At 69.0% G+C, this 57,377-nt stretch carries 49 protein-coding genes and 1 tRNA gene (1 of these 50 running past the window's edge); 33 read left to right on the top strand and 17 right to left on the bottom strand.

The window, feature by feature from the left end:
• The 8 genes from tolA to ABIA71_RS19960 all read left to right on the top strand — a co-directional run.
• Positions 1–501, top strand: the final stretch of a protein-coding gene (gene tolA, locus ABIA71_RS19995; protein WP_354287622.1) for a cell envelope integrity protein TolA. It extends 558 nt beyond the left edge of the window; 501 of the gene's 1,059 nt are visible here — the last part of the coding sequence; the start codon falls outside the window, past its left edge; its stop codon occupies positions 499–501.
• 46 nt (positions 502–547) lie between these two features.
• Positions 548–913, top strand: coding sequence for a TonB C-terminal domain-containing protein (locus tag ABIA71_RS19990; RefSeq protein ID WP_354287620.1), 366 nt, complete (start codon positions 548–550; stop codon positions 911–913).
• 156 nt (positions 914–1,069) lie between these two features.
• Positions 1,070–2,389 (top strand): Tol-Pal system beta propeller repeat protein TolB, encoded by a 1,320-nt coding sequence (gene tolB, locus ABIA71_RS19985; RefSeq protein ID WP_354287618.1) that lies wholly within the window; start codon positions 1,070–1,072, stop codon positions 2,387–2,389.
• A 65-nt stretch (positions 2,390–2,454) separates the two neighbouring features.
• Positions 2,455–2,973, top strand: coding sequence for a peptidoglycan-associated lipoprotein Pal (pal, locus tag ABIA71_RS19980; protein WP_038686727.1), 519 nt, complete (start codon positions 2,455–2,457; stop codon positions 2,971–2,973).
• Between the two features lie 3 nt (positions 2,974–2,976).
• Positions 2,977–3,786, top strand: coding sequence for a tol-pal system protein YbgF (ybgF, locus tag ABIA71_RS19975; protein ID WP_181394053.1), 810 nt, complete (start codon positions 2,977–2,979; stop codon positions 3,784–3,786).
• A gap of 162 nt (positions 3,787–3,948) precedes the next feature.
• Positions 3,949–4,647 (top strand): 7-carboxy-7-deazaguanine synthase QueE, encoded by a 699-nt coding sequence (queE, locus tag ABIA71_RS19970; RefSeq protein WP_354287615.1) that lies wholly within the window; start codon positions 3,949–3,951, stop codon positions 4,645–4,647.
• A gap of 108 nt (positions 4,648–4,755) precedes the next feature.
• Entirely contained in the window at positions 4,756–5,421 is a 666-nt protein-coding gene (queC, locus tag ABIA71_RS19965; protein WP_354287613.1) for a 7-cyano-7-deazaguanine synthase QueC, read from the top strand.
• A 74-nt stretch (positions 5,422–5,495) separates the two neighbouring features.
• A tRNA-Lys gene (locus ABIA71_RS19960) sits at positions 5,496–5,571 on the top strand.
• A 131-nt stretch (positions 5,572–5,702) separates the two neighbouring features.
• On the opposite strand, the gene ABIA71_RS19955 is transcribed toward ABIA71_RS19960, so the two are convergent.
• A complete protein-coding gene (locus ABIA71_RS19955) occupies positions 5,703–6,026 on the bottom strand; it encodes a hypothetical protein (RefSeq protein ID WP_354287612.1) in 324 nt (107 codons plus the stop codon).
• A gap of 60 nt (positions 6,027–6,086) precedes the next feature.
• Positions 6,087–6,746, bottom strand: a complete 660-nt coding sequence (locus ABIA71_RS19950; RefSeq protein ID WP_354287610.1) for a DUF6058 family natural product biosynthesis protein — start codon at positions 6,744–6,746, stop codon at positions 6,087–6,089.
• 211 nt (positions 6,747–6,957) lie between these two features.
• Here ABIA71_RS19950 and ABIA71_RS19945 point away from each other — a divergent pair, with 211 nt between their 5' ends.
• Positions 6,958–7,482, top strand: coding sequence for a hypothetical protein (locus tag ABIA71_RS19945; RefSeq protein ID WP_354287608.1), 525 nt, complete (start codon positions 6,958–6,960; stop codon positions 7,480–7,482).
• A 123-nt stretch (positions 7,483–7,605) separates the two neighbouring features.
• Positions 7,606–8,496 (top strand): NAD-dependent epimerase/dehydratase family protein, encoded by an 891-nt coding sequence (locus ABIA71_RS19940; protein WP_354287606.1) that lies wholly within the window; start codon positions 7,606–7,608, stop codon positions 8,494–8,496.
• A 10-nt stretch (positions 8,497–8,506) separates the two neighbouring features.
• On the opposite strand, the gene ABIA71_RS19935 is transcribed toward ABIA71_RS19940, so the two are convergent.
• Positions 8,507–9,988, bottom strand: a complete 1,482-nt coding sequence (locus ABIA71_RS19935; protein WP_354287604.1) for a S41 family peptidase — start codon at positions 9,986–9,988, stop codon at positions 8,507–8,509.
• 179 nt (positions 9,989–10,167) lie between these two features.
• On the opposite strand from ABIA71_RS19935, the gene ABIA71_RS19930 reads away from it, so the two are divergent.
• Positions 10,168–10,644, top strand: a complete 477-nt coding sequence (locus ABIA71_RS19930) for a ferritin family protein (RefSeq protein WP_354287602.1) — start codon at positions 10,168–10,170, stop codon at positions 10,642–10,644.
• Between the two features lie 86 nt (positions 10,645–10,730).
• Here the strand turns inward: ABIA71_RS19930 and ABIA71_RS19925 are convergent, their stop codons facing one another.
• Complete coding sequence (locus ABIA71_RS19925; RefSeq protein WP_181393968.1) at positions 10,731–10,886, bottom strand: hypothetical protein; 156 nt, start codon at positions 10,884–10,886, stop codon at positions 10,731–10,733.
• Between the two features lie 260 nt (positions 10,887–11,146).
• On the opposite strand from ABIA71_RS19925, the gene ABIA71_RS19920 reads away from it, so the two are divergent.
• A complete protein-coding gene (locus tag ABIA71_RS19920) occupies positions 11,147–11,968 on the top strand; it encodes an alpha/beta hydrolase (RefSeq protein ID WP_502961288.1) in 822 nt (273 codons plus the stop codon).
• Positions 11,969–12,047: 79 nt separating this feature from the next.
• Complete coding sequence (locus ABIA71_RS19915; RefSeq protein ID WP_354287600.1) at positions 12,048–12,716, top strand: MliC family protein; 669 nt, start codon at positions 12,048–12,050, stop codon at positions 12,714–12,716.
• 10 nt (positions 12,717–12,726) lie between these two features.
• On the opposite strand, the gene ABIA71_RS19910 is transcribed toward ABIA71_RS19915, so the two are convergent.
• Positions 12,727–13,389, bottom strand: coding sequence for a DUF3011 domain-containing protein (locus tag ABIA71_RS19910; protein WP_354287598.1), 663 nt, complete (start codon positions 13,387–13,389; stop codon positions 12,727–12,729).
• Between the two features lie 114 nt (positions 13,390–13,503).
• Positions 13,504–13,905, bottom strand: a complete 402-nt coding sequence (locus tag ABIA71_RS19905) for a response regulator (RefSeq protein WP_128097278.1) — start codon at positions 13,903–13,905, stop codon at positions 13,504–13,506.
• A 260-nt stretch (positions 13,906–14,165) separates the two neighbouring features.
• Between ABIA71_RS19905 and ABIA71_RS19900 the strand changes: the two genes are divergently transcribed.
• On the top strand, positions 14,166–14,459 hold the full coding sequence (locus tag ABIA71_RS19900; RefSeq protein WP_038686751.1) for a TFIIB-type zinc ribbon-containing protein: 294 nt from the start codon (positions 14,166–14,168) through the stop codon (positions 14,457–14,459).
• Positions 14,460–14,481: 22 nt separating this feature from the next.
• Here the strand turns inward: ABIA71_RS19900 and ABIA71_RS19895 are convergent, their stop codons facing one another.
• The 6 genes from ABIA71_RS19895 to ABIA71_RS19870 all read right to left on the bottom strand — a co-directional run bounded on the left by ABIA71_RS19895 (position 14,482) and on the right by ABIA71_RS19870 (position 21,977).
• Complete coding sequence (locus tag ABIA71_RS19895; RefSeq protein WP_354287596.1) at positions 14,482–14,994, bottom strand: GNAT family N-acetyltransferase; 513 nt, start codon at positions 14,992–14,994, stop codon at positions 14,482–14,484.
• A gap of 271 nt (positions 14,995–15,265) precedes the next feature.
• Positions 15,266–16,297, bottom strand: coding sequence for a copper resistance protein B (locus ABIA71_RS19890; RefSeq protein ID WP_354287594.1), 1,032 nt, complete (start codon positions 16,295–16,297; stop codon positions 15,266–15,268).
• Positions 16,294–18,093: a copper resistance system multicopper oxidase gene (locus ABIA71_RS19885; RefSeq protein WP_354287592.1), complete on the bottom strand. Its 1,800-nt coding sequence runs from the start codon at positions 18,091–18,093 to the stop codon at positions 16,294–16,296. Before ABIA71_RS19885 ends, ABIA71_RS19890 begins: the two co-directional genes overlap by 4 nt.
• Positions 18,094–18,197: 104 nt before the next feature.
• Entirely contained in the window at positions 18,198–18,590 is a 393-nt protein-coding gene (locus ABIA71_RS19880; RefSeq protein WP_354287591.1) for a CopL family metal-binding regulatory protein, read from the bottom strand.
• A gap of 94 nt (positions 18,591–18,684) precedes the next feature.
• Positions 18,685–20,487, bottom strand: a complete 1,803-nt coding sequence (gene recQ / locus ABIA71_RS19875) for a DNA helicase RecQ (RefSeq protein ID WP_128096813.1) — start codon at positions 20,485–20,487, stop codon at positions 18,685–18,687.
• Between the two features lie 938 nt (positions 20,488–21,425).
• The gene (locus tag ABIA71_RS19870) at positions 21,426–21,977 is read right to left on the bottom strand and encodes a Dps family protein (protein WP_038686762.1); all 552 of its coding nucleotides are present in this window, start codon (positions 21,975–21,977) and stop codon (positions 21,426–21,428) included.
• An 89-nt stretch (positions 21,978–22,066) separates the two neighbouring features.
• On the opposite strand from ABIA71_RS19870, the gene hrpA reads away from it, so the two are divergent.
• Positions 22,067–26,167, top strand: coding sequence for an ATP-dependent RNA helicase HrpA (gene hrpA, locus ABIA71_RS19865; RefSeq protein WP_354287588.1), 4,101 nt, complete (start codon positions 22,067–22,069; stop codon positions 26,165–26,167).
• Positions 26,168–26,197: 30 nt separating this feature from the next.
• Here hrpA and ABIA71_RS19860 read toward each other — a convergent pair whose 3' ends face one another.
• Positions 26,198–26,734: a hypothetical protein gene (locus ABIA71_RS19860; RefSeq protein WP_354287586.1), complete on the bottom strand. Its 537-nt coding sequence runs from the start codon at positions 26,732–26,734 to the stop codon at positions 26,198–26,200.
• 154 nt (positions 26,735–26,888) lie between these two features.
• On the opposite strand from ABIA71_RS19860, the gene ABIA71_RS19855 reads away from it, so the two are divergent.
• The 7 genes from ABIA71_RS19855 (at position 26,889) to tsaB (ending at position 37,779) form a co-directional block, all read left to right on the top strand.
• Entirely contained in the window at positions 26,889–29,042 is a 2,154-nt protein-coding gene (locus ABIA71_RS19855) for a RelA/SpoT family protein (protein WP_354287584.1), read from the top strand.
• A 29-nt stretch (positions 29,043–29,071) separates the two neighbouring features.
• Positions 29,072–30,625, top strand: coding sequence for a hypothetical protein (locus ABIA71_RS19850; RefSeq protein WP_354287582.1), 1,554 nt, complete (start codon positions 29,072–29,074; stop codon positions 30,623–30,625).
• A 71-nt stretch (positions 30,626–30,696) separates the two neighbouring features.
• Positions 30,697–31,662, top strand: a complete 966-nt coding sequence (locus tag ABIA71_RS19845) for a glycosyltransferase family 2 protein (protein WP_354287580.1) — start codon at positions 30,697–30,699, stop codon at positions 31,660–31,662.
• Between the two features lie 96 nt (positions 31,663–31,758).
• The gene (mrcB, locus tag ABIA71_RS19840) at positions 31,759–34,200 is read left to right on the top strand and encodes a penicillin-binding protein 1B (protein WP_354287578.1); all 2,442 of its coding nucleotides are present in this window, start codon (positions 31,759–31,761) and stop codon (positions 34,198–34,200) included.
• A gap of 22 nt (positions 34,201–34,222) precedes the next feature.
• Positions 34,223–34,753 (top strand): tetratricopeptide repeat protein, encoded by a 531-nt coding sequence (locus ABIA71_RS19835; protein ID WP_354287577.1) that lies wholly within the window; start codon positions 34,223–34,225, stop codon positions 34,751–34,753.
• Positions 34,754–35,002: 249 nt separating this feature from the next.
• Positions 35,003–37,066, top strand: coding sequence for a DNA repair helicase YoaA (gene yoaA, locus ABIA71_RS19830; RefSeq protein ID WP_354287575.1), 2,064 nt, complete (start codon positions 35,003–35,005; stop codon positions 37,064–37,066).
• Positions 37,067–37,071: 5 nt separating this feature from the next.
• Positions 37,072–37,779, top strand: a complete 708-nt coding sequence (gene tsaB / locus ABIA71_RS19825) for a tRNA (adenosine(37)-N6)-threonylcarbamoyltransferase complex dimerization subunit type 1 TsaB (protein WP_354287573.1) — start codon at positions 37,072–37,074, stop codon at positions 37,777–37,779.
• 99 nt (positions 37,780–37,878) lie between these two features.
• On the opposite strand, the gene ABIA71_RS19820 is transcribed toward tsaB, so the two are convergent.
• Positions 37,879–38,766 carry an energy transducer TonB family protein gene (locus ABIA71_RS19820; protein ID WP_354287571.1) on the bottom strand — a complete coding sequence of 296 codons (888 nt, stop codon included), beginning with the start codon at positions 38,764–38,766 and terminating at the stop codon, positions 37,879–37,881.
• Positions 38,763–39,713 (bottom strand): glutathione synthase, encoded by a 951-nt coding sequence (gshB, locus tag ABIA71_RS19815; protein ID WP_128097898.1) that lies wholly within the window; start codon positions 39,711–39,713, stop codon positions 38,763–38,765. The genes ABIA71_RS19820 and gshB overlap by 4 nt, the downstream gene beginning before the upstream one ends.
• A 247-nt stretch (positions 39,714–39,960) precedes the next feature.
• On the opposite strand from gshB, the gene pilG reads away from it, so the two are divergent.
• The 7 genes from pilG (at position 39,961) to ABIA71_RS19780 (ending at position 52,169) form a co-directional block, all read left to right on the top strand.
• Positions 39,961–40,362: a twitching motility response regulator PilG gene (gene pilG / locus ABIA71_RS19810; protein ID WP_017356958.1), complete on the top strand. Its 402-nt coding sequence runs from the start codon at positions 39,961–39,963 to the stop codon at positions 40,360–40,362.
• Positions 40,363–40,379: 17 nt separating this feature from the next.
• On the top strand, positions 40,380–40,742 hold the full coding sequence (locus ABIA71_RS19805) for a response regulator transcription factor (RefSeq protein WP_038686783.1): 363 nt from the start codon (positions 40,380–40,382) through the stop codon (positions 40,740–40,742).
• A complete protein-coding gene (locus ABIA71_RS19800; protein ID WP_038686785.1) occupies positions 40,742–41,272 on the top strand; it encodes a chemotaxis protein CheW in 531 nt (176 codons plus the stop codon). The genes ABIA71_RS19805 and ABIA71_RS19800 overlap by 1 nt, the downstream gene beginning before the upstream one ends.
• 44 nt (positions 41,273–41,316) lie before the next feature.
• Entirely contained in the window at positions 41,317–43,353 is a 2,037-nt protein-coding gene (locus tag ABIA71_RS19795) for a methyl-accepting chemotaxis protein (protein ID WP_038686787.1), read from the top strand.
• 94 nt (positions 43,354–43,447) lie between these two features.
• Positions 43,448–50,338, top strand: a complete 6,891-nt coding sequence (locus tag ABIA71_RS19790; protein ID WP_354287568.1) for an Hpt domain-containing protein — start codon at positions 43,448–43,450, stop codon at positions 50,336–50,338.
• Positions 50,325–51,662, top strand: coding sequence for a chemotaxis protein CheB (locus ABIA71_RS19785; RefSeq protein WP_354287566.1), 1,338 nt, complete (start codon positions 50,325–50,327; stop codon positions 51,660–51,662). Before ABIA71_RS19790 ends, ABIA71_RS19785 begins: the two co-directional genes overlap by 14 nt.
• Before the next feature lie 33 nt (positions 51,663–51,695).
• Positions 51,696–52,169: a chemotaxis protein CheW gene (locus ABIA71_RS19780; RefSeq protein ID WP_038686792.1), complete on the top strand. Its 474-nt coding sequence runs from the start codon at positions 51,696–51,698 to the stop codon at positions 52,167–52,169.
• Positions 52,170–52,386: 217 nt separating this feature from the next.
• Here the strand turns inward: ABIA71_RS19780 and ABIA71_RS19775 are convergent, their stop codons facing one another.
• On the bottom strand, positions 52,387–53,121 hold the full coding sequence (locus ABIA71_RS19775) for a 16S rRNA (uracil(1498)-N(3))-methyltransferase (RefSeq protein ID WP_354287564.1): 735 nt from the start codon (positions 53,119–53,121) through the stop codon (positions 52,387–52,389).
• On the bottom strand, positions 53,112–54,503 hold the full coding sequence (gene bioA, locus ABIA71_RS19770; protein ID WP_354287562.1) for an adenosylmethionine--8-amino-7-oxononanoate transaminase: 1,392 nt from the start codon (positions 54,501–54,503) through the stop codon (positions 53,112–53,114). The genes ABIA71_RS19775 and bioA overlap by 10 nt, the downstream gene beginning before the upstream one ends.
• Positions 54,504–54,553: 50 nt before the next feature.
• Here bioA and nudE point away from each other — a divergent pair, with 50 nt between their 5' ends.
• From nudE to ABIA71_RS19750, 4 genes are read left to right on the top strand one after another with little or no spacing between them, the layout of a single operon-like run.
• The gene (gene nudE, locus ABIA71_RS19765) at positions 54,554–55,102 is read left to right on the top strand and encodes an ADP compounds hydrolase NudE (RefSeq protein WP_128097892.1); all 549 of its coding nucleotides are present in this window, start codon (positions 54,554–54,556) and stop codon (positions 55,100–55,102) included.
• Positions 55,099–55,902, top strand: coding sequence for a 3'(2'),5'-bisphosphate nucleotidase CysQ (cysQ, locus tag ABIA71_RS19760; protein WP_354287560.1), 804 nt, complete (start codon positions 55,099–55,101; stop codon positions 55,900–55,902). Before nudE ends, cysQ begins: the two co-directional genes overlap by 4 nt.
• A gap of 22 nt (positions 55,903–55,924) precedes the next feature.
• Positions 55,925–56,737, top strand: a complete 813-nt coding sequence (mazG, locus tag ABIA71_RS19755; RefSeq protein WP_354287558.1) for a nucleoside triphosphate pyrophosphohydrolase — start codon at positions 55,925–55,927, stop codon at positions 56,735–56,737.
• On the top strand, positions 56,734–57,057 hold the full coding sequence (locus ABIA71_RS19750) for a YnfA family protein (RefSeq protein WP_354287556.1): 324 nt from the start codon (positions 56,734–56,736) through the stop codon (positions 57,055–57,057). The genes mazG and ABIA71_RS19750 overlap by 4 nt, the downstream gene beginning before the upstream one ends.
• Positions 57,058–57,377: the final 320 nt, after the last annotated feature.

Here is a 57,377-nt window from a genome sequence, read left to right as displayed (position 1 = left end):
GCCGAGCAGCAGCAGAAGGCCAACGACACCAAGGCCGAAGCCGAACGCCAGCAGAAGATCGCCGAGATCCGGCGCAAGCGCGAGCAGGCCGAGAAGGAAGCCAAGCTGGCCGAGCAGAAGCTGCGCCAGGTGGCAGCCGCGCGCGCGGCCAGCGGCACGGCGGCCACCACCGGCGCCACCGGCGCTGCCAAGCCGGCGGCCGGTGCCGGCGGTACCAGCGACGACCTGCAGGCCAAGTACGCCGCCGCGATCCAGCAGAAGGTGCTGGCCTCGTGGACCCGGCCGGACAACGTGCCGTTCGGCCAGCGCTGCAAGATCGTCATCCAGCAGCTGCCCGGTGGCACCGTGAACAGCGCCAAGGTCAGCCCGGACTGCCCGTTCGACGAGGCCGGCCGCCGCTCCATCGAAGCGGCCGTGCTCAATGCCCAGCCGCTGCCATACCGGGGCTTTGAGACGGTCTTCCAGCGCACCATCAACTTCACCTTCACCGCGCAGGACTGAGCCCGGGCCGTTGGCCTTGGGTCCTGCCTGCGCAGAGCCCCGCACGATGAAGCTGTTTCCCCCGATTGCCATGGCCCTGTTGCTGTCCCTGCTGCTGCCTGCACTGGCACACGCTGCGCCGGTGGCGGCTCAGGTCAGCCTGCGCACCGCTTATGCGGTGGCGATCCGGGACCGGATCATTGCGTCGTGGTTGCCCCCGGCGTCGATGGCGTCAGGCCAGCACTGCCGGGTGGCCATCACCCAGCTGCCGGGCGGAACGATCGTGAGCGTCAAGCTTGATGCGGCGTGCCAGTTCGATGCGGCCGGCAAGGCGGCGCTGGAGCGCGCGGTATTGCGCGCCCAACCGCTGCCTTACAAGGGCTTCGAGGCCGTGTTCGACCGCAACCTCAACATCGGTTTTACCTCGCCCTGAGCGTGCAGGGGCGCTGGCAGGGATGCCAATCGTTAACACACTGTGAGTTTCGTGCTGCGGTGACTCTGCTTTCACGTCCCTTTGGTTCATGATTGCGAAACGGTTCACCGCCGTCCTGCTATCCCTCGTTCCGGTTTTCCTTCCCTTGAGTGGTCCATGAAGAAAATGCCTCGTTGGCTTGCCGTTGTTGCGGCCCTGTTGTTGCCCTTTGCTGCCCTGGCGCAGCAGAAGGGGCTGGATATCGACATCATCGGCGGCAATGCGTCCGCAACCCCGATCACCGTGGTCCCGATGCCCTACCAGGGCTCGGCGGGTGCACCGCAGACCGACGTCGCCGCCGTGGTACGCGCCGACCTGGAGCGCTCCGGCCAGTTCCGCACCCTGCCGGAAGCGCAGATCGTCGAAAAGCCGACCCGGGGCAGCGAGATCCAGTTCGCCACCTGGCGTGCGCTGAAGCAGAACTACATCGTGGTCGGCCGCGTCATGGACGCCGGTGCCGGCGCCTACCGCGTCGAATACGAACTGTATGACGTGCCCAAGGGCGAGCGCCTGCTGGGCCTGGCGATGACCGCCCGCGGCAATGCCATGCGCGACGTCGCCCACCAGATGGCCGACGCCATCTACGAGAAGATCACCGGCGTCCGCGGCGCGTTCTGGACCCGCATCGCCTATGTCACCGCCAGCGGCAAGGGCGACGCCATGCGCTATGCGCTGATGGTGGCCGATTCGGACGGCTTCAACCCACAGACCATCGTCCGTTCGGCCGAGCCGCTGCTGTCGCCGTCGTGGAGCCCGGATGGCAACCGCCTGGCCTACGTCAGCTTCGAGCGGGGCAATTCCGCCATCTACATCCAGAACATCTCCACCGGCGCCCGCGAACTGGTCACCAGCTTCCGCGGCATCAACAGCGCCCCGTCGTTCTCCCCGGACGGCCGCCGCCTGGCCCTGTCGCTGTCGCGCAGCGGCAACCCGGAGATCTACGTGATGGACCTGGGCAGCAAGCAGCTGACCCAGCTGACCAACCACTTCGCCATCGACACCGAGCCGACCTGGAGCGCCGACGGGTCCAGCGTCTACTTCACCTCCGACCGTGGCGGCCGCCCGCAGATCTACCAGGTGCCCTCCAGTGGCGGCAGCGCCTCGCGCGTGACCTTCCAGGGCAACTACAACGCCACCCCGAGCCTGTCCTTCGACGGCAAGAAGCTGGTGGTGGCCCAGGGCAGCGGCAATACCTACAAGATCGCGATGATGGACAGCAGCCTGGGTTCGGCGCGCTGGAGCACGCTGTCGCCGGGTTCGCTGGACGAATCGCCGAGCTTTGCGCCCAACGCGAGCATGGTGTTGTACGCCGCCCGTGAGGGTGGTCGCGGCGTCTTGTACGCCGTCTCAGCCGATGCGCGCGTGCGCCAGCGGCTGGTTTTGGCCGACGGTGACGTACGTGAGCCTTCTTGGTCGCCTTACCGTACAAAGCGCTAACAGAGTGTTAAGATTTCCACCGTATTCATCCCACATCCGGCTTTAGGAGCCTCAAAGGTATCGCCATGAACAAGACCACCCGCGTTCTGCTTGTCTCCCTGTTGTCCGTGGCCGCCCTGGCCGGTTGCTCGAAGAAGGTGAAGGAACAGCCGGCAGCCCCGGTTGACACCGGCTCCTCGACCACCACCCCGAGCGGTCCGTCGACCTCCGGCCTGTACGGCCCGGGCGACCTGGACACCGATTCCTGCCTGCGCCAGCGCGTGGTGTACTTCGACCTGGACAAGGAAGAAGTGAAGCCGGAATTCCAGGCCATCATGGCCTGCCACGCCAAGTACCTGCGTGACCGTCCGTCCTCGCGCATCACCCTGCAGGGCCACACCGACGAGCGCGGTTCGCGCGCGTACAACCAGGCCCTGGGCGAGCGTCGTGGCAATGGCGTCAACTCCGCCCTGCAGGCCAACGGTGGCTCGGCTTCGCAGCTGACCGTCGTGTCCTACGGCGAAGAGCGTCCGGTCTGCACCGAGTCGGGCGAGTCCTGCTGGTCGCAGAACCGTCGCGTCGAGATCGTGTACACGGCTCAGTAATAGATGCGCTTTCGATTTCTATCGATGATCGTTGCGGCAGCCCTCGTGGCTGCCGCACCGGCCAATGCGCAGCGCCAGAGCCTGGCCGACCGCGTTGGCGCGCTTGAGCAGCAGGCCCAGAACAACCAGTCCAACATGGACATGCTCAACCAGCTCACCCAGCTTCGCACCCAGGTGCAGGCCCTGCAGTCGCAGGTGGAGCAGTTGCAGCATGACAACGAGCAGCTCAAGCAGACCGCCAAGGACCAGTACCTGGACCTGGACAGCCGCTTGAACCGACTGGAAGGTGGCGCCCCGCTGCTGCCTGCCGCACCCGCTGCGAGCGCACCTGCGCCCGCCGCTGCAGCACCGAAACCGGCAACGGCCGCTTCCGAGCGGCCGCCCTCCGTGCATGGCGATGCCGGCAGCCTGGCTGCCAGTGGTGAGGAGCGTACGGCTTACAACGTCGCCTTCAATTCGCTCAAGGCCGGCAAGTACGACGACTCCGCGCAGCTGTTCCTGAGCTTCCTCGAGTTGTACCCCAACGGCGTCTACGCCCCCAATGCGCTGTACTGGCTGGGCGAGAGTTACTACGCCACCCGAAATTTCCCGCTGGCTGAGGCGCAGTTCCGCGACCTCATCTCGCGCTACCCGACCCACGACAAGGCGTCGGGCGGCCTGCTCAAGATCGGCCTGTCGCAGTATGGCGAAGGCAAGGTCGACCAGGCCCAGGCTACCTTGGAACAGGTGGTCTCCACCTATCCCGGCAGCGACGCCGCGCGCACCGCGCAGGACCGCCTGCAGTCGATCCGGCTGGGCCAGCAGATCCGCTGAACCGCCGCCCGGGCACCGCCAAGCCCGCCCCGGTATAATCACCGTTCGTAGAGCCGGGCTCTGCCCGGCTGCATCGTGTGCCGGGATCTGCCCCGCTGCATCAACCGCCGGGCACGCCCGGCTGTTGTCGTTTCCGATGCCGCATTCCCAAGAATCACCGTCATGACCGTTTCCCTGTCCGCCGCCGCCGCGCTCCCCAGCGAGATCGTGCAGTCGCCCCTCCCGCGCCTGAAGATCACCGAGATCTTCACCTCGCTGCAGGGCGAAGCCGATACCGCCGGCTGGCCGACCGTGTTCGTGCGCCTGACCGGCTGCCCGCTGCGCTGCACCTATTGCGACACTGCCTACGCCTTCCACGGCGGCACCTGGTGGGATATCGATGCGATCGTGGCCGAGGTGCTGGCCCAGGGCGTCCACCACGTCTGCGTGACCGGCGGCGAACCGCTGGCGCAGAAGCGCTGCCTGGTGCTGCTGGAGAAGCTGTGCGACGCAGGGCTGGACGTGTCGCTGGAAACCTCCGGCGCGCTGGACGTCAGCGCGGTCGATCCCCGCGTTTCGCGGGTGGTGGACCTGAAGACCCCCGGGTCCGGCGAAATGGCCCGCAACCGGCTGGAGAACCTGCCATTGCTGACCCGCCGCGACCAGATCAAGTTCGTGCTGTGCAGCCGCGAGGACTACGAGTGGGCACGCGGCATGGTCGCCGAGCACCGCCTCAACGAGCGCAGCATGGTGCTGTTTTCGCCCAGCAAGGACCAGGTGAGCCCGCGCCAGCTGGCCGACTGGATCGTCGAAGACCGCCTGCCGGTGCGCTTCCAGATGCAGCTGCACAAGCTGCTCTGGAACGACGAACCCGGCCGCTGAGGTCGGCTGGCGAGCGCGCGACGACCGCTCGCCACGCCTCATTTTCCAGTTTTCATCCCGGCGCGGGACAGCGTGCTGGCTCCCGCAACCCACCGGAAACACCCCCTCATGAAAAAAGCAGTCGTCCTCCTGTCCGGCGGCATGGACTCCGCCGCCGTCATCGCCATCGCCCAGGAACAGGGCTTCGCCGTACATGCGCTCAGCGTGCGCTATGGCCAGCGCCACACCTCGGAGCTGGATGCGGCCGCCGCCGTCGCCCAGGCGCAGGGCGTGGTGGCGCACAAGACCGTCAACGTGGACCTGCGCAGCATCGGCGGCTCGGCCCTGACCGATGACATCGAGGTACCCGAAGCGGGCGGGGAGGGCATTCCGGTCACCTACGTGCCGGCGCGCAACACCATCATGCTGTCGGTCGCGCTGGGCTGGGCCGAAGTGCTGGGCGCCAGCGACATCTTCTGCGGCGTCAACGCCGTGGACTACTCCGGCTACCCCGATTGCCGCCCCGAGTTCATCGCCGCCTTCCAGGCCCTGGCCAACCTGGCTACCAAGGCCGGCGTCGAAGGCGCGGGCATCCAGGTGCACGCGCCGCTGCAGTTCCTGAGCAAGGCGGACATCGTGCGTGAAGGCGTGCGCCTGGGCGTGGACTTCGGCCTGACCGTGTCCTGCTACAACGCCGACGCCACCGGCGCGGCCTGCGGCCACTGCGATGCTTGCCGCCTGCGCGCGCAGGGCTTCACCGATGCCGGCGTGGCCGACCCGACCCGTTACGCCTGAGCGATAGATGGTTTCGCCTGAGCGCCTTGTGGGTTAGAATGCGCACCCCCGGTAGCGATGCCGGGGCATGCAATGGGCCGTTAGCTCAGTTGGTAGAGCAGAAGACTTTTAATCTTTTGGTCGATGGTTCGAATCCATCACGGCCCACCATTGCAGCGACGAATCAGGCGCCCACCGGGCGCCTTTTTTGTGGTCAGGCCCCATCACTGCGGGTACGGCAACACCGCCGCGCGACGGCACGGCCAGAGCTGAAAGGTGTGCCACTGCAGCGCAACGCCTCTCTACCAGCCGGACGGCGCGCCATCCTCATCGTCCACCGACATCCCGGTACAGCTGCGGACCCAGCCAAACAGCTGTGCAAGGTCCGCTTCGATGCTGGCGGGGTGAGCACTGATCTCCAGAAACACACGGTCGTCTTCCAGGAACAGGCGTACGTCGTAGCACCACGCGTCCGGGCCCCTCGGCTCGGTGCCCACCAGGCGGAACTCATGCGCGCCAACACCGCTGGAAAACGTCTCAAGCCGGGTTATCTGCCGCTTCAGCGCGTCCGGATGGGTCGCATACCAGCCCCTGTCGTCAAACGACAGCACGAACTCCGCTGACATCCCCATCATCTTCCTGCTGTGATGCACCCCGCTGGGAGTACGTCGCGGCCCGCCGCAGCGCTACGCCGCCCCTTCCTGCGTCGCCTGATGGGCGCCGAGCACGCGTGGACGCAGGTCCTCCACCAGCCGCTTCCTGCTGCTGCGCGCGTATTCGGCGGGCGAGAAAGGCATGGCGGCGTCGGCGTAATCATCGATCAACGCCAGCAGCTCGCCAGCCGCGATGGCGGGCGGGGCAGGGTTGCTGCCGTTGCAGGTCAACGCGATCAGGGTTTCCTGCAGCACCTCTTTTCGCGCAATGCCCTTGCCACTGGACGGGTCGGCCACGCACAGGCCGAATGTGCCGTTGAAGAAGTGGGGAAGCAGCGCGTCCACCTTTGCGTCCACCAAGCGCGCGTCGTCGCCGCAGGTGTGCAGATACGCCGCCAGTTCGCCCGCCAACGTCGAAAGCACGGCCGCGCGCTCCTCACCCGCGGCGGCGTCTGCGGCGATGCGAACCCAGCGGGTGCATTCGGGGCGGAAGAACTCGCCGGATAGCAGCGAATCGGTGTCGATCGCTCCGAACGCGGCCGAGTGGATCGCCCCCGCGTTGCAGCGGTACGTAGGCGCCGGAATGGCCTCGGCCGCGATCAGCGCATCCAGACGTTGCACGGTGATGCCTGCCAGCGCTGCGCAGGTGGGTTTGTCGACAAAGTGATCGCGGAGATACGCATCCAGCAGCATGGGACGTCCATCAGGAAAAGTCTGCACCGGCACGCAGGGTAGCCGAACGCCCGCAGGCGCACGCGTTGCTGGTGGCTTTCCGCGGGTCGACGGTCACGCATGAACACTGCGGGCTACCGTAAGGTGCCCGATACTGCTTCCAGCTTGAACGCACCCTGCAGCGCTTCCTCGCCGCGCGCAGGGACACGAACACCCTGCCCAGGACGACGCAATGACCCCTCTGCATGTTTCCCTGCTGTTGATCGGTGTGCTGGTGCCGGGCCTGGCCAGTTGCGCCTCGCCCGCCGGCCGCTATCAGCAGGCGCTGGTCAAGGAACGGGAGGGCGTTCCCTGTTTCGGCGTGCCCGCCGCCCGCGACGGCGACGCACCCGCGACGATAACCGGGGTGTCGGTGATGGAGGTCGGTTCGGGCGGTGCGGCGATCTGGGAACGTCATTTCCTGCGCGATGGCCAGGCCGAACCCACACTGGCCCCGGATCAATGCCTGCGCTACGGCGACGGTGGCACGTCACCACCGCCGCGCCTGCAGCCCGGCAAGCGCTACCAGGTGGAGCTGTGGAGCAGTGCGCCGGCCACGCGCGGGGCACCGCAATCGCGCTGGTTCAACGGGTACTTCTGCGTGGTGGATTCAGACGGTGCGCCGACGGTCAACGCCGTCCTGCAGGGCGAGGACGGCACGCTGCGCTGGGACGCCTGCGGTCCCGCTGAACAGCCGGCGGACACGGCCGGGCGCTGAGCGCGCGCAGAAGGCACACCGATTCCGACGTCCGGCAGGCTGCAACGCTGGACGCCCCGGCGCCGACTCTGGCTACAATCAAGTCATCCCGGTAGCTCCCGGGCGCTGACCAAGTGCCACACAGTGAAGATTCTCCTGACAGGAAGTTCAGGCCGGGTGGGGCGCGCGATCTTCGGCGCGCTGTCCGCACGGCACGAGGTGGTCGGGGTTGACCGCAGCCCCTTCAACACCACCCGGCACGTGGCCGATATCACCGATATGCGGACGCTGCGCACGGCGCTGATGGGTGTGGATGCCGTGATCCATTGCGCGGCGCTGCACGCCCCGCATGTGGGGCTGATGCCCGACACCGAATTCCATCGCATCAATGTGGAAGGCACCCGTACCCTGGCGATGCTGGCCCGCGATGCCGGGGTATCGCGCTTCGTATTCACCAGCACTACCGCGCTGTACGGCCATGCGATCGTGCCGGGGCGCTGCACGTGGATCGATGAGCGCACCGTGCCGCAACCGCGCACGGTCTACCACCGCTCCAAGCTGGCGGCCGAGCACTGGCTGGAGGAGGCGGCCAGCCCCGGGTTCCAGGTGCGGGTGATCCGGATGTCGCGGTGCTTCCCTGAAACCGCCCAGCGCATGCTGCTGTATCGCCTGCATCGCGGCATCGACGTGCGCGACGTGGCCGATGCGCATGCGGCGGCCCTGCGCAACACCGGACCCATGTTCCAGCGCTACATCGCCAGCGGCGCCACGCCGTTCGGCCCGGAAGACTGCGAACGGCTGGTCAGTGAACCGCGCGCGGTCCTGGCGCGGCGCTGCCCGCAGTGGCTGGCCGAGTACGACCGGCGCGGCTGGGCGCTACCGGTGATCGACCGCATCCACGACGCTGGCGCGGCCAGCATCGGTCTGGGCTGGCGCAGCCAGCGTGGCCCGGAAGCGGTGCTGGCGCAGCTGGACGAGCACTCCATCGAAGTGCTGCCGCATCCGATGCGCGACGCGGATTGCACAGTGGATTGACCGCCGCGGGTCAGTGCCGGTCCAGGTCCGCGCCTACCGCCTCCAGCACCTGCTGCGCGCGGGCGCGGGCCGGTGCGTTGGCGGTCATGTCGATGGGCAGGTCCGGTGAGATGCCGGCCACTTCGTCGCTGCCATCGGCGCGCAGGCGCACGCAGTTCGGGATGCGCATGCGCAGCTGCGAGTGCGGCAAAACGCGCGGTGGCGGCGGACTCATGAAGCCGCAGCCGTAGCCGCCGGTCGTGGTTCCGACCACGCGTGCGATCCGGTTGTCCTGCAGCCGTGCGGCGAACATTTCCGCCGAGGAGGCGGTCTTCGCATCGCTGAGCACATACACCGGCCCCTGCCAGGCCGCCCAGTGCCGGCGCAGGTCCTGCGCCCAGTCGAGCCGATGGGCAATCAGGAAATCGTCGATCGCGTCCACCGCCGGGGTGGGCAGCGGGCCGCCCGAACTGCCGGCGGCGACCAGCTGCCGACAGGGCAGCGTCGGCCAGTCGCGCGGTGCCTGCCACACCCAGGTCATGTCGCAGGCCGGCGCCTGGGTGGCGCGCAGCGACGCGGCAAAGCGGTCGCGTTGCTGGACCAGCAGCGGGCGCGCGGTAGCGTCGGGATGGTGGTGGCGCAGGGCATCGTCGATGCGCTCGTACTGCTCCTGCAGGTAGTCGCGACCGGCCGCCGACTGGCTGACCCACAGCGATGCCGACTGCACCGGCGCGGCACTGAACAGGCGGGCGAGCGTGTCGCCGCTGTCGTCGCCGCCGGGGTTGGTGCCCACGTCCACCAGCACCGCATCCACGCCCTGCTGCTGGAAGCGCCGCAACGTCGCAGCGATCTCGGCCACCCAGGCGTCGTTCAACGTGGCCCGCATGTCGTTCACCGCGTCGGCGTGCCGCAGTTGGCCCCACAGGCGGTGGCACAGGCCGGGGTAACGCAGCGCATCGAATTCATGCAGGCGCAGCAGGCCCAGGCGGTGGCCATCGGCCAGCGCGATCACCCCGCTGCGCAGTGCCGGGTCGGCCCCACCGGCGGTGGCGTGGTAGCCGGGCAGGGCCTGCAGCGGCACGCTGTAGTCGTGCCGACCCTCATCCAGAACGCCCAGTGCCGCGCAGCCCGTGGACGCATCCAGCGTGCGCGGATCCACCGCGGCGGGGGCGGGGACGGGCGCGGCGGCTGTCTGCCGATCGAGCAGCTTCAGGTGGCCATCGTGAAACCCGGCCAGGAACGTGCGCAGGGCCTGTTCCGCCTGGTCATCGCTGCCGGCCATGGCGATGGCCTGCTGCGCATCGCGATCGAGCGCGGGCAGGTCAACGCCGCTCTGCGTGGAGGCCACCCAGGCCAGGTGCGCATAGTCATCCTGCAGGGTCTGCTTCAGTACCGCCAGGTCGCCGCGCCAGGCCTCGCGATCAATGCCGGGCGTCGCTGCGTGGCTGGCAAAGGCCATCGACAGCGCCAGTGCCACCAGCGCCCCTGTGTTCAGTGCATGTCCTGCCGACATCGCCGTGCTCCCTGCCAGGGCGCTGCCTGCGCCTGCGAATCCCGATCCTAGCCAACCCGGCGCGGTGGCGAAAGCGCTCAGGGGCGCGGGATAACACCGGCCTCACATCACCGTTCCACTGCCGGGCGCAGGTTGGAGGCGATGGAAAAGCTGGGGCTGCACTCCAGCGGAGCCATGTGATGTCCCTGCACACCGTGAGCCGCCAACACTACGTCCGCCTGCTCAACCGGATCATCGCGGTGGCGCACGACGGCCATGCCCTGCATGCCCGCGCGGTGGCCAGAACCCAGGGCGACGATGCCGCGCTTTGCGCGGTGATGATGCGCATGGCCGGCTCGAGCGCCGCCATCATCGACACCCTCGGCAGGCGCGTGCGTCAGGCTGGCGGGCGACCCGCACGGCATGGCACCGTGCTCGGTGCAGTGCGGGCAGGCTTCGGCTGGCTGGGCACGGTGTTGGGAGATGCCGGGATTCAATACGTCAGCCAGGCGCAGGCGTCGCGCGCCCGGCTTATCCATGCGCTGCAGTCGGCGTTGCAGGATGCGGCGTTGCCGGAGGATGCACGGCCGATGCTGGACGAGATGATGCGCCACGCGCAGCACGACTGGCAGCACCTGCATGGTCGGCTGGACGGTCTTCGCGCGCGCGAGGTGTAGTGCTGTTCACACCAGAGGGGGCCGGGAGGAAATCACCGGCGGCATGAGGCTGCGCTTAGCGCGCAGCCCCACTGTCTGCGTCGCAGTTACTTCTGCTGCGGGTTCTTCGGTGCGTCCTTGTTGTCCTGTTCCTGCTTCTGCTGCTTGGCCAATGTGTCCTTGCGCTCCTGCTCCTTCTGCTGGTCGGTCTGCGCGGCGGCATTTTTCTGGACGTTGTTTTCGTTGTTCTGCATGGTGGACATTGCGGTACTCCAGGACGACGTGATGTCGTGCGATCCACACTGGACCCGGTGCTGTTACGCAGCGGTCGCACTGGCATGAGGGCGGGGTCAGGGTGGCCGTGAGCATGGTCTGGCGTTCATGCGCGGCGCCGTGTTCATAATGCGCGCGGGCCGATGGGGCCTTCGATGACGGACGACAACGCATGGCAGCACTTCCGGACAGGCAGCAGGGGCGCACGTGGCGGCGGGCAGGGTTTCGCGGGGCGCTGGTATGCGTGGCGATGCTGCTGGTGTCGGTGGTGGGTGCGGCGAACGCGCGCGCCGGGACACCAGTGTCCGCAGACGACACAACGCCGTTGGTGATCGGCGATACCTTCGTGCTGGTGTCGCAGGCGGTGGGGGAAACCCGACGCATCAACGTCTACCGGCCCTCGGCCTGGAACGTGCCGGCCGACCAGCCGCTGCCGGTGTTGTATATGCCCGACGGTGGCATCGGCGAGGATTTTCTGCACGTGGCTGGCCTGGTCCAGGTACTGGTAGCCAACGGCAGCATGCGCCCGTTCCTGCTGGTCGGCATCGAGAATACCGAGCGTCGCCGCGACATGACCGGCCCCACCTCCGATCCGGACGACCGCCGGATCGCGCCGCGGGTGGGCGGATCGGCCGCGTTCCGCCGCTTTCTGCGCGACGAGTTGATGCCGCAGGTGCGGCGGCGGTACGCGACCACGCCGGAAACGGCGATTATTGGTGAATCGCTGGCCGGCCTGTTCGTGGTGGAAACGCTGCTTCGCGACCCCGCGCTGTTCGATACCTACATCGCGCTGGATCCCAGCCTGTGGTGGAACCGGGGCGGGCTGGTTGATGAAACCGAGGCGCTGTTAGCCCTCCACGCGCCACAGGGCAAGACCGTGTTCGTGGCCACCAGTGCCGAGCGCGGCATCGCCGTGCCCAGCGCCCGCTTCATGGAGGTGCTGACGGCGCATGCCCCAGGGGTCAAGCGCCGTTACGTGGCGCTGCCCGATGAAAGCCACCAGACGCTCTACCACCCGGCCGCGCTGCTGGCGCTGCGCACCCTGTTCACCCCGGTGGCCGCCACGCCCTGAGCGATCTGTTTGTGCACACCCAACACGCGGCGGCGGGCGCACAATAGCGCGTCTTTTGCTGACTGTTGTTGGAGGTGCCATGAACCGATTCGTCCTGCTGGGTGTGGGGGCGCTTGCGCTCGCGGCCTGTTCCAAACCGGCCCCGTCCGATACCGCCGCGCCGGCGCAACCGCCCGCCACCACGACGCCTGCCCCGGCACCAGGCGCGCCAGCCGCCGCGACCGATGCCACCTTGCAGCCGCCGTCGTTCGACTGCGCCAAGGCGCAGTCCGAGTCGGAGAAACTGGTCTGCGGCGACGCCCGCCTGGCCGCGCTCGACCGCCAGCTGGCCGCGCTCTACAAGCGCGTGCAGACCAGCCCGGATGAACTGGATATCGCCGCCGAGCAACGGGGCTGGGTCAAGGGCCGTGATGCCTGCTGGCAGGCGGTCGACCGCCACCGGTGCCTGATCGAGTCCTACCAGACCCGCATCGTCGAACTGAACATCGGCAGTGGCGGCGTGCCCGCGCCCACGCCGGTGCACTACCAGTGCGACGACGCCAGCAAGCCGGTCAGCGTGGTGTTCTACAACGAACTGGACCCGCAGGCCGCAGTGGTCAGCCTGGGCAAGGACCAGGCCATCGTGTTCCCGGCCCAGGCCGCAAGCGGCAGCCGCTACACCCGTGAAGGCGTGGAGTTCTGGGAACACCAGGGCGAGGCCACGCTGGACTTCTACGGCACCACGCTGAGCTGCAAGGCCGCCGGGTGACGCCGGTGCGCTACCGCACCCGGCGGTAGCGCACTTCGTTCTGGCGATCGCCCACTTCGGTGGTGACGAAGCCGTCCCGGCTCTGGTTGATGTCGAACACGCTGCCGCCCACGTTGAGCTGGCCGCCGTTGACCCAGCCGCTCAGGTTCTGCCCGCGTGCCTGGGCGGACATGCGTCCGTCGCTGTCGATGCGCATGCGGATGTCGGCACCGTAGATGGGGTTGTAGCCCTCGAACTCGCCTACCATCCAGCCCGGCACGTAGGAGCTGTGGCGCGGCCCCTGGTAGTTGTCGTCGTCGTAGCGGTCGTCCTGCTTGTTGGCGTTGTGCACCAGCGCGCCCAGGATGGCCGCCCCGATCAGCACGCCGGCGGCGACCTTGGCGTCGTGGTTGTCGCCGTGGTCGTCGTCGCGCGAGCCACCGTCGTGTACGCGGAAGGTGGCGCGGCAGCCGTCATCCACCCACACCTGGCGGCGGTCATAGTCCCAGCTTCGGCCTTGCCGGCAGTCCGCCCCGGACAAGGTGCGCTCCAGGCTGACGTAGCCGGCGCGGGGCAGGTCGCACGACTGGTAGCGGTTGTTGCGGCTTTCGCAGGTCACCAGGTCATCGGCGCGCGCGTCGGCGATCGACGCGGCAAACAACAGCGGAGCGGTCAGCAACAGGCGGATCTGCATGGTGGCGGTTCCGGTGGCAGGGAAGCGTTGCACCGCTGGCCCGGGCGGGCGCGACAGCGGGCCGTCGAACCGGACGATGACAGTTGCCGATGAAAACCGGATGAAGACCGCCGATCAGGCGGCCTGGCCGACGTCCTGCTGCTGGAAGCACGCACGGATGGCGTCCAGCAGTTCGCTCATCGAGTAGGGCTTGGGCAGGAAGTGGATGCCCGGGCGCAGCTGCGGCAGCACGTCGGCCGGCTCCAGCCCGGAGGTCACCAGTACCGGCAGGCTGGGCTGGTACTGCTTGATGCGGTGCGCCGCTTCAATGCCGCTGACCCCGCCCAGGCAGACGTCGGTGAACACCAGGTCGAACCGTTCGCCGGCCTGCAGCAGGCCGAGCGCGGCCTCGGCCGAACTCACGGCGGCAACATCACAGGCCTGGCTTTCCAGCACCATGCGGCTGAGTTCGCGGGTTTCTTCAGTGTCTTCAATCAACAGCACGCGCGGTGCAACGTGGCGCTTGGACAGCAACATGACGCAGTGTTCCCTGGCAGTGGTTCGGAATGGCGCGCAAGTATGCGGCGGCACCGGGTGAGGGGATCGTGCACGTCAGGCGGGGCCGTATGCCGTGCGCCACAGCAGCGCATACCTGCCCGGCGCGGCCAGCCCTGTGACAGAGCGCGCGGGCCGTTGCCATGGGGGCGCATGGGTCAAGGGCTCCCGGTCATGCGCACGTTGCGCGGCGCTCAGGCGCGGCAGGGTAGAGTCGGGGTTTGATCCATGGAGCCACGACGATGCAATGCCCCGTATGCAAGACCCAGGCGCTGGTGATGTCCGAGCGCCAGGGCATCGAGATTGACTACTGCCCGCAGTGCCGCGGCGTGTGGCTGGACCGCGGCGAACTGGACAAGATCATCGAGCGCTCCACCGATGCGGCCGCCCCGGTGCGCGCCGCCACGCCGCCGCCGCCGCCGCAGGCCGTGCAGCACCGTGATACCCGCCACCTGGGCCAGCAGCAGTACGGCGACCAGCACGGCTACCGCAAGAAGAAGAAAGAAGGCTTCCTGTCGGACCTGTTCGATTTCTGAGCCAGGTGCCGGCCCTGTCTGATCAGGGCCGGCGCAGGATGAACTCCAGGTCGCGACTGTCGCCCACCACGAAGTGGTAGGTGCCAACCTGCACGCAGCCGTAGCGCGCATAGAAGCGCTGCGCGCCGAAGTTTTCCGACCACACGCCCACCCACAGGGTGCGGCGTGCCGGGTGATCCAGCCAGTGCAGGAACGCCTCCATCAGGCGTGCGCCGTGGCCCCCGGACTGGTGGCTGGCCAGCACATACAGACGCTTGAGTTCGACATCGCCGTCGACAGCATCGGCGTGCGCCAGGGTATTCGGGCCGGCGGCCAGATAGCCCACCGCGCGCCCGTCATCTTCCAGCAGCCATACCGCACTGTGCGGGTCCTCCAGTTCGCGCCGCTGCGGCGCCGGGCTGTAATGCTCGTCCAGGAAGGCGTGCAGGTCCTGCGGCGGGTAGGAATCGCCGAAGGTCTCGGTGTAGGTGGCGATGGCGATCGCCGACACAGCCTGTGCATCGACCGGGGTGGCGCGACGGATCTGCAGGGACATGGCAGGGGGGACACGGAAGGGGGTGGCAGCGTACGCCATCCCGGCGGCCGACAAAAACCGGGCGCCGATGGCGGAACCCTGGTCCCGGCGCATCACATCATCATCCGGGAGCGCCGCTGAGCACGGCACCCGGGTGTCGGGCAGGGCGCGCCGCGTTACGCGCGCGTCCTGTGACGCCCCGTTCGGGCCCGTCGGATCCGGCTTGCATCATCCCTGCTGTGTTGTCCCGGGCGCATGCCGCGCCCGGGACTTTTTTACACCGTCGCCGGCCTCAGAACCAGACGCGCACGCCGGCCACCCAGCGGGTATCACGCGCACGCTCGCCGGCCGCCTGGTGGTAATCGGCGGTATCGCCGAACAGGCGTTCATGGCTGATGCCGATGTACGGCGCGAAACGCCGGTTGAACTCGTAGCGCAGCCGCAGCCCGGCTTCGACCTTGTTCAAGCCGCTGCCCGTGCCATGGCGCGGATCGTCCTTGGCCGCGAGCGTGGCTTCCAGCAACGGCTGCAGGATCAGGCGGTTGGTCAACAGCAGTTCGTACTCGATCTCGGCCGTAGCCATCACCTGCCCCCCTTCGCCCACGTAGGCGGTGGCCGAGGTCTCGAACTTGTAGGGTGCCAGGCCCTGGATGCCCAGCGCCGCCCAGGTGCGCGAATCGCCGGGGCCCAGGTCCTGTTTGACGCCCACCAGCACATCCCACCACGGTGACACGCTGCGGCCGTACAGCACTTCGACATCGGCCGCTTCGGTACGTCCGCCGCTGCGTTCGCCTTCGCTGCGCACCCAGAGGCGGTGGATGTTGCCGCCGACCCAGCCGCTGGCTTCCCATGCCTGGCCGTTGCCGTGCTGGCCATCCCACTGCTCCAGCCGGTTGACCAGCAGCATGCTGTGGATCTCCGGCGCGTGTTCCATCGCACCGTGCTCGATGGGCGGGAACGCGGCGAGACGGTCGGCGGCGGTGACGACGGGAATCGGCTCGCGCGGTTCGCTGGGCGCGGCCGTCTTGTGCGCGGCGTGGTCCGTTGTCGAATGGTCCATCTGGCCGTGGTCCATGCTGCCGTGGTCCATTGTCGAATGGTCCATCTGGCTGTGGTCCATGTTGCCGTGGTCCATCTTCGAATGGTCCATCTGGCTGTGACCCATGCTGCCGTGGTTGGCCTGGGGATCAACCGGCGCTTCTTTCGTAGCCGCTGGTGCTGTAGTGGTGCCGTGCGCATGCGACTGCGCCCAGGCCGGAGTGGCCAGCGCGACCAGCAGCGCGGCGGTGAGCAGAGGGCGGGCGGGAGCTGGGAAGCGGCTCATTCTTCGATCCTCACTTCGCGCATCATGCCCGCTTCCATGTGGTACAGCAGGTGGCAGTGGTAGGCCCAGCGGCCCAGCGCGTCGGCGCGCACGCGGTAGGTGCGGCGGGTGCCCGGGGGCATGTCGATGGTGTGCTTGCGCAGGTGGAACTGGCCGTCGGCATTCTCCAGGTCGCTCCACACCCCGTGCAGGTGGATGGGGTGCTGCATCATGGTGTCGTTGACCAGCACGATGCGCATGCGCTCGCCGTAGTTCAGGCGCAGCGGTTCGGCGCTGGCAAACGGGATGCCGTCGAACGACCAGCTGAATTTCTCCATGTGGCCGGTGAGGTGCAGCTCGACCTCGCGGCTGGGTTCGCGGCCATCCGGGTCGTCGAACAGGCTGCGCATCGCGCCGTAGGTCAGCACGGTGCGGCCGTTGTCGCGCAGGCCGATGCCAGGGTCATCCAGCTTGGGCGCGGTGCCCATGCTCTGCATGTCGATCAGCGGGTTGCCTTTCTCGCTGGCCGGATGGCGCGGTGCCTTGTCATTGCTGCCGTGCGCGCCGTGACCCATGCTGGCGCCGCAGCCACCTTCCATGCCCTTCATGTCGTGGCCCATGCCGGCCATGTCATGGCCCATGCTGCCCATGTCGTGGCCCATGTCGCCCATGGTCAGCAGCGGTCGCGGATCGCGCGCGGGAATTGGCGCCTGCAGGCCGTGCCGCACTGCCAGGGTGCCGGCGGCAAAGCCGGTCCGGCCCATGTCCTGGCAGAAGATGGTGAACGCGTCCTGGCCGGTGGGCTCCACGATCACGTCGAAGGTTTCGGCGGGCGCGATGCGGAATTCATCGATGCTGACCGGATGGATGTACTGCCCATCGGCGGCCACCACGGTCATCTTCAGGCCGGGGATGCGCACGTCGAAGTAGGTCATCGAGCCGCCGTTGATGAAGCGCAGCAGCACCTTTTCACCGCTGCGGAACAGCCCGGTCCAGTTGCCGGCGGGCGCGGTGCCGTTGAGCAGGTAGGTGTAGGTGTGCGCGTTGATGTCGGAGATGTCGGTGGGGGTCATCCGCATGCGGCCCCACATGCCGCGGTCGGCGGTGGCGGCGGACCAGCCGTCGCGGCGCACGTCGCGCAGGAAGTCGGGCAGGGTGCGCTTGTAGTAGTTGTCGAACTCGGCCAGCTTCTTCATGCGCCGGAACAGGGCGCCCGGGTCCATGTCGGTCCAGTCGGACAGCATGATCACGTGCTCGCGGTCGAAGCGGTACGGCGCCGGCTGCAGCGGGTCGATGATCAGCGCCCCGTACAGGCCGGCCTGTTCCTGGAACATCGAATGGCTGTGGTACCAGTACGTGCCCGACTGCTTGAGGGTGAAGCGGTACTGGTAGGCCTCGCCCGGGGCGATGCCGTTGAAGCTCAGGCCGGGCACGCCGTCCATGTTGGCCGGCAGCAGGATGCCGTGCCAGTGGATCGAGGTGGGGTGCGCCTGCAGCGCGTTGGCCACGCGCACGCTGACGGTGTCGCCTTCGCGCCAGCGCAGGATCGGCGCCGGCAGGCTGCCATTGACGGTGATCGCCGGGCGGGTGCGGCCGGTGAAGTTGGCCAGCGATTCGCCGATGCTCAACTGGACGTCGGGCCCGCTGAGCACCTGTGGGGCAGTGGCCACGACAGGCCCGGCGGCGGCGAAGGCGCGGCCGGGCAGGCCGCTGGCCACCAGGCCGGCGACCACGCCACCGGCGGCAGCGCCCTGCACGAACAGGCGGCGCGACGGCATGGGCGGGGCGCCCGGGCCGGGGGGAGGGGAAAAGGACATTGCAACTCCGCATCGGATTCGAAAGGCACGCAGGTGCCGTCAAGACGCGTACGCATGGCAGCGCACGGCATCGCTTTGCACGGGCGCTCGCAGTGAGCGCGGGCTCAGCCGATCGGAGGGCGGGTGATGCGGTCCAGCGGTGGCATCGGCAACGCCGCGCGGGTCTGGCCCAGCGGTGCCAGCGCGGGCGGCGGCGGGCTGGGCAGCCAGGCGACGGACACGGTCAGGCTGGGCTGCTGTGCACAGCTGCGCAGGCAATCCTTGATCTTGCAGTGATCGCCGTCATGCGGTGCCTGGCTGCCGGCGGTGTGGGTCGCGGCGTGGTCGTGATGGGCGGGCATGGCCGGGGCATCGCCGTGGCAGGGCGGCGCGGCCGGCTCGGCGCTGGCGGCGTGGGCCAGGGCCAGGGTCATCGGGCCGGCCATGGCCGCGTTCAGCCCGTTGAGCAACAGGCTGAGCATCAGTACCACGCGCAGGAGCAGGCCACCGGGGGTCATGGGCGTCACCCTAGCGCCAAACGGGGGCGTCCGCACCTCTGGCTGAACGCGGCGTTCAACTCTGGAGGCGTGTCCGTGTGGGCGCAGGCGGACATCAGCCTTCCTCGCGCACGATCTCGACCAGGCGCTCGCCGTAGCGGGCGAGCTTGGTGCCGCCAATACCGCCGACCTTGCCGAGCGCGTCGATGCTGGTGGGGCGCTGTTCGGCGATGTTGCGCAGGGTGCTGTCGTGGAAGATCACAAACGCCGGTACGTTCTGTTCCTTGGCCAGTTCGGCGCGCAGGCTGCGCAGCGCGTTGAACAGGACCAGGTCTTCGGGCAGCACGGACAGGCCGGTACGCTGGCCGCTGCGGTCGCGCTCGCGGGTCTTGGGGCTTTCGCGGCGCATCATGACCTTGCGCTGGCCCTTGAGGACCTCGCGGCTGCCGTCGGTGAGGCGCAGGCCGCCGTAGGCTTCGGTGTCCACTTCGAGCAGGCTGGCGGCCACCAGCTGGCGGAACACGCTGCGCCAGGTGCGCGCGTCGAGGTCCTTGCCGATGCCGTAGGTGCTCAGTTCGCTGTGGCCGAACTGGCGGATCTTGTCGTTCTCGCCGCCGCGCAGGATGTCGATCAGGTGGCCCACGCCGAAGCGCTGGCCGCTGCGGTAGACGCAGCTGAGCGCTTTCTGGGCGGCCACGCTGGCGTCCCAGGCGTCGGGCGGGACGAGGCAGTTGTCGCAGTTGCCGCAGGGCTGGGGGTAGGTTTCGCCGAACCCGGCCAGCAGCACCTGGCGCCGGCACTGCATGGATTCGCAGTAGCCAAGCAGGTGGTCAAGCTTGTTGCGTTCGAGGCTTTTGCGTTCTTCGCCGGCCTCGGACTGTTCGATCATCTGCTTGAGCAGCACGACGTCGCCCAGGCCGTAGCAGAGCCAGGCTTCAGCGGGTTCGCCGTCGCGGCCGGCACGGCCGGTTTCCTGGTAATACCCTTCCATGGACTTGGGCAGGTCGGTGTGGGCGACGAAGCGGACGTCGGGTTTGTCGATGCCCATGCCGAAGGCGATGGTGGCGCACATGACGATGCCATCCTCGCGCAGGAAGCGGCGCTGGTTGGCGGCGCGCACTTCGGCGGGCAGGCCGGCGTGGTAGGGCAGGGCGTTGAGGCCTTCCTTGCAGAGGAACTCGGCGGTTTCCTCGACTTTGCGCCGTGACATGCAGTAGACGATGCCGGCTTCCTGGCGGTGGACTTTGAGGAAGTCGAGCAGCTGGCGCTTGGCGTTGTCTTTCTGGACGACGGTGTAGCGGATGTTGGGCCGGTCGAAGGAGCTGACGAAGTGCTGGGCGCCGGTCAGGTCGAGGCGTTCGGCGATTTCGCGCTGGGTGGGCGGGTCGGCGGTGGCGGTGAGGGCGATGCGCGGGACGTCCGGCCAGCGTTCGTGGAGAACGGTAAGCTGCCGGTACTCGGGCCGGAAGTCGTGGCCCCACTGGGAAACGCAGTGGGCTTCGTCGATGGCGAACAGGGCGATGCGGCTGCGCGAGAGCAGGGATAGGAAGCGGCCGGTGAGCAGGCGCTCTGGAGCGACATAGAGCATGTCGAGCTCGCCGGCGAGCAGTTCGCGTTCGACCCGGGCGGCGGTGTCGCCATCGAGGGTGGAATTGAGGAACTCGGCGCGCACGCCGAGCTGGCGCAGGGCTTCGACCTGGTCCTGCATGAGGGCGATGAGGGGGGAGATGACGATGCCGGTCCCCTCGCGGAGCAGGGACGGTACCTGGTAGCACAGCGACTTGCCGCCGCCGGTGGGCATCAATACGAGCGCGTCATTGCCGGCAGCGACATGTTCAACGATCGCCTGCTGCGGACCGCGGAAATCGTCGTAACCAAAGATGCGGCTGAGCAGGTCGTGCGCGGGGCGGGAAGACATCGGACTAGTTTACCCCGCCACGCGGGCCGCCCGTGTCCTCCAACAGAGGATCAGTGGGTAGGGGCTTGCCCACTTGCCTCCCCAAGCCGAATCTCAAGCCAGAGCCAGAGCCAGAGCCGGAGCCAGAGCCGGAGCCGGAGCCGGAGCGCCATGTTTCCCTGACTAGGGTTGGCGCGGGGTGGGTGGGTTGGCGGGACACGCCGTAAATCCATCCCTGGAGGCTCGTGGGCGCCATCCATGGCGCCCAACGGTCCCGCCAACCCACCCCCCCCCCCCCCCCCCAGTTTTACGGGGCGGTGTGGGGGGTTGGGCGCCCCCACACCACACCCCGGCGGGGGGGGGGGGGGGGCCCCCCCCCCCCCCCCCCCCCCCCCCCCCCCCCCCCCCCCCCCCCCACGCCCCGACAGTTTTCCGGTGCGTATGGGGGTAGAGCTGAAGGCAAAGGCAGAGCCGAGGATAGAGGCTCTGCCAATGGCAGAGGCAGAGGCAACGGCAAAGGCAGAGGCAAGGGCAAAAGGCAAAAGGCAGAGGCAAGGGCAAGGGCAAAGGCAGAGGCAGAGGCAAGGGCAAAAGCAAAAGGCAGAGCAGCAGCCAGAGCCAGAGCCAGATTTCTCTCTCCGATCGCTGAAAAGGGGGCCCGAAACGCAGAACAGGCGCCACCGGGCGCCTGTTCTGCATGCTTCTCTCTCTTCCAAACCGCCGGATGCACGAATCCATCTGGGCGAGGGTTCCACCCCCTTGCCGGGACCGTTGGGCGCCATGGGTCCGGCGCATGCGCCGGACGGGTTGGGCAGGACGCCCAACCCCGGCCTTGCCGTTTGTGCAGGACTGCACAAACGCGCAAGGCGCCCACGAGCCTCCAGGGATGGATTTACGGCGTGTCCCGGCAAGGGGGTGGAACCCTCGCCGCGCGCAGATAACAGAAGCGCCAACGAGCCTTACTGCAGCAACGACCGCAACATCCAGGCGTACTTCTCGTGCGTCTGCAGGCGCTGGGTCATCAGATCTTCGGTCGGTGCGTCGTCGGCGTCGTCGGCCACGTCCAGCACCTTGCGCGCCGTCCGGCACACCGCCTCGTTGGCGGCCACCAACTGGCGTACCATCTCACGCCAGTCCGCGCTGTCGGTCAGGCCCGGCTCCTCGGCGATCGAGGTCAGGGCCGCGAACTCGCGGTAGGAGCCCGGGGCATTGAAGCCCAATGCGCGGATACGTTCAGCAACGTCGTCCAGGGCTGCCCACTGCTCGGTGTACTGGGTCTCGAACATGGTGTGCAGCGAGTTGAACATCGACCCGGTGACATTCCAATGGAAATTGTGCGTCTTCAGGTAGAGCGTGAACGCATCGGCCTGGAAAGAGGCCAGCCCATCGGCAATCTTCTTGCGATCGCCTTCCTTGATCCCGATATCAATGTTCGGGGCCGACGGGGCGGCCGACGCCAGCTTCTGCTTACCGGTCTGAGTCTTCTTCACCGGTGTCTTGGTCTTCGCCATGGGGATGATTCTCCTTGTGGAATGGATGGCCTTCACAATAGATCAGACTAACCTTTCAGTAGTAATCAAAGTTCTAACCGATTCGATTGATGAGCACTATCGACAAACAATCTGCTTCCCGCCTGCGCCAACAGCGCGCCGCGATCGACGCTGGCATGAGCCGTGACCGTGGTCGTTTGCTCGGCCTGCTCTCGCGGTGCCAGTCCAAGCCCAACGATGCAGGCGTGGCCGCCGCGTTCGAACAGGCCCTGCAGGCATCGGTGCAGCGGCGCGAAAGCCGCGCCCGGCACCAGCCGTCGATCAGTCTGGACGACAGCCTGCCGATTGCGCGTGAAGCCGAACGCATCACCGCCCTGATCCGCGACCACCAGGTCGTGGTGATCGCTGGCGAAACCGGCTCGGGCAAGACCACCCAGCTGCCCAAGCTGTGCCTGGCCGCCGGTCGCGGCGTGGCCGGCATGATCGGGTGCACCCAGCCGCGACGGATTGCCGCACGTGCGGTGGCCACCCGCGTCGCGCAGGAGCTGAAATCCGAACTGGGCACGGTGGTGGGCTACCAGGTGCGCTTCACCGACCGCGTCGGTGACGACACCCGCATCAAGTTCATGACCGACGGCATCCTGCTGGCCGAGATCAGCAGTGACCGCTATCTGTCCCAGTACGACACCATCATTGTCGACGAGGCGCACGAGCGCAGCCTCAACATCGACTTCCTGCTGGGCTACCTCAAGCAGCTGCTGCACAAGCGCCCGGACCTGAAGCTGATTGTCACCTCGGCGACCATCGACACCTCGCGGTTTGCCGAGCATTTCAACGATGCGCCGGTGATCAGCGTCGAAGGCCGCACCTTCCCGGTGGAAGTGCGTTACCGCCCGCTGGAAGGCGAGGGCGGTGGCGACGAGGACGGTGGCCGCGATGGCGAGCGCACCGTCAACGAGGCCATCGTTGCCGCGGTGGACGAGATCACCCGCATCGATCCGCGCGGCGACATCCTGATGTTCTTCCCCGGCGAACGCGAGATCCGCGACGCGCACCAGGCACTGGAGCGGCGCAAGTACCGCGAAACCGAGGTGCTGCCGCTGTATGCGCGGCTGTCGGTGAAAGACCAGGACGAAGTCTTCAACCCCGGCAGCAAGCGCCGCATCGTGCTGGCCACCAACGTGGCCGAAACCTCACTGACGGTGCCGCGTATCCGCTACGTGGTCGATCCCGGCCTGGCCCGGGTCAAGCGCTACAGCCCGCGCCAGAAGCTGGACCGGCTGCACATCGAGCCGGTGTCCCAGGCCAGCGCCAACCAGCGCAAGGGCCGCTGCGGGCGCGTTTCCGAAGGCATCTGCTACCGGCTGTACTCGGAAGCCGATTTCCAGTCGCGCGATGCCTTCACCGATCCGGAAATCCGCCGCTCCAGCCTGTCCGGCGTGATCCTGCGGATGCTGCAGCTTGGCTTGGGCCGGATCGAGGATTTCCCGTTCCTGGAAGCGCCCGATGAGCGCGCCATCGCCGACGGCTGGCAGCAGCTGGGCGAGCTGGGCGCGGTGGACGACCAGCGCCGGCTGACCCCGGTCGGGCGGCAGATGGCGCGGTTGCCGGTGGACGTCAAACTGGCGCGGATGCTGGTGGCTGCGCAGGCCCAGGGCTGCCTGCGGCCAATGCTGGTGATCGCCTCGTTCCTGGGCATCCAGGACCCGCGCGAGCGCCCGCCGGAAGCACGTGGCGCGGCCGACACCGCACACGCGCTGTTCGCCGATGGGCGGTCGGAATTCGTAGGGGTGCTGCGCCTGTGGGATGGCTACCGCCAGGCTCACGAGGACCTCACCCAGTCGAAGCTGCGGGGCTGGTGCGAGCGGCACTTTCTGGGCTTCCTGCGCATGCGCGAATGGCGCGAACTGCATCGCCAGCTGCGCGTGCTGTGCGAGGAGCTAGGCTGGACCGAAGAAGCGGCCGCCACTGCGCTGGACCCGTTGCTGGCCGGTTCGTCGGCGCCCGCCCCGGCGCGCGATGACGAAGCCAAGGCCAAGGCCACGCGCGGCCAGCAGCACCGCGCCGCGCGCCTGGCCCGCGAAGGCAAGACCGAGCCGGCCGCCCCGGCGCCGGCCGCTGCGCCCGATCTGGGGGCCCGGGAGGTGCGCAGTGGGTTCAGCGAAAAGGTGCGCGCCGCGGCCTACCAGACCCTGCACCGCGCGCTGATCGCCGGCCTGCCCACGCAGATCGGCCATCGCAGCGACAAGGGCGATTTCCTGGCGCCGCGCCAGCGCCGCTTCCTGCCGTTCCCCGGCTCGGTGCTGGCCAAGCGGCCGCCGCCGTGGCTGCTTACCGCCACCCTGCTGGACACGCAGAAGATCTGGGGCCTGACCAACGCGGCGATCGAACCGGACTGGGTGATCGCCGAGCTGCCGCACCTGCTGCTGCGCAAGCACTTCGACCCGCACTGGTCGCGTGCGCAGGGCCAGGTGCTGGCATCGGAGCAGATCAGCCTGTTCGGGCTGGTGCTGGCACCGAAGAAGCCGGTGCATTACGGCCGCATCGCGCCCGGCGAAGCGCACGACATCTTCGTCCGCCAGGGCCTGGTGACCGGCGAAATCAACACCCGTGCCAGCGTCATCGCCGACAACCTCACCGTGCTGGAACAGGCGCGCGAGGAAGAGGCCAAGCTGCGCCGGGCCGGTATCGTCGCCGACGAAGCCTGGCAGGCGCGCTGGTACCTGGACCGGGTGCCGTCCGAAATCCACTCGGCGACCGCGCTGGATACCTGGTGGAAGGGCCTGACGCCGGAGAAGCGGCATGGCCTGGCCTGGTCGCTGGCCGACCTGTTGCCCGGCGAAGGCAGCGATGCCGAACGCTATCCCAAGTACCTGCCGCTGGGTGATGCGCGCCTGGCGCTGCACTACCGCTTCGAGCCGGGCAGCGACGACGATGGCGTCAGCCTGGACGTGCCGCTGCACCTGCTCAACGCGCTTGATGCCGCGCGCCTGTCGTGGCTGGCCCCGGGCTTCGTCGCCGACAAGGCGTCGGCGTTGATTCGCAGCCTGCCCAAGGCGATGCGCCGCAACTACGTGCCGGCGCCGGATTTCGGGCGTGCTTTCGCCGAAGCGTTCCCCGACCCGAGTGCGGACGACATCCGCGGTGAGCTGGCGCGGTTCCTGTCGCGGGCCACCGGGGCGCAGGTGGCGGCCACCGATTTCGACCTGGCCGCGCTGGACACCCACCTGCACATGAACCTGCGGTTGTTCGACGCGCAGGGCAAGCTGCTGGCCAGTGCCCGCGATCTGGATGCATTGCGCGCCCGCTTCGGCGGGCAGGCCGGCGAGGCGTTTGCCGCCCGTGCCGGGCGCGCGCTGGCGGTGGAAGGCCTGCGCGATTTCCCGGCCACGCCGATCCCGGTGCAGGTGCCCGGCGAAGCCGGCGTTCCGGCCTACCCGGCGCTGGTGGATACCGGCGAGAGTGCGGCGCTGCGGATCTTCGCCGACCGCAACGAAGCGGCCGAGCAGCATCCGCACGGGGTGCGTCGCCTGTTCGACATTGCCCTGGCCGACAAGGCCAAGCAGGCACGCAAGCAGCTGCCGGTGCCGCCCAAGACCGGGCTGCTGTACGCCGCGATCGAATCACAGGAGCGCCTGCGTGGCGACCTGGTGGATGCCGCCTTGAACGCGGTGCTGGCCGATGGCCTGGGCGATATCCGCGACCCCGCCGCCTTCGCGCAGCGCCGCGATGCGGCCGGCAAGGGGTTGTTCGCCGAGGCGATGGCGCGCCTGAAGCTGGCCGAGAACATCCTGGCCCACGTGGCCGAGCTCAAGCCGTCGCTGCAGTCCACGCTGATGGGCTGGGCGCGCGGCAACCTGGACGACCTGGAGCAGCAGCTGGCCGGGTTGGTCCAGCCCGGGTTCCTGCGTGATACCCCGGCCGATGCGCTGGCCCAGTATCCGCGCTACTTGAGGGCGATGATCCTGCGCAGCGAACGGGCCAAGCGCGATCCACCGCGTGACCAGGCACGCATGCTGGAACTGCGGCCGTTCATCGACGCGTTGGACGATGCGGAGCGCCGCGGCCTGCGCCAACGCCCGCAGTGGCAGGCGCTGCGCTGGGACCTGGAGGAACTGCGGGTGTCGCTGTTCGCGCAGGAACTGGGGGCCAAGACAGGGATCTCGGCCAAGAAGCTGGCGCAGCGGATGGAGGCATTGCGCCAGCTGTGAGAACGCCCCCCGCCCGGGTCGACGCCTCGCCTACTTGGTGCGGTGGACCTTGGCGCGGGTGTTCACCCCGTCCACGCGGAGATACCACACACCCATGACGCCGGGGCTGATGGACACCGCCGGATTGGTCTTGCGCACGCCGGAGAGCACGGTGTCGTCTTCCTGCACCCATTCCTGGCCATTGGCCAGCACGAACGTGCGCGCCTTGCCGAAGCCGCGGAACTCGCCCTGCAGGGTACTGGTGATCGGCTCGTTGCTGCCGAAGTCGAAGAAGCCGCGATTCTTGACGATGACTTCCTGGCGGCCTTCCTCGCGCGCCTGCTCACGGACCTGTTCGCGCACCTGCTCGCGCGTATCGGCGGCCACCGCCGCCACCTTGCCCTGCAGCCAGCCATTGAGCGCGGTCAGTTCGGCCGGGCTGAGCTTGTCCAGGCCGGCGGCCTTGAACTCGGCCGGCGACATCTGCTGCTGCAGGTCACCTTCGACCACGCGCTGGGCAAGCGCGGGGCTGGCCAGGCTCAACAGGACGGCCGCACTGGCCAGCAGGCGAAGACGCGAAAAGCGCATGGCAGATCTCCTTGGGTTTGCCGCAGTGTAGGGCCAGCGGGGTGGCGTTGGCGCGGGCCCGGCATGAGGACATGCCGGCCGATGCGGTGGTTTTGATTGTCCGCGACCGGCCTCGGCGCTAGTGTAGGGGTCTCTGTCTTGCCTGCACGATGCTGTGAACCGCGCTTCTGTCCCCGGCCTGGATGCCTTGTTGAACCGACCCTCGGCGGCCTCGCTGCCGCCCGCCCTGCGCGAGGCGCTGCTGCAGCGCTGGCAGCTGCCCGATGCCGACGTGCAGATGCACTCCAGCTGGTCGGTGCTGGCCGATACGCTCGATGCGCTGGCGCTGCTGTCGGCCGATGAAAGCGCGCTGTTGGCCACCCTGCTGTTCGACCTGCCCGGGTTGCGCGCCGGCCTGGACACGCTGCCGCTGGGGACGCTGAAGCCGGCCGTGGCTGGCCTGCTGGACGGTCAGGACGCGGCCGACCAGGTCTGGGCGCTGCACGCCGGGCGCGATGCCGGGCGCAACAGCGAAGGCCTGCGCCGGCTGCTGCTGTCGATCATCCAGGACCTGCGGGTGGTGCCGATCCTGCTCGCGCGGCAACTGGCGCGCATGCGCGGCGCCGACCGCCTGCCCGAGGAAGAGCGCCGCGCACTGGCCCAGCTCACCCGCGACATCCATGCCCCGCTGGCCAACCGGTTGGGTATCTGGCAGCTCAAGTGGGAACTGGAAGACCTGGCCTTCCGCCACCTGGAACCGGAGACCTACCGCCGCATCGCGCGTGAAGTGGACGAGACCCGGCTGGCGCGCGAGCGCTACGTCGAAACCGTCAAGAAGGTGCTGTCGCGCGAACTGCTCGCGCAGGGCATCAACGCCGAGGTCAGTGGCCGCCCGAAGCACATCTACAGCATCTGGCGGAAGATGCAGAAGAAGAAGCTCGCCTTCGAGCAGCTCTACGACATCCGCGCGGTGCGGGTGATGGTGCACGACGTGGCCGCCTGCTATGCCGCGCTGGGCGTGGTGCATTCGTTGTGGGCGCCGGTGCCCAGCGAGTTCGATGACTACATCGCCCGGCCCAAGGCCAATGATTACCGCTCGCTGCATACGGCGGTGATCGGTCCGGACGGGCGCACCATCGAAGTGCAGATCCGCAGCCACGACATGCATGCCCAGGCCGAACTGGGCGTGGCCGCGCACTGGCGCTACAAGGAAGGCAGCAAGGGCGCCGAGAAGGCCTTCGACCGCAAGATCACCTGGATGCGGCAGCTGCTGGAACATGCCCAGGACAGCCCCGCCGGCGAACTGGCCGGTGCCCTGGACGCCGAGCTCACCGAAGACCGGGTGTACGCGCTCAGTCCGAAGGGCGAGGTGATGGACCTGCCGCAGGGCGCCACCCCGCTGGATTTTGCCTACCACGTGCACACCATGGTCGGGCACCGCTGCCGCGGGGCCAAGGTCAACGGCCGCATCGTGCCGCTGACCTACCGGCTGCGCAGCGGCGACCGGGTGGAAATCCTGACCTCCAAGGAAGCCGACCCGCGCCGCGACTGGCTGCTGGCCTCCAACGGCTTCCTGGCCAGCAACCGGTCGCGCGAAAAGGTGCGCGGCTGGTTCCACAAGCTTGATCGCGCGCGGAACGTGCAGGCCGGCCGCGACCTGCTCGACCGCGAATTGAAGCGGCTTGGTCTGCAGCATGCCGACCTCGCCGTGGCGGCGAAGAAATTCCACGCCGACAGCGTGGACGACCTGTACATCCAGGTGGCGCTGGGCGACACCGGCCCCAACCAGGTCAGCCGTGCGCTGCTGGAAGCCGAGCGCGCCGCGAGCCAGCCCGCGGCCCCCGCGTTGCCGCGCCCGACCGCGCGCCGCGACAGCCTGGGCAAATCCAAGTTCACCGTGCAGGGCGTGGGCAACCTGCTGGTGCAGCTGGCGCGCTGCTGCCAGCCGGTGGCCGGCGAACCGATCGTCGGCTACCTCACCCGTACCCGCGGCGTGACCGTGCACCGCACCGACTGCGCCGCGCTGGCGCGGTTGTCGGCGGCCAGCCCGCAGCGGATCCTGCCGGTGGAGTGGGGCCAGGCCGGCGGTGGCTATGAGGTGGACGTGGTGGTCGATGCAGTGGACCGCCGCTGGTTGCTCAAGGACATCACCAACCTGATCGCCCAGGAAGATGCCTACGTGCTGGACATCCACAGCGACAACGTGCGCAACAGCGGGCGCGCGCATCTGCGCCTGCGCCTGAAGGTCAGCGACTACGGCCAGCTGTCCACGCTGCTGGGCAAGCTGGATGCGTTGCCCGGTGTCAGCGATGCGCGGCGTCTAGGCTGACATCACGTGACAGCGGCTAGGCTCAGCGGATGAGCCGTCATTCCGACCGCGAGGATGCCGTCCACCCCGCGCTGCGCCGGGTGCGCCGCGAAGGGCGCTGGTGGTGGCTGCAGGCGCGGCATGCACGCCGCGTGTGGCGCTGGGCGCTGCTGGTGGCCGTGCTGCTGTTCGTGGCACTGGTGCTGCTGCGGCGGCCATTGGCCAATTGGTTCTGGAACGAACCCCAGATCGAACAGCTGCTTGACCAGGGCGATCGCGCGCTGGCCGCCGGTCGCCTGAGCGCCGCCGATGGCAGTGGCGCGCGTGAGTGGTACCAGGCCGCACTGGCGTTGGATGGCGACCGCAGCCAGGCCCGCACCGGCCTGGCACGCACGGCGCAGGCGGCGCTGCAGCAGGCACGCGATGCGCTGGACGCGGGCGACCTGGACGCCGCACGGCGCGCCCTGGCGCTGGCCCGCGAACTGCAGGTGCCACAGCGCGATGCCGATCAGCTGGCGCAGCAATTGCAGCAGCGCGGCGGCGCCCACGCCGGCATCGCGGTCTTGCTGGGGCGCGCCGAGGCGGCGCTGCAGGCACAGCGCCTGGATGACGGTCCGGACAGCGCGCTGCCGTTGTTCCAGCAGGTACTGGCAGTGGCACCCAACCAGCTGCGCGCGCTGGAGGGACGCGAAGATGCGTTGTCCGACCTGCTGCTGCAGGCACGCAGCGCGTGCGCCAGCGGTGACCTGGCCGTGGCCGCGACGCTGCTTGGCAGCGCCCGCCGTTACGATCCCGGGCATGTGGACCTGCCGCAGACCGAGGCGCAGTTCAATGCGGCGCTGGAACAGGCCCTCGGCCGTGCCGACCGCGATCTGGCACGCGGCCGTGTGGACGCGGCCTGGGCGGGCTACCGCGCGGTAGCGGCCGCGGCGCCCGGCCATGCCCGGGCCCAGGCCGGGCTGCGCGAACTGGCCGATCGCCAGGCCCGCCACGCCACGCGCCTGGCCGGCGACTTCCGCTTTCCGCAGGCCAGCCAGGCGCTGGATAAAGCGACGGCGATCGACCCGCAGGCACCGTCGCTCGCTGCTGCACGCAGTGCCATCGAGCAGGCGCGGCATGCCCAGCAGGCGTTGCGCGTTCCGCCGTCGACCCGCAGCAAGGGCGAATTGCGGGTGCTGCTGGAGCGTTTCGAACAGGCACAGGCACGCGGTGACTGGCTGCTGCCGCCGGGACGCAGCGCGTACGATGCCCTGCGCGCCGCACAGGCTCTGGCCCCCACCGACCCGGCCGTGCGGGCGGCCGCGCATCAGCTGGTGCCGGTGCTGGTGACGTGCTTTGACGACGAACTGCGGCGCAACCGGGTGCGGGCGGCGGGCGATTGCCTGCAGGCCTGGGAAGCGCTGGCCGCACGCGACAACGAACTGGGCGAGGCGCGACGGCGGTTGGGGCGGCGCTGGCTGGCCATCGGCAGCGAGCGGCTGGGGGCAGGGGACGCGCGCTATGCCCGCGAGGCGCTGCAGCAGGCGCAGGCGTTGGGCGTGCCGGCCAGCGAAATCGAACCGCTGCAGGCGCGCCTGCGTGACGCAGCGACGCTGGAACGCTGAACGCAGCGCACAGCCGTGGTCGGGTGGGTCGGCTATAGTGCGGGCGCGTTTTTGCCTGCCTTGTCCTTGGTATGACCCCTCCAGACCCCGCTGCCACCCGCACCCTTCCATCGGCCAGCGGACGCCCTGCCATCGCCGCCGCCGAGATCTGCGCGGTGATCGTCACCTATGCCCCCGAACCGGAGCTGCTGACCCAGGTGCTGGACAGCGTGCAGCCCCAGGTGGGCCATGTGGTGGTGTTCGACAACGGCAGCCCCGGCCTGGATGTCGCCGCCGGACTGTCGGGAAGGGAAGCGGTCAGCGTGGTCGCCTCGGCATCCAACGTGGGGCTGGCGGCGGCGCTGAACCGTGCGATTGAACGCGCACGCGCGCTGGGTTTCGGTCATGTGCTGTTGATGGACCAGGACAGCGTGCTCGATGCGGGCATGGTGGCCACCCTGGCGCAGGCCCTGGCCAGGCTGTCGCAGCACGGGCCGGTGGCAGCGGTGGGGCCGCAGTTCGTGGATGCGCGCAGCGGGAAGGCCGCCCCGTTCGTGCGGATGGGTTTTCCGCTCAACGACAAGGACTACGGCGGGCCGGGGCAGACCGTGTCCTGCGATTTCCTGATCACCTCCGGTTCGCTGATTCCGCTGGCGATGCTGGACCGGGTCGGCGGCATGGACGAATCGTTGTTCATCGACAACATCGACATGGACTGGTGCTTCCGGGCCAAGGCAGCCGGGCTGGCCCTGTATGGCGTGTGCGACGCGCAGATGCACCATCGCATCGGCGAACAGCTGCGTGCCTCGCGGGTCAAGCGCGATGGGGTCGTGGTGCACAAGCCGTTCCGGCTGTACTACATCATGCGCAACCGGGTGCTGCTGTATCCGCGCGCCAGCACGCCGCGGGTGTGGGTGGCCCAGGACCTGCCGCGGCTGGTGCTCAAGCTGATCGGCAACGGGCTGTTCATCGCGCCCCGCTGGATTCGGCTGCGGTTCATGTGCCGGGGCCTGTGGGACGGGATGCGCGGTCGCAGCGGTCCCATGCCCACGCCATAGCGCTTGCTGTAGTGCGCCAGAACGGGTGCCACGGCGATACCGACGGCGCGGGTGTGCTGCGTTAGACTGCGCCGAGCCCACTGCTTCCCGATGCCCGTGCCCCGACGCTACGATACCGACGACACCGACGAGTTCGAAGACGATACCGACAGCCGCGGCCCGCTGTGGCGGCGTCGGTTGATCACCTGGGGGATGGCTGCGGTCGCGCTGTCCCTGGGCTTCCTGATTCCCTATACGGTTTATCTGAACAAGCAGGTCACCCAACGGTTCGGTGAGCTGCGCTGGCAGATCCCGACCCGCGTGTATGCGCGCCCGCTGGCCTTGGCGCCGGGCGTGGCGATGGATGCCTCCACGCTCAAGACCGAACTGGCTGCGGCAGCCTACCGCGATGACGGCACCGGCAAATCCGCCGCCACCTACCAGCAGGAAGGGGGGCGGTTCGTCATTGCCAGCCGTGGTTACAGCGACGTCGATGGCCCGGTGGCGCCCCGCCGCGTCGAGCTGAGCCTGTCCGGCGGGCAGATCGCTTCGCTGCGTGATGCCGACAGCCGCAAGGCCCTGAAGGCCGCGCGTCTGGACCCGGCGCGTATCGCCACCTTGTACGGGCAGAAGCAGGAAGAACGCCGGCTGGTGCGGATCGAGGAAACCCCCGAGCTGCTGGTCACCGGCCTGCAGGCAGTGGAAGACAAGGACTTCAACCGCCACCACGGCATCGACCTGAGCGGCATCGCCCGCGCGATCTGGGTGACCGTGCGGTCCGGCGGCCAGAGCCGCCAGGGCGCGTCCACGCTGACCCAGCAGCTGGCCCGCAGCGGCCTGCTGGGCATCGGCAAGGAACAGACTGTCACCCGCAAGTTCAATGAAGTGTTGTACGCGTTGATCATGGAAGCGCGGTACGACAAGCGCACCATCCTGGAGGCGTATCTCAACCAGGTGTACCTGGGTCAGCGTGGCAGCCAGGCCATCCATGGCATGTCCTCCGGTGCCGAGTTCTGGTTTGGCCGCGACCTGTCCTCGCTCAACACCGAACATGTCGCGCTGCTGATCGGCCTGGTCAAAGGCCCCTCCTACTACGACCCGCGACGCAATCCGGAACGCGCGCTGGACCGCCGCAACTTCGTGCTGGGCAAGCTGCACGAAAGCCAGCTGATCGACGACGCCGAGTACCAGCGCGCGCTCAAGGCGCCGCTCGGCGTGCCCAAGGTTCCCGGCCTGATCGCCGCCAACCGGTTCCCGGCCTACGTGGACCTGGTGCGCCGCCAGCTGGGGCATGACTATCCCGAATCGGTGCTGCAGGGCGCCGGCCTGAGCGTGATGACCGGCATGGCGCCGTCGGCCCAGGCCTACGCCGAAGGCGCGGTCACCAAGACCATCAAGTCGCTGGAGAGCAAGAAGCGCCCCGAGCTGCAGGCCGGCATGGTGCTGACCGATGTGCACAACGGCGACGTGCTGGCGGTGGTGGGCAGCCGCGATTTCGCCGAGCCCGGTTTCAACCGTGCCATCGAGGCGCAGCGCCCGGTCGGCTCGTTGCTCAAGCCGTTCGTGTACCTGCTGGCACTGGCCCAGCCGGACCGCTACTCGCTGGCCACCTGGGTGGACGATTCGCCGGTGACGGTGCAGCTGTCGCGTGGCCGCAACTGGTCGCCGGGCAACGCCGACAACCGCAGCCACGGCACCGTGCGCCTGATCGACGCGCTGGCTCATTCCTACAACCAGGCCACCGTCCGGGTAGGCATGCAGGTCGGACCGGAGCGCGTGACCCAGCTGATCCACGTGCTGGCCGGGATCAAGGCCGACCCCAATCCGGCGGTCATCCTGGGCTCCACCGACCAGAGCCCGTATGCGATGGCGCAGCTGTATCAGTTCCTTGCCTCCGGCGGTGAGATCCAGCCGCTGCATGCCGTGCGTGGCGTGCTGGACCCCCAGGGCAAGCTGATGAAGCGCTACGACAAGTCGCCCGCACCGGCCCAGGAAGGCGACTCGATCGCGGCCAACCTGATCAGCATCGGCCTGCAGCAGGTGGTGGCCAGCGGCACCGCGCAGCGCCTCAACGCCGACGGCCTGGGCCGGCTGCAGCCGGCCGGCAAGACCGGTACCACCAACGATGGCCGCGACAGCTGGTACGCCGGGTACACCGGCGACCACCTGGCGGTGATCTGGATGGGCAACGACCAGAACGAGCAGGCCGGGCTGTATGGCGCCACCGGTTCGATGCGCGTGTGGTCGAGTATTTTCCAGCGCCTGCCCAGTGCGCCGTTGAAGGTCAGCAGCAAGGGCCTGGACTGGCAGTACGTGGAAGCCAGCGGCACGGCCAGCACCGATGAAAGCTGCCCCGGCGCCCGCCGCTTCCCGTTCGTGGTGGGCTATGCACCGGCGTATGCGCCCTGCGCACCGCCGCCGGCCGCCCTGCCCGAGGAAGAGGGCGGCGAAGGCAGCACCGAAGGCGGTGGCTGGCGCAGCTGGTTCGGTATGGGCAAGAAGCCGGAACCGGCTGCCGAGCCGGCGCCGGCCCCTGCAACGACTCCCCCAGCGCGATGATTCCGGAGCGAGGCCGGCCCGCATGACTACCCGAACCCTGATCCGTTCCGCCTGCCTGCTCACCCTGGGCATGGCGTTGACCGCGTGCGTCACCCCGGCGTCGCCGGTCAAAGCCCCCGTGGACACCACCACCCCGGCCCAGCGCATGGCGGCCGTGGAGGCGGTGGCCGTGGGTGCCGATGACAAGGAACTGGCCGTGCAGCCGCTGCGCGACGCGGAGATCGAAGACCTGCGCATGACCGCGCAGGTGCGCCGCCAGGCCAACGACCTGCCCGCCGCCGCCGAAGCCTTGAACCAGGCGCTGCTGATCTCCGAAGGCGATCCGTCGATCCTGCAGGAACGCGCCGAAATCGCCTTGCTGCAGGGCGACTGGGCGCGTGCTGAAGCACTGGCGCGCAAGGCCGTCGACCTGGGCTCGAAGACCGGTCCGTTGTGCCGTCGTCACTGGGCCACCATCGAGCAGTCGCGCCTGGCGCGGGGCCAGAAGGAAAACGCCGCCTCCGCGCACGCCCAGCTGGAAGGCTGCACGGTGCCGGGCATCAAGCGGTACTGACCGCGCACATACCCGAGGCTCTGCCCCGCTGCACGAAACACAATCCCACGTAGAGCGGGGCTCTGCCCCGCTGCACGAAGCACAATCCAACGTAGAGCGGGGCTCTGCCCCGCTGCACGAAACACAATCCCACGTAGAGCGGGGCTCTGCCCCGCTGCGCCGGATTGCGTGTAGCGGGGCAGAGCCCCGCTCTACGTCGGATTGCGTGCCGTAATCCATGGGGCAGGTGGCACCCTTTATCATGGGCGCATGTCACGCCTTGCCCATGCCAGCAGCGAAGCCCTCAGCGAGGGCGGCACGCTTGCCAGCCAGTTGGATGCCTTCGTTGCTCGCCCGGCGCAGCTGCGCCTGACCGCCGCCATCGCCGAGGCGTTCGACCAGCGCGACGTGCTGCTGGCCGAGGCCGGTACCGGCACGGGCAAGACCTATGCGTACCTGGTGCCGGCGTTGTTGTCGGGGCTGAAGATCATCATTTCCACCGGCACCCGCGCGCTGCAGGACCAGCTGTACCACCGCGACCTGCCGCGGGTGCGCGCCGCGCTCGGGGTGGGCCAAAGCAGTGCGCTGCTCAAGGGCCGGGCGAACTATCTGTGCCGCTACCGCCTGCAGCAGGCCCGTGGCGAACCCCGCTTCAGTTCGCCGGAGCAGGTGGCGCAGTTCCAGCGCATCCTGGCCTGGTCCGGGCGCAGCCGCTTCGGCGACATGGCCGAGCTGGAAGCGCTGCCGGAAGATTCGCCGCTGTACCCGATGGTCACCTCCACCGTCGACAACTGCCTGGGCAACGAGTGCCCGTTCTGGGACGACTGTTTCGTGGTGCAGGCGCGCCAGCGTGCGCAGGCGGCCGACGTGGTGGTGGTCAACCACCACCTGCTGCTGGCCGACCTGGCGCTCAAGCAGGAAGGCTTCGGCGAGATCCTGCCCGGCGCGCAGGCCTTCGTCATCGACGAAGCGCACCAGCTGCCGGAACTGGCCGCCAATTTCTTTGGCGAAGGGTTCGGCATGCGGCCATGGCAGGAACTGGCGCGCGACTGCCTGGCCGAAAGCCGCAGCGTGGCCGGTGCGCAGGCCGCCCTGCAGGTACCCGCGGCCGCGCTGGAACAGACCCTACGCGACCTGCGCACCGCCATGGACGGGCTGCCACCGCGCGGCACCCAATGGCGCGCGCTGGCCGTGCCGCAGGTGCGCGATGGTTTTGATGCGGCGATGTCTGCCCTGGTGTCCCTGCGCGATGCGCTGGTCGGGGTGCGCGAGGCGTCGCCCGGGCTGGACGCCTGCCACGCGCGGGCGCTGGAGGCGGTGGCGCGGTTGTCGCGCTGGCTCGGCGACGATGCCCCGATGCTCGATTTCGATGCCGACCCGGAACTGGCCGCGGCCCCGGCGGACGTGCTGTGGTACGAGCTGACGCCGCGCGGCTTCCGCTGCCAGCGCACCCCGATGGACGTATCCGGGCCGCTGCGCGAGCACCGCCAACGCTCGATGGCGGCCTGGATATTCACCTCGGCCACGCTGACCGTGGACGGCGGGTTCGCGCATATTTCGCAGCGGCTGGGGCTGGACGATCCGGTCACCGTGCTGCAGCCCAGTCCGTTCGACTGGGCGACCCAGGCGCTGTGCTACCTGCCCACCGATCTGCCCGACCCGGCGGCGCGGGGGTTCGGCACCGCCTTGATCCGTGCACTTACGCCGGTGCTGGAGGCATCGCAGGGCAGGGCGTTCCTGCTGTTTGCCTCGCACCGCGCGCTGCGCGAAGCGGCCGAAGCCCTGCGTGACGCGCCGTGGCCCCTGTTCGTGCAGGGTGAGGCGCCGCGCGCGACCCTGTTGCAGCGCTTCCGCGACTCGGGCAATGGCGTGCTGCTGGGCTCGGCCAGTTTCCGCGAAGGCGTGGACGTGGTTGGCGATGCATTGAGCGTGGTGGTGATCGACAAGCTGCCGTTCGCCGCACCGGATGATCCGGTGTTCGAGGCACGGCTGGATGCGATCCGGCGCGACGGTGGCAATCCGTTCCGCGATGAGCAGCTGCCGCAGGCGGTGATCGCGCTCAAGCAGGGCGTCGGGCGGCTGATCCGCAGCGAAACCGACCGCGGCGTGCTGGTGCTGTGCGACCCCCGGCTGCTCAGCCGCAGCTACGGACGGATCTTCCTGGATTCGCTGCCGCCGTTCCGCCGCACCCGCGCGCTGGACGATGTGCGCGGCTTCTTTGCGCCACAATGGCCGCCTGACGCGCTGCCGGCACCGCACGCCACGGCGGCGGCGCCCCCTGCAGCCGCTGTGTCACCCGCGGCACCCGATGACTTCCCCACTTCCCTGTTCTGACCGCCATGAAACTGCTCGCCTTTGAAACCGCCACCGAAGCCTGTTCCGTCGCCCTGTATGTGGATGGGCAGGTGCTTGAGCGGTTCGAGATCGCCCCGCGCCGCCATGCCGAGCTGAGCCTGCCGTGGGCCGAGGCACTGCTGGCCGAGGCCGGCGTTGCGCGTTCGCAGCTGGATGCCATCGCGCTGGGGCGCGGCCCGGGCGCGTTCACGGGGGTACGCCTGGCCATCGCCATCGCACAGGGCATCGCCCTGGCGCTGGACCGCCCGCTGGTGCCGGTGTCCACGCTGCAGGTACTGGCGCTGCGCGCGCCGACCGACGCCGACCAGGTGCTCAGCAGCATCGATGCCCGCATGGGCGAGGTGTACGTGGCGCGCCAGGTCCGCGTGGACGGGCAGTGGCAGCTGCAGGGCGAAGAGATCGTCTGTGCGCCCGAGGCGGTGGTCCTGCCCGAAGGCACCCGCTGGTTCGGCGTGGGCACCGGCTTCGGCGCCGCCGAGGGGCTGCTGGCCACGCGCCTGGCCGATCAGCTCGACGGCGTCGATGCACAGGCGCTGCCGCGTGCATCGGACCTGTTGACGCTGGCGGTGCCGGCGTTCGCGCGCCGCGAGGGCATGGCGCCGGAACGGGTCGAGCCGGCCTACCTGCGCAACAACGTAGCGCTGACGCTGGTGGAACAGCAGGCCGCCCGCGCCGCCAAGGCCGCCCGGTAGAGCCGACCGTCGGTCGGCTGATCCATCCCCGGGTAGAGCCGACCGTTGGTCGGCTGCGCACCACCGGGTGGACCCAACCATCGGTCGGCTATCGCCACCTCACCGGTCGTCGCGCAACGTACCGCCGGGCAGGAACGCCCACGTCCGCGTCACCTGCAGGATCTCCACACCGTCCTCGGTCTTGGGCAGCGGCGGGAAGGGCTGCGCCAGGCGCACCACGCGCAGGGCGGCTTCATCCAGCAACGGGGTGCCGCTGCTGCGCAGGATCCGTGCGCTTTCCACGCTGCCGTCGCGGCGCACGCCCACGGTGATCACCACCTGGCCGCCGAGGCGGCGCTGGCGGGCTTCGTCGGGGTAATTGAGGTTGCCCACGCGTTCGGCGCGGTCCACCCACGCCCGCAGGTAGTTGGCGTAGGCGTATTCCTTGGTGCTGGCCGACACGAACTTGCGGTTCGGGCGCTTGGCGTACTGCGCCGAGCGCAGGTGCACCTCGGCGGCCAACCGGGCCATTTCCGCGTCGCGTTGCTCGCGCGCATTCAGCGGGGCCTCCGGCTGCGGGTGCTCGGGCACTGGCTGCGGCTGCGCGCTGGCCACCTGCTCGGTGCTGTTGCGGCTGGACACCACCCGCGCCTGCGGGGGCGGCGGGCTGGCCGCATCCTGGCGCTGCTGCGGCACCGGCGACAGCCCGGCCTGCGGCTGCGGCACAATGCCGGCCTGGTTGTCGCGCGGGCGCTGGGCCTTGTCGTGGTCGCCGCCGCCCTGCTGGTTGGCCTGGGCCAGGAAATCGGCCTGTTTGGGCGTCAGCGCGGTCTGGGTCTGGCTGAAGATCACCTCCAGGGTGGGCACCAGCGCGGCCTTGTCGCTCACCGCAAAGCCCACCCCCAGGATCAACAGCGCATGCACCAGCAGCGACAGCGCCAGGGTCGCGCCCAGGCGCTGCGATTCGCGCGCCTGCAGCGGCAGCAGCGGTGCGGCCGTCGCACTCATCGCGGCAGGCCGGCCTCGATCGCGTCGAACAGGGTGCCGGCGATGTTCAGCCCGAACTGGGCATCCAGCTCGCGCACGCAGGTGGGGCTGGTGACGTTCACTTCGGTCAGGTAATCGCCGATCACGTCCAGGCCGACAAAGCGCATGCCGCGGCGCTTCATCTCCGGCCCGACCTGGGCAGCGATCCAGCGGTCGCGGTCGCTCAGCGGGCGGCCTTCACCGCGGCCACCGGCGGCCAGGTTGCCGCGGAATTCGTCGCCCTGCGGGATCCGCGCCAGGCAGTAGTCCACCGGCTCGCCGTCGACCAGCAGGATGCGCTTGTCGCCGGCGGTGATGTCCGGGATGAACTTCTGCGCCAGGGCCAGCGTGCGCTCGCCGTCGGTCAGGGTTTCCAGGATCACGTTGAGGTTGGGGTCGCCGGTGCCGCTGCGGAAGATCGAGCGCCCGCCCATGCCGTCCAGCGGCTTGAGCACGGCCTGGCCATGTTCGAGCACGAAGGCCTTCAGGTCGGCGTTGCGGCGGCTGACCAGGGTCGGCGGGCAGCACTGCGGGAACAGCAGCGCGGCCAGCTTCTCGTTGAAATCGCGCAGCCCCTGGGGGTCGTTGACCACCAGCGCGCCGGCCTGCTGGGCCACGCTGAGCACATGGGTGTCGTAGATGAATTCGGCATCCACCGGCGGGTCCTTGCGCATCAGCACGACCTGGCCGGGGCCGAACACGGTCTGGCTGAATTCGCCCAGGGTGAACCAGTCGGCCTTGTCCTCGCGCACCTGCAGCGGCGCGGTGCGGGCCACCGCCTGGCCGTCGCGCAGGGCCAGCCCGCCCGGGCTGACGTAGTGCAGGGCGTGACCGCGGCGCTGGGCTTCCAGCAGCATCGCGAAGGTGGTGTCCTTGGCAATCTTGATATGGGCGATGGGGTCCATCACCACGATGACATTCAACGGCATGGTCGCAACCTGGCGGGCAGGGCGATGATGGTAGCCGCAACCGGGGCCGGTTGCCTGCCCGGCGGGGTGCAACGCTGCGTCCGCCGGGGCCCGGGTTTGCGCAAAACCGGCCGATCCGGCCCGGTCCGACCCGTCTGCGGCTTGGCTGAAGTGGCCGCGCTTGTAGCCTGCGCGGGAAGTGCGATATAGATACGCTTTCGCAGCGACGCCGGACCAAGCAGAAGCGTCGCGCGCCCGGGGAAAGGTAATGACTGAAAACATGGCTGCGGGTGGGGAACTCGCAGGGCTTAGGGTCATGGTCATCGACGATTCAAAGACCATTCGCAGGACCGCCGAAACACTGCTCAAGCGCGAAGGCTGCGAGGTGGTGACCGCGACCGATGGTTTCGAGGCGTTGGCCAAGATCGCCGACCAACAGCCGCAGATCATCTTCGTGGACATCATGATGCCGCGGCTGGATGGCTATCAGACCTGTGCGCTGATCAAGGGCAACCAGCTGTTCAAGTCGACCCCGGTGATCATGCTGTCCTCCAAGGACGGCCTGTTCGACAAGGCGCGCGGGCGCATCGTCGGCTCGGAGCAGTACCTGACCAAGCCATTCACGCGTGAAGAACTGCTGGGTGCCATCCGCACATACGTCAACGCCTGACCAGGGGGAAAGGCACAATGGCTCGAATCGTTCTGATCGAGGATTCACCGACCGACCGCGCGGTGTTCACGCAGTGGTTGACCAAGGCCGGGCACGAAGTACTGGAAGCGGACAACGCCGAGGACGGGCTGGTGCTCGTGCGCGAGCATGCGCCGCAGCTGGTGCTGATGGACGTGGTCCTGCCGGGCATGAGTGGCTTTCAGGCCACCCGTGCGATGGCGCGTGACGCGGCCATCAAACATATTCCGGTCGTCATCGTCAGCACCAAGGCGATGGAGACCGACAAGGCGTGGGGGCTGCGCCAGGGGGCGGCCGACTACATCGTCAAGCCGCCGCGCGAGGAGGAACTGATCGCGCGGATCAACCAGTTGGTGGTCTGATGCGTTCTCCTTTCGACATCCTCGAAGCCTACGAACGGCGCAGCCTGGCCCATGCCGTGCAGCTGCCCGAGCGTCAGTTCGCGCAGGACCTGTGGCGTGGCGTCGGTTACCGCGTGGGCAAGCGCCACCTGGTGTCGGATTTCCGCGAAGTGGTTGAAATCGTGCCGATGCCGCCGATCACCCCGGTGCCCGGCGCGCAGCCGTGGCTGCTGGGCGTGGGCAACCTGCGCGGCAACCTGTTCCCGGTGGTGGACCTGAAGTATTTCCTGGAAGGCGAGCGCACCGTGCACCAGGAAGGCCAGCGCGTGTTGATCATGCGCCAGGCCGGCGGCGACGTCGCGCTCACCATCGATGAACTGTTCGGCCAGCGCAGCTTCGACCAGGGCCAGGACATCGCCATCGGCGACCTCGCCAGCGGCCGCTATGCCCACTTCATCGACCGTGCCTTCCACGGCGATGGCCACGATTGGGGCGTGTTCTCGCTGTCGCTGCTGTCGCGCACTCCCGAATTCAGGCAGGCCGCGGCCTGATCGCTGCCGCCTGTCTCACCGTATTTGATGATCGAGGTTGAACGATGAGTACTACTTCGGAATCCGCCAAGGCCGGCAAGCTCGGGTCGGTGGGAACCAATTTCTGGCTCGGCCTGCTGGCCCTGTCGATGATCGTGTTCGGCGTCAACACCGGCGTCGCCACCTGGCAGGGCAGTCGCCTGGCCGGCGCCAGTACCGGCGCGGCCGATCTGCAGGTGTTGTCCCAGCAGCTGGCCAACCAGGGCCGTGAAGCGGTCTCGGGCAACGCCCAGGCGTTCACCGCGTTCAAGGACACCAAGACCCGCATCGAGAGCACGGTGAGCAGCCTGCAGGGCCGCTACGGCTCCGAAGCGAACGTGTCCGGCCCGCTCACCCAGCTCAGCCAGACCTGGGAGCCGCTCGGCAAGAGCGCAGCCCAGCTGGTGGCCAGTGAGCCGGCAGTGCTGGCCCTGGCCGGCAACGCCAACAACTTCGTCAACGGCGTGCCGGCACTGCAGGCACAGCTGAACGAGGTGGTGCGTGCGATGTCCGCCGGCGGTGCCCCGGCCTCGCAGGTGTACAACGCGCTGCAGCAGGTGGTGGTGGTGGGCTCGATGGCCCGCCGGGTCACCGAAATGCGCGCCGGTGGTGCCAATGCCGCCGCCGCGGGCGACGCGCTCGCCCGCGACTCGGTGGTGTTCACCCAGGTGCTGGACGCCCTGCGCAACGGCAACGAAGAACTGGGCATCACCCCGGTGCGCAATGCCGGCGCGCTGGCGGCGCTGGAGCAGTCCCAGAAGCAGTGGGACACCATGAAGAAGGACGCCGACGCGATCCTGGCCAGCTCGCGCCAGCTGTTCTCGGCGCAGTCCTCGGCGGCCGCGCTGACCGGTGGTGCCACCCGCATGCTGGACGACAGCAAGAAGCTGTTTGAAGCGTTCTCCTCGTTCGGTTCGGTGCGCGACACGCGCCTGTTCCCGAACTTCTGGCTGGGCGTGATTTCCGGTGCGCTGTCGCTGATCGCCATCATCGGCTTCGTCAGCAGCACCGTGCGCAGCCGTTCGCGCGAGCAGGACCTGCGTTACCAGACCCAGGTGGAATTCAACAGCCGCAACCAGCAGGCCATCATGCGGCTGCTGGACGAAATCAGCTCGCTGGGTGAAGGCGACCTGACGGTGAAGGCCTCGGTGACCGAGGACATGACCGGCGCGATCGCAGACGCCATCAACTACGCCGTGGACGAACTGCGCCACCTGGTGACCACCATCAACGACACCTCGGCCAAGGTCGCGCTGTCCACCCAGGAAACCCAGGCCACGGCCATGCAGCTGGCCGAAGCGGCGGGCCACCAGGCCAACCAGATCACCTCGGCCTCGGACCGCATCGGCGAAATCGCCTCGAGCATCGAACAGGTGTCGCGCAACTCGGCCGAGTCGGCCGACGTGGCACAGCGCTCGGTGGTGATCGCCGCCGAAGGCGCCGGCGTGGTCCGCGAGACCATCCAGGGCATGGACCAGATCCGCGACCAGATCCAGGAAACCTCCAAGCGCATCAAGCGCCTGGGCGAGTCCTCGCAGGAGATCGGCTCGATCGTGGAACTGATCAACGACATTTCCGAGCAGACCAACATCCTGGCGTTGAACGCCGCGGTGCAGGCGGCCTCGGCCGGTGAGGCCGGCCGTGGTTTCGCCGTGGTGGCCGACGAAGTGCAGCGCCTGGCAGAACGCACCTCCGGTGCGACCCGACGCATCGAAGGCCTGGTCCAGGCCATTCAGGCCGATACCAACGAAGCGGTCAGCTCGATGGAGCAGACCACCGCCGAAGTGGTGTCCGGTGCACGCCTGGCCGAAGACGCCGGTACCGCACTGACTGAAATCGAACGCGTGTCCAACGCGCTCAACAACCTCATCAAGAACATCTCGATCGCCGCCCAGCAGCAGTCGTCGGCCGCCTCGGACATCACCCGCACCATGGGCGTGATCCGGCAGATTACCGGCCAGACCTCGCAGGGTGCGGGACAGACCGCCGAGTCGATCGGTCATTTGGCACAGCTGGCGGCCGACCTGCGCCGCTCGGTTGCCGACTTCAAGCTGCCGGCGTGAGCCGCGGGCAGGGCGGAGAGGGAAGGAATCAGCAGATGATGCATCGCGATAATCCACAGCACGACACGCGCGCGCCCCTGCCGGGAGACCTGGCATGAGCACGCTGCGCGATGCCATGAGCCACGCCGCCCTGGGCTGGGTCAAGCCGGAACTGGACGAAACCCTGCGCCAGGTGCGCAACGAGGTGGAGTACTACGCCGAAGACCCCTCCGATGCCGGCCGCATGCGCTTCTGCGCCGGCTACCTGCACCAGGTGCAGGGCACCCTGCGCATGGTGGAGTTGTATGCCCCGGCGATGGTGGCCGAAGAACTGGAGCAGCTGGCCAACGCCATCGGCGCCGGCGAGGTGCCCGACCGTGACGAAGCCTGCGCCACCCTGATGCGCGGCAGCGTGCTGCTGCCCGACTACCTGGAGCGCCTGCAGAACGGTCACCGCGACATTCCGATCGTGCTGCTGCCGCTGCTCAACGACATCCGTTCGGCACGCGCCGCACCGGGCATCAACGAAAGCGTGCTGTTCGCGTTCGCGCCGGACAGCGTCACCGCCACCGAGGCCGAGCTCGACCACGCCCGCGGCAGCCTGAGCGGCCGCAACCGCGAGCTGCTCGATACCGTGGGCAATGCGGTCAAGGAAGAGCTGCTGCGCATCAAGGACGCCTTGGACCTGCACCTGCGCACCGGCGGCGATCCGGTGCAGCTGCAGACCCAGGTCAATGAGCTGGGCGCGGTGGCCGATACCCTGGGCATGATGGGCCTGGGCGTGGCCCGCGGCGTGGTCGTGCAACAGCGCGATGCGCTGCGCGGCGTCGTCCAGGGCGAACAGCAGATCGACGAAAGCCTGCTGCTGGATATCGCCGGTGCGCTGCTGTACGTGGACGCTTCGCTGGACGACCAGGTCGCCCATCTGGGCGCCGGCGGCAGTGGCGAGGACGATCCGAGCGCAGTGGAGAACCGGCGCACGGTGGAGGTGCTGGCGCATGAAGCCATCGCCAATTTCGCCGCCGCCCGCGAGCACTTCGTCGCCTTCATCGAAACCAACTGGAACCACCAGCAGCTGCAGGAAGTGCCGCGCCTGCTGGGCGAGGTGTCCGGTGCGTTGCGCATGCTCGACCTGGCCACCCCGGCCGATTACCTGCAGGGTGTGCGCCAGTACATCACGGTGGAACTGATCGGCCGCCAGCGCGTGCCGAGCGGGCGCCAGCTGGATACCCTGGCCGATGCCATGGCCAGCCTGGAGTACTACCTCGAAGCCCTGCGCGAGCGACGCCCGGGCCGCGAGGAAATCCTCGACATCACCCGCACCAGCCTGGAAACCCTGCGTTACTGGCCGTTGCCGGACGCCAATGCGGCCCAGCCGGACACCACCGCCGAGGCCCTGCCGGTGGCTGCCGAGCCGATCGAGTTGACGCAGTGGGATGCGCCGTCGGTCGAGCCGATCGCCGTGCCCGTCACCCCGAGCGCACCGCCGCCGGGCAGCGTGCCGCCATCGTTCCCGGACTTCACCTTCGACCCGCTGCCTGACGCCGCCCTGGCCAGCGCAGCGGCAGCCGCCCCGTCGCTGGTGTTCGACGCATCGACCGCGCCCGCGCCGGAGGCCCCGCAGTGGACCCTGTCCGCCGAGGCCGACGCCACCACCGAACACGCCGAGCCCAGCTTCGCCCGTTTCGACCCGGTGATCGCCGAGGACAGCCCCGCGGTGCGCTGGGACGCGCTGCCGCCGATGCATGTCGCCCTGGATACGCTGGACGCCACCGACGCGGTGCACCCACAGGACGACACGCACGCGCAGGACGCGGTCTCCTTCAGCGGTGGGTTCGACCCCGTTGCCGCCGAGCACGACGCCCTGGAGTTCAGCGACGACCCCATCGAATTCACCTTCGATGCGCCGCTGCACAATGCCGGTGACGTGCTGTCGCTGCAGATCGACGATACCGTCGCGCCCGCCGTGGCGCCGGTGGCTGACGCCGCGCCCGACCTGGACGTGACCACGTTGCCGTCGTTCCTGCAGGCGACCGACACCCCTGCCGATGCGGACGCAGCCGCGCAGGATGTCGATGCCGCTGAGCACATCGACACGATCATTGCCGAATCGGTTGACGCTATCGAACCGACCCTGGTCGCAGACGACTACGTCGCCACAGACGCATCCGCCGATGCGGCAGCGCCGATCGACGCCGACGAACATGGCCGCGTTGACGACGGTGCTGCGCAGGATCCGACCCCGGTCGTGACCCACAGCAGCACCGGCGTGCATGCCGCCGTGATCGGCAAGATCGAGCTGGACGACGAGTCCGCGCGCTTCCTGGCCGAGCTGGATGCGGCCGCGGCGCAGTTCAGCACCGCGCCTGCGATCACCCCCGATGCGCTGGCCGCGGTATCGCCGGCCAATGCGGTCAGTGAGACCGACAGCATCGACGCCGGCTTCGAAGACGATGGCGAGAACATCGACCAGGACATCCGCGAAGTCTTCATCGAAGAGTTCGACGAGGAACTGGTCAACCTTGGCAACCTGCTGCCGGTCTGGCGCGCCGCGCCGGACAACCTGGACCGCCTGCGTCCGATCCGTCGCGTGTTCCACACGCTGAAGGGCAGCGGCCGCTTGGTGGGCGCGCGCACCCTGGGCGAGTTCAGCTGGAAAATCGAAGGCATGCTCAACCGCGTGCTCGACGGTACCCGGCCGGCCACCCCGGCCGTGGTGGCCATGGTCACCCAGGCGTATGAGGTGCTGCCGCAGCTCAACGCCGCGCTGCGCGGCCAGGGCCGCGTGACGGCCGACCTGCAGGCCATGCAGGCCATTGCCGATCGCGTGGCGGCCGGCGAAGAAACCTTCCATGTGCCGCTGCAGCGGGCCGCGCCGGTCGTGGCCGCCCCGGTGGAGGTGGTCGACGTCGTCGAAGCCGTCGACGCCAGCGACGCCGTCGAGGCCAGCGGTACGCCGGCCAACATCGACGAAGTGCTGCGCGAAATCCTCGAAGCCGAGGTGGATACCCATCAGGCCACGTTGCAGGCCTGGCTGCGCGAGGCCAGCGTGGCCCCGCAGCCGGTCACCGACAGCCTGCTGCGCGCGGTGCACACCATGAACGGTGCGTTCGCGATGACCGACGTGCCCGAGATCACCGCCGTCACCGGGGGCGCCGAGAGCTTCATCAAGCGCTCGCTGGCCGCCGATACCACCCCGGACGCCGATGGCGTGGACGCGCTGTCGGCCACCGCCGAGGCGATCACCGCGACCATGACGGCCCTGCAGGCCGACGCACCGCGTATTCCGGTGCAGGCCGCGCTTGCTGCCCGCCTGCAGGCCCTGGCCGACACGCTGCCCGAAGCGCGCTGGCCGGCGCTGGTGGCTGACGATGAAGAAGACGATCTGGCCTTCGCGCAGGATGCGCTGGACGGCGATGCCGTCGACCCGGCCGCTGTCGAGACCCAGGCCGTGGAACTGGACGCTGTCGCATCCCACGATGCAACCGTGCCGGTGGCCGGTGACGACGTCGCCGCCAACGACGATGACGCCCTGGCCACGCTGCCGCAGGCAGACGCGCAGGGCGCTTACGCCGGCCTGGACGACAGTGCCGATACCGACCTGCAGCTGGCCGAGATCGACGCCGACGGCCTGACCGTGGTCGAGCCGGTCGCCGGTGAAACCGCAGCGGTTGAAGTGGAGACCGGTGACGCGCTGGACGCCGATGCGCTGGTGGTGGACGAACTGACCGGCAGCGATGACCTGTCGGCGTATTTCGACGCCGATCTTCCGGTGAATGCCGCGCCCGTGGGCAACGCGACCACGCTGGACCACGCACAGCCTGACGCAGGCAGTGCCGCCCCGGGCGTCGCCGACGTCGCCGCATTCGACGCGGAACAGCACGACGCCGCCGCGGACGGGCAGGGCGCGCACGACGGTCTGGAGGCGGTCGAACTGACCGGCGCCGACGACCTGTCGCGCTTCTTCGACGCCGAGGTGACGCCGGTGGCCGAGGCGAACGACGTGGCTGCTGCCACGGGCGCCGCTGCGGACGACACCATGATCGATCACGCGGTCCTCGATGACGAGCCGGCGGTTGCTACCGTCGAAGCGTCCGACGCCGTGGCCGACGTCGAAGTGGACGCCGACGTCGAAGCCGAAACGACCGCCGAAGCAGATACCACCACCGCGCTGGACGCGCCGCTCGACGCAGCCGACGACGCAGCACCGGCCGTATCGGAACCGGCCGTATCGGAACAGGACCCGGGAGCCGACGATCAGGACACGCGCGACGCACTGGACGAAGCCCTGCCGCCGACGCCGGCGTTCGGCGAGCCGGTTGACGAGCAGCAGGCCCTGGATGACGGTCTGACCGTGATCGACGCGCCGCAGGCCGACGACGCGGCCGACAGCGTGCTGGGCCTGGATTCCACCCACGACGCACAGGAACAGCCCGAGGAGGCCGACGCCTTCGCCGAGGATGCGGTCGAGACCGAAACCGCACCCGAAACCGCTGCGCCGACGCCGTTCTTCGAACTCGAAGATGCGCCGTTGGCCGCCGCTGGCGCATCGGTCGTCGCGCTCTCCACGCATGAAGAACCGGCCGCCCCGGCCGAGGCAACCGGTGCCGACGACACCGCGCTCGACACCGAGGCCGATGACGAAGAAGACAGCGCCGACGCGCTGGACTTCAGCGTGCTCGACCAGGAGCTGGTCGATATCTTCGTGGAAGAAGGCAAGGACCTGCTCGACCATTGCGATGGCCTGATCAGCGAACTGCGCGCCGCGCCGAACGACCGCGACGTCATCGCCGGCCTGCAGCGTGACCTGCACACCCTCAAGGGTGGCGCACGCATGGCCGGGATCAACCCGATTGGCGACCTGGGCCATGGCATCGAATCGCTGCTGGAAGCCGTGGCGGCCAACCGCACCGACATCGACCGCAGCGACGTTCACCTGCTTGAACGTGGCTTCGATCGCCTGCACCAGCTGCTGACCCGTACCGGTCAGCACCGCAGCGTGGCGATGCCCGACGACCTGATCCATGCCTTCGAACAGCGCACGCTGGGCCGGGTGGACGTGGCCGTGGACACCCCTGCCGACACCGTGCAGGACAGCGCACCGGTCGAGGTCGATACCGCCGTCGCCGCGGCGCCGCTCTCGGCACCGGTGCCGCTGGAAACCAGCAGCGACGACGATGCCCTGGCCCGTCCGCAGCAGGAACAGGTGCGCGTGCGCGCCGATCTGCTCGACCGCCTGGTCAACCACGCCGGTGAAGTGGCGATCTACCGCTCGCGCCTGGAACAGCAGCTGGGCGCCTTCCGTGGCGCCATGGGCGAACTGGACCGCACCAACGCGCGTCTGCGCGACCAGTTGCGCCGTCTGGACCTGGAAACCGAAGCGCAGATCGTTGCCCGCTACCAGCGCGAGCAGGACCAGGCCGACCACAAGTTCGACCCGCTGGAACTGGACCGCTTCTCCACGCTGCAGCAGCTCAGCCGTGCGCTGAACGAGTCTGCCGCCGACTTGGGCGGCCTGCAGGGCGTGCTGGACGACCTGTCGCGCCAGTACGACGTGCTGCTGCAACAGCAGTCGCGGGTCAGCTCGGAACTGCAGGACGGCCTGATGCGTGCGCGCATGGTGCCCTTCGATGGTCTGGTGCCGCGCCTGCGTCGGGTGGTCCGCCAGGCTGGCCAGGACACCGGCAAGCAGGTCCACGTGATCCTGGAAGGCACCCACGGCGAACTGGACCGCAACGTCCTGGACCGCATGGTCGCGCCGCTGGAACACATGCTGCGCAACTCGGTTGCCCACGGGCTGGAAACCCCGGAACAGCGCCGCGCTGCCGGCAAGCCCGAGGAAGGCGAAATTGCCATCCGTCTGCGCCGCGAAGGCTCGGAAATCGTGCTGGAAGTGGCCGACGACGGCGCCGGGCTGGACCGCGAGGCGATCCGTCGCCGCGCCGAACAGCGTGGCCTGGTGCAGGCCGATGCCGTGCTCGGCGACGCCGAACTGGACGCGATGATCTTCTCGCCCGGGTTCAGCACCGCCGACCAGGTCAGCCAGCTGGCCGGCCGTGGCGTGGGCATGGACGTGGTGCACAACGAAGTGCGACAGCTGGGCGGCTCGGTGGATATCCACTCGGTGCGTGGCCAGGGCGTCACCTTCACCCTGCGCCTGCCGCAGACGCTGGCGGTCACCCAGGCGGTGTTCGTGCAGATCGGCGAAACCACCTATGCGGTGCCGGTGGCCTCGGTCAGCGGTATCGGCCGGATCTCGCGCGAGCGCTTTGAAACCATCGACGGCGACTACCACTACGGTGGCGAAGCCTTCGCCCTGCACGACCTGGGGACGCTGGTGGGCCAGGGCCCGGCGCGTGCCGAGGGCCAGGCCCAGGTGCCGCTGCTGCTGGTGCGTGCCGGTGAACTGCGTGCGGCCGTGGCGATCGACCAGGTGCTGGGCAACCGCGAAATCGTGGTCAAGCCGGTGGGCCTGCAGATCGCCTCGGTGCCGGGTATCTACGGCGCCACCATCACCGGCGATGGCCGCGTGGTGGTCATCCTCGACGTGGCACCGCTGGTCCGCCGCTTCCAGGCCAACCCGCACAAGCCGATCGCCGTGACCAGCCAGGTCAGCGACCGCCAGGCACCGTTGGTGATGGTGGTCGACGATTCGCTGACCATGCGCAAGGTCACCGGCCGCATCCTGGAGCGCCACAACTTCGAAGTGGCGGTGGCCCGCGATGGCGTGGAAGCGCTCGAGCGGCTGGAGGAACGGGTCCCCGACCTGATGCTGCTGGACATCGAAATGCCGCGCATGGATGGCTATGAACTGGCCACGGCGATGCGCGCCGATCCGCGCTACAAGGATGTGCCGATCGTGATGATCACCTCGCGCAGTGGCGACAAGCACCGTCAGCGCGCCTTCGAAATCGGCGTCCAGCGTTACCTGGGCAAGCCTTACCAGGAACTGGACCTGATGCGAAACGTGTACGACCTGCTGGGGATCGCCCGTGTCCGCGAATGACCTGCCTTTGCTGTTGTCGGTAGCGCTGCTGGCGCGCCCGGGGCAGGCCCGCGAGCGCCTGCGCGAGGCGTTGGCCCAGGCCGGCGCCACCCTGGTGCTGGAAGAGGACCCCAACACGCTGGACGTGCAGGTGCTGCGCGACGCGGCGCCGGGGGCGGTGCTGATCGCGCTGGAACCGGCGATCGAGGACGCGCTGGAGCGCCTGGACCCGGTGCTGGGTTCGCCGTCGCTGACCCTGATCTTCGACGAAGCCGAACTGGCCGCCCGTCGTGAAGGCTGGGAAGCGCAGCGCTGGGCACGGCACCTGGTGGCCAAGCTGCACGGCCACCACGACGTGTTGCCGCCGGGTTCGGAACAGGACACGCTGCTCCAGCCCGAGCCTGGCATGCCGACCACCCCGGCCGAACTGCATGCCGATGCCCCGCTGGACTTCCATGTCCGCGAGGCCTTCGATGCCGCCGCGGACGTTCCTGCCGATGGCCTGTACCAGGCCCCGGATGCAGTGAGCGAACCGATGTCGCTGGAAGAAGCGCTGGCCGCCCTGCAGCCGCCGCCGGCCGCTGCCACCGCCTCGGGCCCGCCGCCGGTGCCGGCCTCGGCGCCACCGGCCGCCGCCCGCGTGCCGCTGGGCGACCACAGCAGCTGGTCGCTGGTGGACGACAGCGCCGACACCGCCGCCGTGGCGCCCGCAAGCGCCTCGGCCACTGCCGACGCCGCACCGCCGCCGCTGTCTGCGTTCGATATCGAACGGCTGTCGCTGGTCGAACTGGAGGCCGAGCGCCCCAACGACGGCGCGGCCGCAGGGGCCGTACTGGTACTGGCCGGTATCGGCGGGCCGGACGCGCTGCGTCGCCTGCTGGCCACGCTGCCGGCGGGGCTGGCCACGCCGGTGCTGGTGCACATGCGCCTGGATGGCGGTCGCTACGGCAACCTGGTCAAGCAGATGGCGCGCGTGTCGGCGTTGCCGGTGCTGCTGGCCGAAGCCGGGCAGCCGGTCCAGGCCGGCAACGCCTACATCCTGCCGGACGACGTCGGCCTGACCGAACGCCAGCGCGGCCTGTACTTCCAGGGCGACGCACAGGGCGTCCAGGTGGCCACGCTGCCGCCGGCGCATAGCGCCGTGGTGCTGCTCAGTGGCGCCGACATGGCCCATGTCGACGACGTGCTGGCCCTGGCCGCCGCAGGCGCCTGGGTGGGCGCACAGGTCGGCGAAGGCTGCTACGACCCTGCCGCGGCCAACGCCGCGGTGGCCGCCGGGATGGACGCGGGCGAGCCGCCGCAGCTGGCCCACAGCATCGTCGAACGTTGGGGTGTGAGCGAGTAATCGCCGCGCCGTACCCTTTTCAGGAATCACGCCATGAGTTACGCCAGCAACGACGAAATCCGCGGGGTATTGATCCAGGCCGGGCACGAACGCGTGCTGCTGCCCAATGCCACCGTGGCCGAGATGATGTCCAAGGTGGCCGTGCAGGGCGTGCCGGACGCACCGGCCTGGCTGGTCGGCCAGATTGCCTGGCACGGGTGGGACGTGCCGCTGCTGTCGTTCGCGCGGTTGTCCGGGCTGGGCGACGAACTGGTCACCAGCAACAACAAGGTGGTGGTGCTCAAGGCGCTGGGCGGCAATGCGAAGCGTCCGTATTTCGCGCTGCTCACCCAGACCTTCCCGCAGCTGATCTCGGTGCCGCGTGACGGCCTGCTGGCCGACGCCTCCGAGGAAACCCTGCCGCAGGGCGTGCACATGCGCGTGCTGCTGGGCGAGCAGAGCGCGCTGCTGCCCGACCTGGATGCGCTGGAAGCGGCGCTGGACGAGGCGTACCCGGTCGCGGGGTAGGTTCGCATTCGCGAAACCTCCCACGATCTGCGGCGCAGATCGTGGGCCCCCCGCAAACATTTCTCCAGATCCCCGCGCCTGGCGGCGCGCCCCCTTGACTCAAGGGGGCTGTTCCACCGGCTGGCTCGACGTGCGCTGGCACATCGCGCATCGGCTATTCGTGCACCCACCGGGATGGGGTAGCGACCAACCGTCGCTACCTACCGGAACGTGAGGGTCAGCCCAGGTCGCCCAGCCGCGCCTGTACCGCCGCGATGGCGGCCAACCCGGCCGTTTCGGTGCGCAGGATGCGCGGACCCAGTTGCAGTCCCTGGAAGCCCGCCTCGGCCAATGCCTGCCGATCCCGGGGCGACCAGCCGCCCTCCGGCCCAATGGCAATCACCACCCCGCCCGGTGCCGGCTGCAGGGTGGACAGACGATGCTCCCCCAGTGGGTCCAGCGTGAGCTTGAGCGCCTCGGCCGGCACCTGCCGTGCGGCGTCCAGCAGCGCCTGCGGCGCCGCAACGCGGGGCACCCGCGCACGCCCGGACTGCCCACACGCCGAGACCACCACGCTGTTCCAGTGCGCAAGCCGCTTTTCCGCGCGCGCCGCATCCAGTTTCACTTCGGTCCGCTCGGCGTTGACCGGCACGATCGCGTTGACCCCCAGTTCGGTGGCCTTCTGCAGGATCAGGTCCATCTTCTCGCCGCGGGCGATGCCCTGCAGCAGGGTGATGTGCAGCGGCGATTCGTTGGCTACCGCCAGCGCAGCGTCGATGCGCACCTGCGCATCGCGCTTGCCCACCACCACCAGGGTGGCGCTGTAATCGTGGCCGTCGCCGTTGAACAGCACGCAGCCGTCGCCCTCGCGCAGGCGCATCACCCGCACCAGGTGATTGGCCGCCTCTTCGGGCAGCGACAGGGTCTGGCCCACCGCCAGCGGGTTCTCGACATGGCACCGGGTCACGCGCATGCAACAGCCTCCTCGATCGCGGCCAGGGTGGTCTGGGCCAACAGGTCCAGGTGGTCGTCGTCCACGCAGTACGGCGGCATCCAGTACAGCACGTTGCCCAGCGGTCGCAGCACCACGCCACGCTTGAGCGCGGCGGTGTAGGCGTGCAGGCCCACCCGCGCCTCGGCCGGGAACGGCGTGCGCTTGTCGCCGTTGCGGGTCAGTTCGAAGGCCACCACCATCCCGGCCTGGCGCACGTCGGCCACGTGCGGGTGGTCGGTGAACGGGGCGGCCAGCGTGCGCATCACCTCGGCGGTGCTGCGGTTGCGCGCGATCACGTCCTCGCCGGCGAAGATGTCCAGCGTGGCCAGGGCCGCGGCGCAGGCCAGCGGATTGCCGGTGTAGCTGTGCGAGTGCAGGAAGGCGCGCTCGCGCGAATCGTCCAGGAACGCGTCGTACAGCGCCTGGGTGGCCAGCACCGCCGACAGCGGCAGGAAGCCGCCGGTCAGGCCCTTGGACAGGCACAGCAGGTCGGGCATCACCCCGGCCTGTTCGCAGGCGAACATCGTGCCGGTGCGCCCGAAGCCGGTGGCAATCTCGTCGGCGATCAGGAACGCGCCGTTGGCATCGCACAGTTCGCGCGCACGCTGCAGGTACACCGGGTCGTGCATGCGCATGCCGCCGGCGCACTGCAGGCGCGGCTCCAGGATCACCGCGCAGATCTCGCCGGGGTGCTGGTCGAACAGGGTGGCCAGCGCATCGGCGGCCTGGTGCGCACGTTGCGCGGCGGTCTGCCCGTCCTCGGCCAGGTAGGCGTCCGGCGACGGCGCAAACAGCGCCTCGGTCAGCAGCGGCGCATACACCCGGCGGTACAGCGGGATGTCGCCCACCGACAGCGCGCCCAGCGTCTCGCCGTGGTAGCCGTTCTCCAGCGCCACGAAGCGCGTGCGGTGGTGTTCGCCGCGGTTGCGGAAGTAGTGGAAGGCCATCTTCAGGGCCACCTCGACCCCGGCCGAACCGTTGTCGGCATAGAACACCTTGGCCAGCGGGTCGCGCCCGGCCTGGCGCGGGGCGATCGCCAGCAGGCGCTCGGCCAGCTCGACGGCCGGCTCATGGCTGAAGCCGGCCAGCATCACCTGTTCCAGTTGGGTGGCCTGCTGCGCGATGGCGCTCCCGATCCGCGGATGGGCATGGCCGAACAGATTGGTCCACCAGCTGCTCACCGCGTCCAGGTAGCGTTTGCCGTCGTGATCGATCAGCCACGGGCCTTCGCCACGCGCGATCGGCACCAGCGGCAGGGTGTCGGGGTGCTCGCGCATCTGCGTGCACGGATGCCACAGCACGGCCAGGTCGCGTTGCCGCCACCGATCGGCCAGCGTTAAGGGGGCTGGGTCTGCTAGCATTTCAGGCTCATGAAGACGTTTTCACCAGCTCCCATTCTAGAGATGCTCGCATGAGCCGTCGCCTGCCCATCATCCACAAGATCACGGACGAGCAGAGCGGGCCGTTCCAGCGCCAGCACCTTGACCTGGAATTCTCCAATGGCGAGCGCCGCCGCTTCGAGCGGCTGGTCAGCCATGGCCATGGCGCGGTGGTGGTGGTGCCGATGCTGGACGATGAGACGGTGCTGCTGGTGCGTGAATACGCCGCCGGCATGCACCGCTACGAGCTTGGCCTGGTCAAGGGCCGCATCGATGCCGGCGAAAGCCCCGAGCAGGCGGCCGACCGTGAGTTGAAGGAAGAGGCTGGTTACGGCGCCCGGCGCCTGGACGTGCTGCGGGCGATGACCCTGGCCCCCACCTACATGAGCCACCAGTCGTGGCTGGTGGTGGCACGCGACCTGTATCCCGAACGCCTGGTCGGCGACGAGCCCGAGGAACTGGAAGTGGTGCCCTGGAAGCTGGCCGAGCTGGACCAGCTGATGCTGCGTGAGGATTTTTCCGAGGGCCGATCACTGGCGGCGTTGTTCATCGCCCGGCAGTGGCTGGAACGCGGCGCATGATCAAACTCACCACCGATCTGCGCGAAACCGTCATCGCCATCGCCCAGGACGCCGCCGCCGCCATCATGGCCGTGTATGCCACGCCGTTCGACGTGACGATCAAATCCGACCACAGCCCGGTCACCGCCGCCGACCTGGCCGCCAACGCGGTGATCGAGCGCGGCCTGCAGCAGCTCACCCCGGACCTGCCGATCCTGTCCGAAGAGTCGGCCCAGGTGCCGTGGGACGTGCGCCAGCACTGGGGCGCCTACTGGCTGGTGGACCCGCTGGATGGCACCCGCGAGTTCGTCAAGCGCAACGACGAATTCAGCGTCAACATCGCACTCATCTACCAGGGCGCGCCGGCCTTCGGCGTGGTGCTGGCCCCGGTCAGCGGGATTGCCTGGCACGCCATGCGCGGGGAGCTGGCTTACCGCCGTCTGGGCATGCACGACACCGTGCTGCGCGCACGCGCACCGGCCACGGCGCCGCTGAAAGTGGCCGCCAGCCGCTCGCACCGCAGCGCGCAGACCGAGGCCCTGCTGGGGCGGATGGGCGATATCGAGGTGGTCGCGCAGGGCTCTTCGCTCAAGTTCTGCCGGATCGCAGAAGGCACGCTCGACGTCTACCCACGGCTTGGCCCGACCTCCGAATGGGACACCGCCGCCGGCCAGTGCGTGCTGCACGCGGCCGGGGGCGCGGTGCTGTCGGCGGCCACCGGCAAGCCGTTCCGCTACAACCGCCGCGAAAGCCTGTTGAACGGCGATTTCATCGCCCTCGGCGACACCCGCCTGCCATGGCGCGAGTGGTTGCCGGACTGACCCGCTGCCGAAGGAGTACTGGATGACCGCCACCGCTGAACTGGACCGCCTGCTGGGCATCATGGCGCGGCTGCGCGACCCGCGTGACGGCTGCCCTTGGGACCTGCAGCAGGATTTCTCCAGCATCGCCCCGTACACCATCGAGGAAGCCTACGAAGTTGCCGATGCGATCGACCGCGGTGATCTGGTCGACCTGCAGGACGAGCTGGGCGATCTGCTGCTGCAGGTGGTGTTCCATGCGCAGATGGCCAGCGAGCAGGGCGCGTTCGGCTTCGCCGAGGTGGCCCGCTCGATCAGCGACAAGATGCAGCGCCGCCACCCGCATGTGTTCGCGCAGGTGCAGGTCGACGGTGCCGAGGACGTGAACACGAACTGGGAGGCGATCAAGCGTGCCGAGCGCGCCGCCAAGGGCCATGCCGACACCTCCGCACTGGCCGGCATTTCGCGTGGCCTGCCGGAGTGGCAGCGGGCGATGAAGCTGCAGGCGCGCGCGGCGCGGGTTGGATTCGACTGGCCCGGCCCGGCCCCGGTAATCGACAAGGTGCGCGAGGAGCTGGACGAGGTGGCCGCCGAGTTCGCGCGCGGCGCGGTGGAGGACAACCACGCCCGCCTGCAGGAAGAACTGGGCGACCTGCTGTTCGTCTGCGCCAACCTGGCCCGCCACGCCAAGGTGGACGTGGGCGCGGCACTGCGCCAGGCCAACCACAAGTTCGAGCGCCGCTTCCGGGCAATGGAAGCGCAGGCCGAGGCTGCGGGTCATTCAATGGCAGCGCTGGACCTGGAGGCGCAGGAGCAGCTCTGGCAGCAGGCCAAGGCCGACGAAGCCACCCGGTGAAAACGCTGCTGCTGTTCATCCTCACCGCCGTGGCCGAAATCGTCGGCTGCTACCTGCCGTGGCTGTGGCTGCGCAAGGACGGCAGCGCCTGGCTGCTGTTCCCGGCGGCGGCCAGTCTGGCCCTGTTCGCCTGGCTGCTGACTCTGCATCCGGCGGCCAGTGGGCGCGTGTATGCGGCCTACGGCGGGGTCTACATCGGCACCGCGTTGATGTGGCTGTGGCTGGTGGACGGCATCCGTCCCAGCCGCTGGGACCTGCTCGGGGTCGGGCTGTGCCTGGCCGGCATGATGGTGATCATGTTCGCCCCGCGCACCGCGTAAACCGTTGCTGCCGGTCGCCGGCCGGCACCACGGAAACCATCCACGCACACGGTAGTGCCGGCCGCTGGCCGGCTCCACGGAAACCACCCACGCACACGGTAGTGCCGGCCGCTGGCCGGCTCCACGGAAACCTCCCACGCACGCGGCAGTGCCGGCCGCTGGCCGGCTCCACGGAAACCACCCACGCACGCGGCGGGGCCGGCCGCTGGCCGGCTCCACGGAAACCACCCACGCACACGGTAGTGGCGGGGGGGGGGGGGGGGCGCCCCGGGGGGGGGGGGGGCGCCCGCCCCCCCCCCCCCCCCCGGGAACCCCCGCTG

Source organism: Stenotrophomonas sp. 2619 (genome assembly GCF_040548725.1).
Classification (GTDB): Bacteria; Pseudomonadota; Gammaproteobacteria; order Xanthomonadales; family Xanthomonadaceae; genus Stenotrophomonas; species Stenotrophomonas maltophilia_AP.
This window is presented reverse-complemented; position numbering and strand designations above follow the sequence as displayed.

Bases quoted from the DNA above. Each gene is read 5' to 3' on its own strand.
- ABIA71_RS19990 (WP_354287620.1), top strand. From the start codon at position 548: ATGAAGCTGTTTCCCCCGATTGCCATGGCCCTGTTGCTGTCCCTGCTG.
- tolB (WP_354287618.1), top strand. From the start codon at position 1,070: ATGAAGAAAATGCCTCGTTGGCTTGCCGTTGTTGCGGCCCTGTTGTTG.
- pal (WP_038686727.1), top strand. From the start codon at position 2,455: ATGAACAAGACCACCCGCGTTCTGCTTGTCTCCCTGTTGTCCGTGGCC.
- ybgF (WP_181394053.1), top strand. From the start codon at position 2,977: ATGCGCTTTCGATTTCTATCGATGATCGTTGCGGCAGCCCTCGTGGCT.
- queE (WP_354287615.1), top strand. From the start codon at position 3,949: ATGACCGTTTCCCTGTCCGCCGCCGCCGCGCTCCCCAGCGAGATCGTG.
- queC (WP_354287613.1), top strand. From the start codon at position 4,756: ATGAAAAAAGCAGTCGTCCTCCTGTCCGGCGGCATGGACTCCGCCGCC.
- ABIA71_RS19955 (WP_354287612.1), bottom strand. From the start codon at position 6,026: ATGTCAGCGGAGTTCGTGCTGTCGTTTGACGACAGGGGCTGGTATGCG.
- ABIA71_RS19950 (WP_354287610.1), bottom strand. From the start codon at position 6,746: ATGCTGCTGGATGCGTATCTCCGCGATCACTTTGTCGACAAACCCACC.
- ABIA71_RS19945 (WP_354287608.1), top strand. From the start codon at position 6,958: ATGACCCCTCTGCATGTTTCCCTGCTGTTGATCGGTGTGCTGGTGCCG.
- ABIA71_RS19935 (WP_354287604.1), bottom strand. From the start codon at position 9,988: ATGTCGGCAGGACATGCACTGAACACAGGGGCGCTGGTGGCACTGGCG.
- ABIA71_RS19930 (WP_354287602.1), top strand. From the start codon at position 10,168: ATGTCCCTGCACACCGTGAGCCGCCAACACTACGTCCGCCTGCTCAAC.
- ABIA71_RS19925 (WP_181393968.1), bottom strand. From the start codon at position 10,886: ATGTCCACCATGCAGAACAACGAAAACAACGTCCAGAAAAATGCCGCC.
- ABIA71_RS19920 (WP_502961288.1), top strand. From the start codon at position 11,147: ATGCTGCTGGTGTCGGTGGTGGGTGCGGCGAACGCGCGCGCCGGGACA.
- ABIA71_RS19915 (WP_354287600.1), top strand. From the start codon at position 12,048: ATGAACCGATTCGTCCTGCTGGGTGTGGGGGCGCTTGCGCTCGCGGCC.
- ABIA71_RS19910 (WP_354287598.1), bottom strand. From the start codon at position 13,389: ATGCAGATCCGCCTGTTGCTGACCGCTCCGCTGTTGTTTGCCGCGTCG.
- ABIA71_RS19905 (WP_128097278.1), bottom strand. From the start codon at position 13,905: ATGTTGCTGTCCAAGCGCCACGTTGCACCGCGCGTGCTGTTGATTGAA.
- ABIA71_RS19900 (WP_038686751.1), top strand. From the start codon at position 14,166: ATGCAATGCCCCGTATGCAAGACCCAGGCGCTGGTGATGTCCGAGCGC.
- ABIA71_RS19895 (WP_354287596.1), bottom strand. From the start codon at position 14,994: ATGTCCCTGCAGATCCGTCGCGCCACCCCGGTCGATGCACAGGCTGTG.
- ABIA71_RS19890 (WP_354287594.1), bottom strand. From the start codon at position 16,297: ATGAGCCGCTTCCCAGCTCCCGCCCGCCCTCTGCTCACCGCCGCGCTG.
- ABIA71_RS19885 (WP_354287592.1), bottom strand. From the start codon at position 18,093: ATGTCCTTTTCCCCTCCCCCCGGCCCGGGCGCCCCGCCCATGCCGTCG.
- ABIA71_RS19880 (WP_354287591.1), bottom strand. From the start codon at position 18,590: ATGACCCCCGGTGGCCTGCTCCTGCGCGTGGTACTGATGCTCAGCCTG.
- recQ (WP_128096813.1), bottom strand. From the start codon at position 20,487: ATGTCTTCCCGCCCCGCGCACGACCTGCTCAGCCGCATCTTTGGTTAC.
- ABIA71_RS19870 (WP_038686762.1), bottom strand. From the start codon at position 21,977: ATGGCGAAGACCAAGACACCGGTGAAGAAGACTCAGACCGGTAAGCAG.
- hrpA (WP_354287588.1), top strand. From the start codon at position 22,067: ATGAGCACTATCGACAAACAATCTGCTTCCCGCCTGCGCCAACAGCGC.
- ABIA71_RS19860 (WP_354287586.1), bottom strand. From the start codon at position 26,734: ATGCGCTTTTCGCGTCTTCGCCTGCTGGCCAGTGCGGCCGTCCTGTTG.
- ABIA71_RS19850 (WP_354287582.1), top strand. From the start codon at position 29,072: ATGAGCCGTCATTCCGACCGCGAGGATGCCGTCCACCCCGCGCTGCGC.
- ABIA71_RS19845 (WP_354287580.1), top strand. From the start codon at position 30,697: ATGACCCCTCCAGACCCCGCTGCCACCCGCACCCTTCCATCGGCCAGC.
- ABIA71_RS19835 (WP_354287577.1), top strand. From the start codon at position 34,223: ATGACTACCCGAACCCTGATCCGTTCCGCCTGCCTGCTCACCCTGGGC.
- yoaA (WP_354287575.1), top strand. From the start codon at position 35,003: ATGTCACGCCTTGCCCATGCCAGCAGCGAAGCCCTCAGCGAGGGCGGC.
- tsaB (WP_354287573.1), top strand. From the start codon at position 37,072: ATGAAACTGCTCGCCTTTGAAACCGCCACCGAAGCCTGTTCCGTCGCC.
- ABIA71_RS19820 (WP_354287571.1), bottom strand. From the start codon at position 38,766: ATGAGTGCGACGGCCGCACCGCTGCTGCCGCTGCAGGCGCGCGAATCG.
- gshB (WP_128097898.1), bottom strand. From the start codon at position 39,713: ATGCCGTTGAATGTCATCGTGGTGATGGACCCCATCGCCCATATCAAG.
- pilG (WP_017356958.1), top strand. From the start codon at position 39,961: ATGACTGAAAACATGGCTGCGGGTGGGGAACTCGCAGGGCTTAGGGTC.
- ABIA71_RS19805 (WP_038686783.1), top strand. From the start codon at position 40,380: ATGGCTCGAATCGTTCTGATCGAGGATTCACCGACCGACCGCGCGGTG.
- ABIA71_RS19800 (WP_038686785.1), top strand. From the start codon at position 40,742: ATGCGTTCTCCTTTCGACATCCTCGAAGCCTACGAACGGCGCAGCCTG.
- ABIA71_RS19795 (WP_038686787.1), top strand. From the start codon at position 41,317: ATGAGTACTACTTCGGAATCCGCCAAGGCCGGCAAGCTCGGGTCGGTG.
- ABIA71_RS19790 (WP_354287568.1), top strand. From the start codon at position 43,448: ATGAGCACGCTGCGCGATGCCATGAGCCACGCCGCCCTGGGCTGGGTC.
- ABIA71_RS19780 (WP_038686792.1), top strand. From the start codon at position 51,696: ATGAGTTACGCCAGCAACGACGAAATCCGCGGGGTATTGATCCAGGCC.
- ABIA71_RS19775 (WP_354287564.1), bottom strand. From the start codon at position 53,121: ATGCGCGTGACCCGGTGCCATGTCGAGAACCCGCTGGCGGTGGGCCAG.
- bioA (WP_354287562.1), bottom strand. From the start codon at position 54,503: ATGCTAGCAGACCCAGCCCCCTTAACGCTGGCCGATCGGTGGCGGCAA.
- nudE (WP_128097892.1), top strand. From the start codon at position 54,554: ATGAGCCGTCGCCTGCCCATCATCCACAAGATCACGGACGAGCAGAGC.
- cysQ (WP_354287560.1), top strand. From the start codon at position 55,099: ATGATCAAACTCACCACCGATCTGCGCGAAACCGTCATCGCCATCGCC.
- mazG (WP_354287558.1), top strand. From the start codon at position 55,925: ATGACCGCCACCGCTGAACTGGACCGCCTGCTGGGCATCATGGCGCGG.